Below are 56,823 nucleotides of genomic sequence, written 5' to 3' on the forward strand. Positions count from 1 at the left end.
TTTCTAAAAGCCCCTATCTCGGAAGAGGGAAAAGTAGGCAATAAGGTCACCATAGGAACACCTCAGGGCGGGTTATGTAGATATCGGCATAACCCGCCTTATGCCGAGCTAGTTGTTATGCCGAGTAAACTAAACAAAAACACGCATGTATCAACATTTTTCATCAATTTACTCCGCATAAAGTCCTCACTTAAATGAATTAAGGAATGACAATAAATCACGATCTTTTGTCCAGTCCTGAAACTGAGTTTCTTCCGCAATTTGGGGAGCAAGTTTATTTATTGCTTCATTTTTAAGACGGTTGTCAGCCCGGCTGTATATCATTGTTGTAGAAATATCTTCGTGACCAAGGAAATCTCTGATATAGACGATGTTGATTCCAGCAGCTAACATATGCATCGCCTTGCTGTGCCTAAATCCATGGGCATGAACCTTTTCAGGAAAGTTTGGCTCGTTCCGACGGATTTCGGAAACATACTTGCCTATGATATAGTTTACTCCATCACGAGATAACTTCTCATGCGTCCTACTCACGATCAATGGTTCATCATCCAGAGCAGAGTTACGCTGTCTGCGTATATACTCAGAGACCAGTTTGGCCGTTTTTTCTGATATAGCAACTGTGCGATACTTGTTTCCTTTTCCATGCAGTCTCACTGTTGGATTTGTTCCGGTGTAAACATCGCGTATTCTGATGTCACACAGTTCCTGCACCCGGCAGCCACTGTCATACAGCAAGGTCATCACTGTGCGATGACGAAGTCCTGTACTGGTGTTGATATCAGGTTTGTTAATAAGCTTTGCGGTTTGGTCGACACTCAAAAAAACGATCTCCCTCCCCGACGTTTTCTTTGATTTGATGTTATGCACCAGCTGTAAAGGAGCCATGTATTCGATATGCTGACAGCAAGCATATTCAGCGAATGTTTTGATTGCTGCAAGCCTCTGATTAGCTGTGGACACGCTTACACCACGCTTACGGAGCCATTCAAGGAATTCTATGATAAGTGCCTTATCAAATTGCTTCATCGTAAAATCTTTTAGCCGGATACCTTTCGTATCTGTAATGAAAACGACAAGCAGTTTTAAGGCATCTCGATAGCTCAGGATAGTATTTTTTGAATAATTCCTTTGCAGAGGCAGGTATTCCGTCAGGAATTCCGATACTGAACAGGCGAAATCAGTAGTACTCGTGCTCATTGAAAATTACCTCCCCTATAATGTCAGGAAAAGCCTTATCAAGACTCTCCCTAATTGAAGGAAATGCCGCTGCGGTAAGCTTGAGATAATACGCAGTTTCCTCGAATGTTTCATGTCCGAGCATGGTTCGCATGTAAGGGAGATAAACCATAAGGTCTTTTCCTTCTTCAATCCATTTGCGCAGAAGATTTACGCAATAAGTATGGCGAAAATCATGAACCCTTGGACCATGCCCGGTGTGTGGAATCCCCGCTTTATCAAGATATCTCCGGAAATTGTGATATACATTAAAAAGCTTCATTTCACATCCGGGACGGATCATAAAGAAGAACTCGTCTTCCGCAGATGTCTGATGTATCTGTTCTTTAAGATGGATGCACTTTGTTACCAAAATGGGATGGATTGGAACAAGCCGATCTTTATGGTTTTTACCTTGAATAACACGGATATATCCTTCGTCAAGGTTTATGTCCTTAAGCCTTGCAAGACGTAATTCCGACACGCGCATGCCGCTGGTATACAGAATTCTGAAAAACACCGGCATTACCAGTGCTCTGTAAGGACACTCCGATGGAATTGACCGACTGGTATCCACTGCGCGGAAAAATCGTCTGAGTTCATCATCCGTAAAGATATGCGCATCGTATTTGGATGGATGCCTTGTCAGCCCCTTTGGCGGAACATAAACGTGATAACCAAGGCTTTGTAAGTATTTGCAGAACACCCTAAAATTGCTGACCCTGCTGCAATGGTTGCCGTCGCTTTCATAGGAACGTTTCCTGCACCAAAGATTACATAGTTCCTTAGAGATCTGTTTATTGGAAAGACCGTTTTCGCAAAAGAACCTGTCAATTCTTCCAAAAGCTAAAGCATCAGCTTCGTACTTGAATCCTAACGCACGCTTTAAGGAGATCAGACTCATGAACTCATCCTGAAATACACTATTAAATTTAACCTCATGCATGGGCATCATCCTCTGGGGTAAGTACGCACTCTGCCAGCTTTTCAAGATCCGTCTTGAGATAAATCCCGGTAATATCTATGTCAGAATGACCAAGGATGGTAGTGATGACCGGAAGCGGAGTTCCCATGTCCAAAAGCATTGAGCCGGCGGAATGACGCAGCGAATGGAACCCGCTATGCCTGTTCTTATCCCTGCGGATGCCAGCCTTGTTCATATAGAACACAATACGCTGCTCCAGATGGTCATTGTCTGATATCGGATCAAACGGTGGCATGTGCTTCAGAAATACAACGTCAGACTCAAAATAGCGGGGACGTCCGTTTTTTATGTAATCTATGACAGCCCATCCAACAGCATCTGGCAGAGGCAAAGTCAGCGGCTTATGCGTCTTGTGCTGAACTAACGATAATTGTTTATTTTCCCAGTCGAAGTTCCCAAAGTTGAGATTTTTGATATCACCAACTCTGAGTCCGAGAACACAGGCAAGAAGTATCATTGCATAATCCCTCTTGCCAATCGGGCTGTTCCGGTCTATTGCATTGATCATCATTTTTAGGTCATTAGCAGACCATGCTGACGGTATTTTCGATTTTTTTGATATAGCCGGCATATGGATTTCTGTGGCGATATCAGCTGAGATATATCTGATTTCATACAAAAACCTAAGGAAATGGCGCAGACCACATATTTTCTGTTCCACGGTCTTAAAGCTGTATCCTGCAAGAGTCTTGATATATCCGTTACAATTTTCCAAACGGATATCGATGGCTGATTCGATGTTCTTCTGTGAAAGATAATCCATGAACTCCTGTGATATGCTCGTGTAGTGTTCAATGGTACTTTTTGACATCTCAGATTCTGAAAGTTCTTTAGTATACCTGCTATGTAAATCAGAAAAACACTCATTCAGTTTAATAGGGTTTTTGGCTGCATAGTATCTTCTGGTAATCACATGATGCAGTCGATAATCCTCAAGCATATGGACTACCCGCAACAGTTGAACCCGTTGCTGAGAAAGGGTTCCATCATTGTATTTCGTCTGGAAACCATATTTGTTTTCAAGAAATGCAAGACCGCGTTCCATATCAAACATGGAATCGCCGTATGTCTCAGTTAGGAAAGAATGGATTTTGCTCCATTCCCGTTCATAGAACCTGATCGTTATCAGGTTATAATTGTTGTCCGTTAGTAGTTTCCTTAATCCGCTGGTAATCTCTTCGAATGTCATATTGACCCCATTCCGGCTTGCTTATGACATGAGGATAGCAGAAAAATAAAGCAATTATCAGACTCGATGGATGGAGAAGTGCAACAATTTTGAAGGATGAAGACATTGCATTATGCTGAGTTATTTTGTCTTGAAGAGTTATCTACCAAACACCTGTCTCACATAACTCGACATAAAATTGTTCTCGGCATAAGGCGGGGTCATCAGTCCTGTGCTTGCCAACGTTCTCTTGAATGAGCTGGATCAGCTGCTGGATTCGAGAGGAATTAAATTTGTTCGCTATGCCGATGACATGGTAATCATGTGCGGAAGCCAAAAGGCAGCAGAGAGAATTCTTCAAAATGTAACGGAATTTATAGAGAAAAAGCTATTCTTGAAAGTTAATAAGGACAAAACCAAAATAGTCAGGGCCAGTGAGGAATCACAGTTCTTAGGTTTTGCTTTCACTCAGCGTGTGACCCAGAAACTAAAGGACGCCTATCCGGGTACACGTTACTTCCCAACGGTTCATAAGAAGAAGCGTGTGAAGTTTGCAAACTCCGTCAAAGAAATCCTCGATCGAAGGGCAAAAGGTGGTATAGCCACGGTCAAGCGTAAGCTGGAAATGAAGATACGCGGATGGAGTAATTATTTCTACGGGGCTGTTCCAGACTCGTGGATGAAAGAAACGGATGCGTGGATCAGAAGGCGTGTCAGACAACTTCTCTGGAAGCAGTGGAAGAAGCCGGGCAAAAGGCTTGAAGAGTTCAGGAAAAGGGCGAAGCGAGTTCCTTTAAAATCCGAATATGCGTATTCCTCTAACAGATACTGGACTATGTCCATGACTCCTGTAATTCACAGAATTCTTAGTAATAAGCGTCTGCTGAGTGAGGGATGGGCTACTTTGGAACAGTTTGCGCGGAAGGGCTGATATATTTACTTCTGCGTTTATCGTTTTGAACCGCCGAATGCGGATCCGCACGTTCGGTGGTGTGGGAGGGGTGAGTTAGGCTCCCCCTACCCGATTCCTTGACGCTGACTGCCTGCGGCGGTGGCGGCGGTGGCGGTAACCCCGCTCCTGATGATAACTGGAATGAAGCTACTGGTCAGATTGATAATATTCACGTATATGTTGATCCGGGCGAGCCTGCTCTTGGCTGTGAGGTTGATCCTCTAAACCTTATTGTAAAAGGTGATTATTATGATCAGCTTTTCGCATACAGCTGGTGGGATAAAGGGGAGGAGGAGCCTCAGCAGCTTCTTGGTGAATGGCCGGGAGCAGAAGCCCAATTACTTGATACCTGCCATACGGCAACAATTTATACAGTTCCTCTTCCTGAAGAGTATGATCCGGAAGGTTCTTACCAGGTTATTGTCAATAATGGTAATGGAACGCAGACTGGTAATGGTAATGTTTACAGCGAGAGCAAGCCTTGTCTTCTGATGACCAGCGAATCCGATGCCCATTTTGTGGCTGCCCGGGAATGTGGTGTTGCTGTGGAAGGAGAGGAGTTTAATGATAGCTCCTATATTTTCGATGCCCATAGCGATACCATCCTTCAGGATGGGGCTACCATTGAAATTAATCAGGTAGATGGAGATGCCGCTTCAGGTTCTGTAAATGTTTCTCTTCTGATGGCCGGGCCCGGTGTTACCGCTCAGACTCAGGGCAAATACTGGATTGGTGATGTTAATTTTGATGATGCCGCTGTTCAGGATAATGATGATTCCAGTGATCCTGAGGGTGGGGTGCCCTTTACCAACGGCGATATTATCACTCTCGGTAAGAATGTCAAAGTTGCTGAAGGCGAGAAGAAGAGCACCAAGCTCACAGTCAAGTACAACGATGCCATTTCCGTATATAATGTGGTTAAAACCTATACCAAAAAGGATGCTGCCTGCAGACTGGAAAAATCTGAAGAGACCCTTGGTGCTATCTACTCTTCAGACAAGACTGTGTTCCGCATCTGGTCTCCGGATTCCTCAAAGGTTTCTGTCAATGTAGACGGAACCGACTATGAAATGAAGCCGGCTAAGGTTAAATGCTATACTTCTGTTTACGAGGTTACGGTCGAAGGTGATCTCGACGGTAAGAAGTACCAGTTCTCTATTAATGGGAACCCGGTACGCGATCCCTATGGAAAGATGATCGCTTCAGACGGTATGGACAATACCGCCAATATTGTTATGGATATGTCCAAGACGGATCCTGAAGGCGGCTGGGTTACTGCTCCGGAACTGAAAAATCGGGTGGATTCCATTGTTTATGAGGTTCACGTTCGTGACTTTACCATCGATGAGACATCCAATGTTGATAAAAACAAGAGAGGACGTTACCTCGGAATGGTTCAGACCGGAACCACCTATAATGGCGTTACCACCGGTATTGATCACCTGAAGGAGCTGGGGATTACCCACGTTCAGCTGCAGCCGATTTTTGACTATGCTACCTGTTCCAACGTGGATTCTCAGGATTCCAGCTGCTACAACTGGGGGTATGATCCCTGGAATTACAATGTTCCCGAAACCCGTTATTCTTCTGCCTTTGGTACAGCTGACTACAACACAAAGATCAGCGAAGTGAAGACCATGATTAACGAATTCCATAAGAACGGCATTCGGGTGATCATGGACGTGGTTTACAATCATACCTATAACAATTCTGTTTTTGATAAGATTTCCGGCAAGTATTATCTCAAGACTGATGTTACCGGATGTGGCAATACCGTTAACGGTGATGAGAATATGGTGTGGACCATGATCCGTGACTCTATGGATTACTGGGTCTCTGAATATCATGTTGACGGCTTCAGACTTGACCTGGTGGGAGCCTTCTCGATTAAGGACTTTTCTGATTGGGGTGAGTACCTGAACAAGGCGCATCCGGATGCCAATCTGGTTATTTACGGTGAACCTTGGGCTGCTGATAGCGATGCCGCTGAAAGTCAGATCCAGAACCCTGTTCGTACTGGCAGAATTCGTATGCAGTCCGCTGATGCTCATGTGGGTGTCTTTAACAACAGAATCAGAAACTGTCTTAAGGGTTCCAGTGATGACGGTGATGCTCTTGGCTTTATCTTTGACAAGCTGAATGATGGCTGGGATGGTAACGGTACCGATGAAAACGACAAGGACCTCGATGGTAACAGAGAATGCGTTTTCATGGGTGTCACCGGAGGTGCCCGTCATAAGAACGCCAAGGGAACCGATATCTGGACTGCTCAGGGCTTTACTAATCCGGAGCAGGTGGTTTCCTACGTCACTGCTCATGATAATCTGGCTCTTCGCGACAAGATTGAGGCTGCCGGTGTAACCAACCTGGTGGAGAAGCTGGCGCTTCAGGGCTATGCCAATGCCATTATTGCCGTGAGTCAGGGTATTGCCTTTATTCATGGCGGCGAGGAATTCGGCCGTACCAAGGCTGCTGCCGGCAAGGATATTGCCAATACCTACAATACCACTACCGGAGCAAATGACTTCAAGTGGGATCTTAAAGCTGGAGACTGGAAGACTCTGAGTGCAGCCTATGCTGCCTATGTCAATATGAGAAAGGCGCACCCGGCATTCCATATGACTACCGCCGATGATATCCTTAACAACGTAACTCTTGATCCGGACAGTACCAACAGTGTGGTAATTGTTAATATCAATGGTGCTGCTGTAGGGGATTCCTGGAAGAAGATCAAGGTAGTTATGAACAGTACCAAGGAATCTGTACTGGTTAATGGTATTGATGATATGCAGAAGGTGGTAAGCGGAGCTGATGTTGATAACGGCAGAGTTGAACAGAGTCCGTATGCCCTGCCTCAGTCAGTATCCATCTGGGCAGAAGTTCCTTTGAGGTAAGATCTGGGAATCAGCACTGTTCTGTAAATCTTAGGCGCGGGGCAGTTTTGAACTGATTCTCTGTATTGAGAAAATGAAAAAGGCGGGATTATCTCCCGCCTTTCTGTTTTTGCCGTGCGTGAAAGATTGAAGCACTTTTGCGATTGCGAATTTTTTTCTCAGTTTAAAAAACAGTTCTTTCTAAAAGTTCTCTGAGAACCTTAAGAGCGGGATCCGCTTCGGAAAGATTCAGATATTCGTCAGGCTGATGTGCCATGTTAATGCTGCCTGGTCCCATAACCGCAGTCGTGGCAACCTTCTGAAAATAGGTGGCTTCGGTGGTGTAGTTTACAGCGATGGGGGGGGTGCCTGAAATCTCTGAAAGCAGTGTGCGTATCTTCTCGGAAATTTCCCCTCCAAAGGCTTCTGTTGGAGGGTAGGCATCCTCCAGGGATATTTTTCCCGGATATTCTGCCATTACTTCAGTGAGGGCCTCTTTTGAAAGTCTGCGGATGCAGTCGGCAGACACTCCGGGCATCAGTCTTGCTTCAAATATTAGCTCGGCGTGATCAGCGATTTTGTTAGGAGCATCGCCGCCTTTAATTTCACCGATATTCATGCTGGGGTAGGGTACTTCAAAGAGATTTTCCGAGTAGAGGGTTTTCAGACGTTCTTCAAGATCGTAAAGGGCGCTCATGCATTTATGGAGGATTCTAATAGCTGAAAGGCCTTTGTCCGGGTTTGAGGCATGACCACCGATCCCGGTACATTTTATCACCTGTACCAGTTGTCCCTTGTGCATAACCACCGGTACCATGGAAGTAGGTTCCCCAATGATGATGAGATCCGGCTTTTCAGGTGATTGCCGAAGAGTTTCTGTCATATGTATTGCTCCGTTCATGGTGGTTTCTTCGTCGCAGGTGGCCAGTACCCAGACAGGGTGACGAATATTTTTGAGATCCATGGAGTACAGTGTTTCGGCCACAAAAGCGAAGAATCCCTTCATATCAATAGTTCCCAGGCCGTATAGTCTGCCGTTTCGGACAGTAGTCAGAAAGGGAGAAGATGTCCACAGGCTGAGGTTGGCCGGGACAGTGTCGGTATGCCCGGAAAATGCCGTGCCGCCGCTGCCGGTTCCGAGTTTTGCAATAAGATTATACTTGTTGCGGGTTTCCGGAACGGGAATTTTATCAGTGGTGAATCCCAGCGGAGTAAGCCAGGATATTAGAAGGTCAATAACCTTTTCATTGGAAATATCTTCCTCTGGTTTTTCTGAACTGGAAGAATTGATGGCGATTAGTTCCCTGTAAAATTTTAAAAAGCGTTCTCTGTTCATGTCATAGCTTCTCTTTGAGGCAGATGTACTGCGGGTATTTCAGCATCAATTTTACGGCGGAAAGGGGATTTAGGACAAAAAATGAAGTTTGGTCTGACCTATTTAAGAATTTTTACATAATTATGCACTTTTGATGCATAATTATGTAAAATAGAGCCTTGTAAGCGGTAATTGCCGGAAGGACTTTTTTCAGTCAGCAGCTTAATTTGCTGTTTCTACGAACTGAGCCGGCTGATACTGTTTCTTCCCAGTTTTTTATTACAAGGCAGGATAGTTGGAATGCTTAATGTTGCAGTCATAGGCGCAAGCGGTTATGCCGGTGCCGATTTATCATTACTGGTGGCAAAACATCCGGAATTGAATCTGAACGGAGTTTATGTTTCGGAGAACAGTCAGGATGCCGGCAGAATTCTTTCAGATCTTTATCCCAGAATGCGCGGTTTTACCGACATAGAGCTTCAGCCGCTGAATGCTGAGAACCTTGCTATTCTGAAGAAGAATAACGATATTGTGTGTCTTGCTACTGCGCATATTGTCAGCATGCGTCTGGTTCCGGAGCTGGTGGATGCCGGACTGGCAGTTTTTGATCTTTCTGGAGCGTACAGGGTAAATGACGCGGCATTTTATCCCAAATATTATGGATTTGAACATGAGAATCTGAAATATCTGGAACAGGCAGTTTATGGTGAGGCTGAGTGGAATGCCGAAAAGATCAGAGGATCTAATCTTATTGCTGTTGCGGGCTGCTATCCGACTGCATCTCTGACAGCTTTGAAGCCTCTAATGGCTGCAGGGCTTATTAGGGAAGGAACGATGCCGATAATCAATGCGGTATCAGGAGTTACTGGTTCCGGGAGAAAGGCTGCTCTGGGAAACAGCTTCTGTGAGGTAAGTTTGAATGCCTACGGAGTCTTTGGGCACAGGCATCGTCCGGAAATCAGTCATCACCTGGGAACCAGAGTCCTGTTTCAGCCGCATCTGGGAAACTTCAAGAGGGGTATTCTGGCAACCATTTATGTGACTTTGAAGAATGGGGTTACCGATGAGATGATTTCGGAAGCATATCATTCAAAGTATGACAGTTCACGAATTGTCAGAATTGTCCCGAACTGGCCGGCTGTAAAGGATGTAGAAATGACTCCCTACTGCGATATACACTGGCAGCGCGAGGATGATACGCTGGTAGTTTGTTCTGCAATTGACAATCTGCAGAAGGGCGCAGCAGCACATACCATGCAGTGCATTAATATCCGTTTTGGCTTCGATGAAACCGTATCGCTGGTATAGGAGCAGTAAAGTGAATAATATTCTGATCATTAAACTGGGCGGAGCTCTGATTGAAAATGACCAAGCCCTGACTGCGCTTTACACCGGTATCAGTAATTATCTGGAAAAGAACCGGAGACCAATTGTTCTTGTTCATGGTGGCGGATGCCTGGTGGATGACCTGTTAAGTCGTTTGGGTCTTAAATCTGAAAAAAAGAATGGATTAAGAGTAACACCTTTTGACCAGATACCGTATATTACCGGAGCACTTGCCGGAACGGCAAATAAGATGATGCTGGCTAAGGCCAAACAGCTGGGGGTAAATGCCGTAGGACTCTGTCTTACCGACGGATCCATTACCAAAGTAACTCAGAAGGATCCTGAACTTGGAGCTGTAGGCAATGCCGATGTTGGGGATCCCGCACTTCTTGAGGTTCTGCTAGCAAACGGTTATCTTCCGGTACTCAGTTCCATTGGCATAACCGATGACGGTAAGCTCATGAACGTCAATGCGGATCAGGCTGCAGTGGCTCTGGCAATTGCCCTGAAGGCGGACTTGGCGCTTCTGTCTGATGTTGACGGCATTCTTGACAAGGAAGGACAGCTTATTCCTGAAATGACTTCGTCATATGCAGAGAAGCTGATTTCATCCGAGGTAATTACCGGGGGGATGACTGTTAAGGTTAAAGCGGCTCTGGATGCTGCCAGGATTCTTAACAAACCATTGAGTGTTGCCTCCTGGAAGTACCCGGAAAAAATTACTGCTCTGTTGAACGGGGAAGCCATAGGTACCAGAGTGTTGCCGGAATAATCATTAAACAGGTTGGTTGTACTATGAAACATTTTTTAACAGGATTTGACTGGTCTTCCGAGGATATGCTTAATCTTCTGTATCTGGCCAGAGATATGAAAAAGGATCCTGCAAAATATCGCAGCGATCTTTTGGGTAAAAGCATTGTAATTTTGTTTGAAAAGCCCTCTCTTCGTACCAGGACTACTTTCGACATTGCCATGAGCCGTCTCGGCGGACATGCACTTTACCTTGATCAGCAGAACGGTGCTATTGGTAAACGTGAAACCGTAAAGGATTATGCCAGAAACCTTTCTCGCTGGACGGACGGTATTGTGGCACGGGTTTTCCGGCATGATACCATTGAGGAGCTGGCCAGGTACGGAACTGTCCCTGTTGTTAACGCACTTTGCGATCTTTATCATCCTGGTCAGGCACTGGCAGATTTTCAGACAGTGAGAGAGCATTACGATGATCTTAGCAAAGTGAAGCTGGCATATTTCGGGGATGGGAATAATGTTACTAATTCTTTGCTTATTACTGGTGCCAAGCTTGGAGCTACAGTTACCGCGGTGTGTCCCAAAGGTTATGGTCCGGATGTTCAGATATATGAGAAGGCTCTGGAGATAGCTTCGAAAACGGGAGCGAAATTAACAGTGACGGATGATGTTGATGCCGTCAAGGGATACGATGTGGCCTATACAGATACCTGGGTATCTATGGGGGATGACACGCCCTTGGATGCGGTCAGGGCCCGTTATATGAAGTACCAGATTAATAGGGAGCTTCTGGACAGGACCGGAATATCGTGGGTTCTGCATTGCCAGCCGGCGCACCGTGAATATGAAATCACTTCCGAAATCATGGACGGACCGATGTCTCTCGTTTATGATCAGGCGGAGAACCGCATGCATGTGCATGCTGCCATTTTAAGCACATTGCTCAATCAAGTTAGGAGTTAATATTATGGCTATTAAGAAAGTAGTACTGGCATATTCCGGCGGTCTCGATACCTCCTCAATTGTGCCATGGCTGAAGGAAAACTATGACAACTGCGAGGTTGTCTGTTTTGTGGCAGATGTAGGGCAGGGAGCTGATGATCTTGAGGGTATAGAGCAGAAGGCTATTCAGTCAGGTGCCAGCAAATGCGTTATCAAGGATCTCAAGGAAGAGTTCGTTAAGAACTATGTTTATCCGACTATCAAGACTGGTGCCGTTTACGAGGGGGCCTATCTTCTGGGAACTTCAATTGCCAGACCGGTAATTGCCAAGGCTATGGTTGAATGCGCTCTGGAAGAAGGTGCTGATGCGGTTGCTCACGGATGTACCGGAAAAGGCAATGATCAGGTGCGTTTTGAGAGTGCTGTGGCGGCTCTGGCTCCGCAGCTTCAGGTTATTGCTCCCTGGAGAATATGGAAGATGCGTTCCCGTGAAGATCTTCTGAACTATCTTAGCGAGCGCAACATTCCCTGCAAGGCAACTCTTAAGAAGATTTACAGCCGTGATGCTAATGCCTGGCATATTTCCACTGAGGGTGGTGAGCTTGAGGATCCATGGAATAAGGCTACTGATGCTATTTGGACCTGGACTGTTAAGCCGGAAGATGCTCCTGATACTCCGGAAGAAGTTAGTGTTACCATAGAACATGGTGAAATTACTGGGGTAAACGGTCAGAAGCTTTCTGCATATAACTGCCTCAAGACTTTGAATGAAATTGCTGCCAAGCACGGTGTTGGACGTGTGGATATTGTCGAAAACAGACTGGTGGGAATGAAGTCCCGCGGCTGCTATGAAACTCCGGGCGGCACTGTGATGATGGCTGCTCTCAGAGCAATTGACGAACTGGTTCTTGATAAGACCGTACGTTCATTCCGTAACAAGATTGCCGAAGATTTTGCACAGCTTGTATATGACGGACGCTGGTTCACTCCGCTCTGCTCTGCCATCCTGGCCGCAGCCAACGATATTGAAAAGGATTGTACCGGTGAAGTTGTTCTGAAACTCTATAAGGGTTCGGTAACAGCCATTCAGAAGAAGTCCGTTCATAGCCTCTTCAATGTTGATTTTGCTACCTTCGGAGAGGATGAGGTTTACAACCAGGCAGACGCTGATGGCTTTATCCGTCTTTACTCTCTGCCGGCTCGCATCAGAGCCATCAATGCTAAAAACCAGAAGGCTGAATAAAAAGCCGGCGGTTTTTTGCTGATGGTGCTATGAACAGCGCATTTATTTATAATAGGCTCAGGATTTCCTGGGCTTATTTTTAATGGATGGAATCTGTCCGTTATCACATCCGGGGTATCAGTTCGTTCTGTTTTAGAGTGTTTATTATTAAGGAAATCTTATGGCATTATGGGGAGGCCGTTTTACCGAGGCGGCAGACGAAAGATTTAAAAGGTTTAATGATTCGCTGGTTTTTGATTACCGGCTGGCGATTCAGGATATTGAAGGCTCTATGGGATGGGCCAGGGCCATTAATAGTGTTGGGATTATTAACGCAGAAGAGCTCGAAAAACTGGAAAATGCTCTGCAGGAACTTCTTGATGAGGTTCATCAGGATCCGGAAAAGATTGCTCATGCAGGATTGGAAGACATTCATTCTTATGTGGAGAGCCGTCTCATAGAAAAAGTCGGTGATCTGGGTAAAAAACTGCACACCGGGAGAAGCCGGAATGACCAGGTGGCTTTGGATATAAAGATGTGGTGTCGCGATCAGAGCAAGGTGCTTTTGAAATCCATTACTGAGCTCGAAAAAGTACTGACAGCCACTGCAAAAGAACACTATGATACTGTAATGCCGGGTTATACGCATCTTCAGAGAGCACAGCCAATAACATTCGGGCATTGGGCAATGGCATATTGTGAAATGTTTGACAGAGACTATCATCGGCTTGTTAATGCGGTTTCTCTGATGGACGCGTGTCCGTTAGGTTCTGCCGCACTTGCCGGGACAGCCTACCCCGTGGATCGTGATAAGCTAGCCAGAGATTTGGGTTTTTCCAGAGCCACCAGAAACAGTCTTGATTCTGTGTCGGATCGGGATCATATTGTAGAAATTATGAACTGTGCTTCCATATCGATGATTCACCTTTCAAGGATGGCTGAGGATCTCATAATTTATAACAGCGGTGAATCTGCATTTGTAGAATTGTCAGATAAAGTTACTTCCGGTTCCTCGCTGATGCCGCAGAAGAAAAATCCCGATGCCCTGGAGCTTATTAGAGGAAAAACTGGAAGGGTTTTTGGTGATCAAATGGGGATGATGACCACCCTTAAGGCTCTCCCGCTGGCCTACGACAAGGATATGCAGGAAGATAAGGAAGGACTTTTTGACGCCATGGATACCTGGCATGACTGTCTTGAGATGGCGGCCCTGGTATTTGAGGGGATGAAAGTCAGAAAGGATCGTACCATGCAGGCTGCCAAGGGTGGGTATTCCAATGCCACAGAGCTTGCCGATTATCTTGTTGGGAAGGGGATTCCGTTTAGAGAGGCTCATGGAATTGTTGGAAAAGCTGTGGTTTATGCAATATCACAGGATAAGCCTCTTGAGGAACTCACTGTTGCAGAATTTCATAAATTCAGCGATGTGATTTCAGATGATGTGTATCCACTCCTTCAGATTGAATCGATACTGAGCAAGCGGTCGGCACGTGGGGGGGTTAACCTTTCTCGGATCAGCGAGGCAGTTTCGCTGATGGAAAAAGAGCTGGAAACCAGGGAAGTCTGATTTTTGTAATATCACTAATAATGAAGAGGCAGTTTTCGGACTGCCTTTTTGTTTAGAGGGATTAATTGTGTCAGAATCACATGGTTGAAGAGATGCTATAGAGAATGAAACCAAAATTGAAAAAATGTGGTGAAAATAGTAAGTTTTGAAAAATGAGATTTAGATTAAATTTTTCTTGCATATTTACTGACAATCAGTATAATTCACTGAGCTCGTCTCATAGACAGCCCTGAAGCTCCTTCGCAAAGCATGGCGGCTTCTTGTAGTGCTGCACAGAATGCTGTGCATTACAGCCCCGAGATATTTGGGGATAATAGTTGGATTTATCTCCCCTTGTGGTAAGAGACAAGGTGGCGGATATTTCTTTTTTGTTCTTTTTAATTTGGAGCTCTGAAATAATGCAGAACCAAAGAATCCGTATCCGTTTGAAGGCTTTCGATCATCGTCTGATCGATAAGTCAACTATGGAAATTGTTGAAACTGCAAAGCGTACCGGCGCACAGGTTCGTGGACCTATCCCGCTTCCTACTCGTAAGGAACGTTTTACCGTGCTGATTTCTCCGCACGTTAATAAAGATGCGCGTGATCAGTACGAGATTCGCACCCACAAGCGTCTTGTGGATATCGTTGAACACACAGACAAGACCGTAGATGCTCTCATGCGTCTTGACCTTCCTTCTGGTGTTGATGTTCAGATTAGCTTGGGTTAATGAGGTAGAAGATAATGTCAATTGGCGTAATTGGTCGCAAGCTGGGTATGACCCGCATCTTTACTCAAGATGGCAAGTCAATCCCTGTGACTGTTATTGAAGTTGAACCAAATCGCGTAACTCAGGTTAAGTCTGTAGAGACTGATGGTTACACCGCAATCCAGGTTACCACCGGTTCCAAGAAGGCTAGCCGTGTAAGCAAGCCGGAAGCTGGCGTGTTCAAGAAGGCTAATGTAGAGGCTGGTCGTGGTCTCTGGGAATTCCGTCTTGCAGCTGAAGATCTGGCTAACTATGCTGTTGGTTCAGAAGTTAAGGTAGATTTGTTTGCCGAAGGTCAGAAGGTCGATGTTACCGGAACCTCCAAAGGTAAGGGTACCGCTGGTACTGTTAAGCGTTGGAACTTCCGTACTCAGGACTGGACTCACGGTAACTCCCGTTCTCACCGTGTCCCTGGTTCTATTGGTCAGAATCAGACTCCGGGACATGTGTTCAAGGGTAAAAAGATGGTTGGCCATCTTGGTAACGTGAGAGTTACTGTTCAGGGGTTGAACGTAGTTCGTGTTGATGCTGCCCGCAATGTGCTCCTGATTAAGGGTGCTGTCCCGGGTGCGATTAACGGCGACGTTATTGTAAAGCCTAGTGTTAAGGCGTAAGCGAGGGAGAAATCATGGAATTACAGATGTTAGGCGCAGGCCCGCTTCAGGTTTCTGATACAACCTTCGGCCGTGACTACAACGAAGCCCTTGTTCATCAGGTTGTAGTTGCTTATATGAGCGCTGCTCGTCAGGGAAGCAAGAAACAGAAGACCCGTTCAGAGGTTTCCGGCGGCGGTAAGAAGCCTTTCCGTCAGAAGGGAACTGGCCGTGCCCGTGCAGGTTCGATCCGTTCTCCGCTTTGGCGTGGCGGTGCTACCACTTTTGCAGCTCGTCCTCAGGACTGGACTCAGAAGGTTAACCGTAAGATGTATCGCGTTGCCATTAAGAGCATTCTGTCCGAGCTGGTTCGTCAGAATCGTTTTGTTGTTGTTGACAGTTTTACCGTTGACGAAATCAAGACCAAAAAGCTTGAGCAGAAGCTCAATGAAATGCAGCTTAAGGACGTTCTGATTGTAACTGATGAATATCAGGAAAATCTTGTTCTTTCCGCACGCAACCTTTACAAGGTTGATGTATGTGAAGTCAACGGCAGCGGATTCAATCCTGTAAGCCTTATTGCTCACGATAAAGTGCTGATAACTTCATCAGCTGTTAAAAAGATTGAGGAGTTGTTAGGATGAGTGCAGTTATGAATAAAACTCGTCTTTTCAGCATTATCAAGGGATCTCTTATTTCTGAGAAAACTACTAAGGTTAATGCATTTAACACTTATACTTTTTCAGTTCTCCCTAATGCTAATAAGATTGAAATCAAACAGGCAGTTGAAGAGATTTTCAAGGTCAAGGTAAAGAGTGTTTGTACTCTGAATGTTCAGGGCAAGAAAAAGGCTACTGGCAGACACATTGGCCGCAGACAGGACTGGAAAAAGGCGTATGTTACTCTTATGCCTGGTCAGTCTCTCGACTCCACTAACTTACAGGGTGAATAGGAGTAGATTATGGCAATTGTAAATTGCAAACCGACTTCTGCAGGACGTCGTCATGTAGTTAAGATCGTAACCCCGGGTCTTTACAAGGGTGCTCCTTTTGCAGGACTTGTGGAGGAAAAGCGCAAGACCGGCGGTCGTAATAACACTGGCCGTATTACTACCCGTCATATCGGCGGCGGACACAAGCAGCGTTACCGTATCATTGATTTCAAGCGTATCAAGGATGATATGGCTGCCAAGGTAGAGCGTATTGAGTACGATCCGAACCGTAGCGCCAATATTGCTCTTATCTGCTATGCCGATGGCGTTCGTAGCTATATTCTTGCTCCTAAGGGGCTGGCTGTGGGCGATAAGGTTATGTCCGGAGCTCATGCTGAAATCAAGGTAGGAAACACCCTTCCTCTGCGCAATATCCCGCTGGGTACCAATGTTCATGCTGTTGAGCTTGTTCCTGGAAAGGGCGCTCAGTTTGCCCGTTCTGCTGGTGCGTTCTGCCAGATCTTGGCCCGCGATGGTCAGTACGTAACTATCCGTATGCGTTCCGGTGAAATGCGTCGCGTTCTTGCAGATGGCAGAGCTACTATTGGCGAAGTTGGCAACAGCGAGCATATGCTTCGTTCTCTTGGTAAGGCAGGTGCAAAGCGCTGGCTTGGTATTCGTCCTACCGTAAGAGGTATGTCAATGAACCCGATTGATCACCCGCATGGCGGTGGTGAAGGCCGTAACAAGGGTATTCAGCCAAGATCTCCTTGGGGTACTCTGTGCAAGGGTTATAAGACTCGTAAGAACAAGCGTACTGATAAGTACATTGTTCATCGTCGTGATAAGTAATTTTATTAAGAGGTATTACCATGCCACGTTCGCTCAAGAAAGGTCCTTATGTTGACCAATCCTTGCTGCAGAAGGTAGAGAAAGCGGTGGAAAGCGGAGACAAGAAGCCTATCAAGACCTGGTCCCGTCGCTCAATGATCGTTCCTACTATGATCGGTTTGACCATCGCTGTCCATAATGGTCGTCAGCACGTACCTGTATATGTAACTGACGAAATGGTTGGTCACAAGCTGGGCGAGTTCGCTCCTACCCGTACTTTCCGCGGCCACACTGCTGATAAGGCTGCTAAATAAGGATTTGTAATGGAAGCTAAAGCAATTCACCGTTATGCCCGCTCTTCAGCTCAGAAGACTCGTCTTGTGGCTGATCAGGTTCGCGGTTTGCCTGTTGGACAGGCCGTTAACATTCTGCAGTTTAGCCCTCGCAAGGCCGCTGCAATTGTTTTGAAAGTAGTAAAGTCAGCTGTTGCCAACGCTACTAATAATCTTAGCGCTGATGCTGATGATCTGTTTGTTTCTCAGATTATGGTTGATGAAGGTCCTTCTCTCAAGCGTATGAGCCCCAGAGCCAAGGGTCGTGGAGATCGCATTACCAAGCGTACTTCCCACATCACCGTAGTGGTTTCAGACCATCGATAGGAGTGCACTATGGGTCAAAAAGTTAATCCGAACGGCATCCGCCTGGGAATTACCAAGCAGTTTAATTCTGTATGGTATGCAAATACAGCAGACTATGCTGACAATCTTAAGTGCGATTACCAAGTTCGCGAGTTCATCAAAAAGGAACTTAAAGACGCTTCGGTATCCAAAGTAGTTATTGATCGTCCTGCTAAGTCTATTCGTGTAACAGTCTTCACCTCTCGTCCTAGTGTTGTATACGGCGTAAAGGGTGCTGGCATTGAGAAACTCAGCAATGGCATTTCCAAGATCGCCAATGTCAAGAGTGCTCAGATTGTTGTTCAGGAAGTGCGCAAGCCAGAGCTCGATGCTCAGCTGGTGGCAGCCAGTATTGCTGAACAGCTTGAACATCGTGTTATGTTCCGTCGTGCTATGAAGAAGGCAATTCAGAATGCCACCAAGGCTGGCGCTCTCGGTGTGAAAATCGAAGCTTCAGGCCGTCTTGGCGGAGCAGAAATTGCACGTTCTGAATGGCTGCGCGAGGGTCGGGTTCCTCTGCATACTCTGCGTGCTGATATTGACTACGCAGTTGCCGAGGCCAAGACTACTTACGGTATTATCGGTGTTAAGGTATGGATTTTCAAAGGCGAAGTTCTCGGTGAGCTTCCTCTTGAGAATGAAGCTGACAATCAGCAGAATACCAAGGCTCCTAAGAAGAACAATCATCGTGGCAATAAAGCTCCTGCTCGTGATGTTGCCAAAGCTGATAAGTAAGGAGATCTATAATGTTACAACCAAAGCGTACTAAGTATCGTAAGACGCAGAAGGGTCGTAATCGCGGTCTAGCTTATGCAGGTGGCGATGTTAGTTTCGGCCAGTTCGGTCTTAAAGCTGTAACCCGTGGTCAGATTAATGCTCGTGAAATTGAAGCTGCTCGTCGTGCTTTCACACGTGCCATTAATCGTGAAGGTCAGGTCTACATTCGCGTGTTCCCTGACAAGCCGATTACCCAGAAAGCACTCGGTGTTCGTATGGGTAAGGGTAAGGGCACTGTTGAATACTGGGTTTGCCCTGTTCAGCCCGGAAAGGTTCTCTTCGAGCTTGGTGGCGTATCTGAGGAAAAGGCTCGCAGAGCTTTCACTCTTGCTGCTGCCAAACTCTCAGTTCAGACCACTTTCGTAGTTAAGGCGGTATTATAATGTTAGCCAGTGAACTTAAAAACAAGAGTGCTGAAGAACTGAAGAAGCAGCTCTCCGAACTTTTAGAACAGCAGTTTAAGCTTAAGTATCAACTTAGGGCTGGTACTATCAAGGATGTTTCTCTTCTTAAGAAGAATCGTCATGATATTGCCCGTGTTAAGCAGATTTTAGCAGCTCAGGCTGCCAAGGTAGGTAAGTAATGGCAGATTCAGCACGTACTCTGCAGGGTGTTGTGGTTAGCGACAAGATGCAGAAGGCAATTGTCGTTGCAGTAGAGCGCAAGGTAAAGCATCCGCTTCTCGGTAAGATTATCAAGCGCACTACCAAGTTCCATGTACAGGATGTTAACAACACTGCCAAAGAAGGTGATATCGTTGAAATCAAGGAAACTCGTCCTGTTTCGAAGACTATTGCCTGGACTTTGGTTCGTGTAGTTAAGGCAGATTAATCTTTTTTAGAAGATTGTTAAGACAATAGGGAGGGTAACCTCCCTTTTTTATTTTTCAAAAAAACGTGTTTAATGATAAAAAAATGATGATTTTTATCACAATGTTGTGTTATGATTCAGCACCTTTTGTTTATACGCAAAAGGCTGATCGTTTTTTTTAGTTATAACGGAGCATTATCATGATCCAGATGCAGAGTACGCTAGATGTCGCCGATAATTCTGGCGCACGTAGTGTAATGTGTATTAAGGTTCTTGGTGGTTCACATCGTCGTTATGCCAGTGTTGGTGACGTCATCAAGGTTTCCGTAAAGGAAGCAATTCCCCGCGGAAAGGTTAAGAAGGGTGATGTAGTTAACGCCGTTGTAGTACGCACTAAGAAGGGCGTTCGTCGTCCGGATGGTTCTGTCATTCGTTTCGACAGCAATGCAGCTGTACTCCTTAACGGTTCCTATGAGCCTATCGGTACTCGTATTTTTGGACCTGTCACTCGTGAACTTCGTACCGAACGTTTCATGAAGATAGTTTCCTTAGCACCTGAAGTACTTTAAGGAGTTGAAACAATGTCAGCTAAAATTCGCAAGAATGACGAAGTTATTGTTATCGCTGGAAAGGATAAGTCTAAGACCGGTAAGGTTAAGGCTGTTCTTACTAAGGAACATAAGGTTATCGTCGAAGGCATTAATATGGTTAAGAAACATCAGAAGCCCAGACCTCAGTTTGGAATTCCTGGTGGCATTCTCGAAAAGGAAGCTCCTATCGATGTTTCGAACGTTGCGATTCTGAATCCTTCCACCAAGAAGGCAGATCGTGTTGGTTTCAGATTTGAAGACGGAAAGAAAGTACGTTTCTTCAAGTCTAATAATGAACTTGTTAAATAATCGGAGTTTACAATGGCGAAACTGCATGATGTTTACAGACAAGAAGTAATCAAGAAGCTTTCTGATAAGTTTGGTTACAAGACTGTCATGCAAGTCCCTAGAATTGAGAAGATTACCCTCAATATGGGCGTTGGTGAAGCTGTAGATGACAAGAAGGTTCTTGAGAACGCAGTCAAGGACATGACTGCTATTTCCGGTCAGAAGCCTTTAATCACCAAGGTTCGTAAGTCAGTTGCGGGCTTTAAGATTCGTGAGGGCTATCCTATCGGCTGTAAGGTTACCTTACGCGGTGAACGGATGTGGGAATTCCTTGAGCGTCTTATTTCAATTGCTATGCCTCGTATTCGCGACTTCCGCGGTGTGAGCAGCGAATCATTTGATGGTCGCGGCAATTATTCTATGGGCGTTCGGGAGCAGATCATTTTCCCCGAAATTGATTTCGATAAGGTTGATACAGTTCGTGGTCTCGATGTAACAATTACCACTACTGCCAAGACCGATGACGAAGCACGCGAGCTTCTCGCTGCCTTCAATTTCCCGTTCCGTAAGTAAGGGTGCAGAATTATGGCAAAAACTTCTATGAAGAATCGCGAGGCAAAACGCGAACTTCTCGTAAATAAGTATTATGAAAAGCGTCAGAAGCTTAAGGCTATTGTATCTGATGTTAACTCTTCTGATGAAGAACGCTGGGCTGCTATAGCTGCGTTGCAGGCGTTGCCGCGTGATTCGAGTCCGGTTCGTCAGCGCAATCGTTGCTGTATCACAGGTCGTCCTCATGGGTTCCTCCGTAAATTTGGCATGTGCCGTAATATGGTTCGCGAACATATGATGAAGGGCGAAATTCCGGGTCTTAAGAAGGCCAGCTGGTAATTCAGGGAGATTAACTTATGAGTATGCAAGATCCTATTGCGGATTTACTGACTCGCATTCGTAACGGCCAGGCTGCTGGCAAGGTTACTGTTTCAGTTCCATCTTCCAAGATGAAGCTGGCTATTGCCAACCTCCTCAAGGAAGAAGGCTACATTTCAGATGTTAAGGTAACTGGTGACGTTATCAAGACTCTTGAGATCGATCTTAAGTATTACAACGGCAAGCCTGTTGTAGAGCTGATCCAGAGAGTTTCCCGTCCTGGTCTCCGTATCTACAAGTCCTGTCAGAATCTTCCGAAGATTCAGAACGGTCTTGGCATCGCTGTTATTTCTACTTCTAAGGGCCTGATGACCGATCGTGCTGCACGCAAGAACGGTGTAGGCGGTGAAGTCGTTTGCTACGTAGCTTAAGGAGTAAATAATGTCAAGAATCGCAAAAGCTCCTGTAGTTATTCCTGCAGGTGTTGAAGTAAAGCTTGAAGGCCAGGTTCTGACTGTTAAGGGAAAGAACAGTACTCTTTCTCTGAACGTCAATCCAGCTGTTAAGGTTACTTTTGAAGATAATGAACTTAAGTTTGCTCCTGTTGATGAGTCTAAGAACGCAAATGCTCAGTCTGGAACTGCACGTGCTTTGGCTCATAACATGGTTGTCGGTGTAAGCCAGGGGTATGTAGTTAAGCTCATACTCAAGGGAGTGGGCTATCGTGCTCAGGCCAAGGGCAATATCGTAACTCTTAATTTAGGTTATTCAAATCCTGTTGATTACACTGTGCCTGAAGGAATTAAGGTTGAGACACCTTCTCAGACTGAAATTAATATCAGCGGCGCCGATCGTAATCTGGTTGGGCAGGTTGCTTCTGAAATTCGTGCTGTTAGAGCTCCTGAGCCTTATAAGGGCAAGGGTGTTCGCTATGCAGACGAAATTGTTCATATCAAAGAAGCTAAGAAGAAGTAGGAATACGCAATGAATAAAAAAGTATCTCGTCTTCGTCGTGCCACCAAGGCACGTGCCAAGATGCATGAATTGGGTGCTACCCGCTTAGTTGTTTTTCGTACTCCGCGTCATATTTACGCTCAGGTAATTAACGACGAAGGTAATGTCCTTGCAAGTGCTTCTACTCTTGAGAAGTCTCTTGCTAGTCAGGTTAAGTATACCGGTAATAAGGAAGCTGCTGCTCTCATTGGAAAAACCATTGCTGAGCGTGCAGTTGCCAAGGAAATTACCAGCGTATCTTTTGATCGTTCCGGTTTCCAGTATCATGGTCGTGTTGAGGCTCTTGCTCAGGCTGCCCGTGAAGCTGGTCTTAAGTTCTAAGGTGGTTGAGAATGGCTAAAAATGAAAACCAGGCTAACAACGACATGCAGGAAAAGCTGGTTGCTGTAAATCGTGTAGCTAAAGTTGTAAAGGGCGGTCGTATTTTCTCTTTCACCGCTTTGACTGTTGTTGGTGATGGCAAGGGCAAGGTTGGTTACGGTTACGGTAAGGCCAGTGAAGTACCTGCTGCTATTGCCAAAGCAATGGATCAGGCTCGTCGCGATGCGAATTCTCGTGGCCGTATTGAGCTCAATGATGGAACTCTTTATCATGATGTTAAGGGGTCTCATGCCGGCTCTACCGTATTTATGAAGCCTGCTTCAGAAGGTACCGGTATTATTGCCGGCGGTGCAATGCGTGCCGTTCTGGAAGTTGCCGGTGTTCGTAACGTGCTCGCAAAGGCCTATGGTTCTACTAACCAGGGCAATGTTGTTCGTGCCACTATCCGTGCTCTTTCTTCTGTAAGATCTCCTGATGAGGTTGCTGCAAAGCGTGGTCTTACTGTTGAGCAGATTCTTGGAGTATAACCATGGCTGACAAAACTCTTAAAGTTACTCAGATCCGCAGTTCTATTGGCAGAAAGCCTAAGCATCTGGCGGTTCTGAAGACTCTTGGCTTGCGTCATATCCGTCATACTGTTGAAGTACCTGATACTCCGGTTATCCGCGGTATGCTTAATAAGGTTTATTACCTGATCAAGGTGGAGGAATAAATGCGTCTTAATGATCTTTCTCCAGCTGCCGGTTCTAAGAAGAAGGCAGTGCGTGTAGGTCGTGGTATTGGTTCTGGCATAGGCAAAACCTGCGGTCGCGGAATTAAAGGTGCTGGTGCTCGTAAGAGTGGCGGTACCCGTCCGGGATTTGAAGGCGGCCAGATGCCGATCAAGATTCGTCTTCCTAAGTTTGGTTTCTTCTCCCGTATTGCTGCAGTTACTACTGAAGTTCCTCTTAATGAGCTCAGCAAGATTGAGGGTGATGTAGTTGATATGCTCACTCTTAAGCAGGCTAACATCATTAGCGGTAAGTTTGAAAACGCGAAGATTATCCTTTCCAAGGAGCCTAAGATTAATCGTGCTTTCACCGTTAAGGGAATTCGTGTAACCAAGGGTGCTAAGGCTGCCATTGAAGCAGCTGGTGGCAAGGTTGAAGAATAAGGGTTAATCAATGGTAGCAAGACCGGGCCAGACAGGTAAAACCAGCAATGAATTAGTGAGTCGCCTATTGTTTGTTTTTATAGGACTTGTTATATTCCGTCTGGGTTCCTTTGTACCTGTTCCTGGAATTAATACAGATGTCCTTGAAAAGATGTTTTCCGAGCAGAGCGGTAACGTTCTCGGAATGTTTAACATGTTTTCAGGCGGTGCTCTGTCTCGTGCCTCCATTTTAGCCCTTGGTATAATGCCGTATATTTCATCCGCTATTATCATTCAGCTAATGGCTGTTATTAATCCGACATTGGCTGAATTGAAAAAAGAGGGTGAGTCCGGCAGACGTACTTTAACCAAATATACTCGCTGGGGAACTCTGTTTCTTGGTCTGCTTCAGTCTGTAGGCATTGCCTACGGCTTGCCGAACATGATTCCGGGACTTGTTGACGAGGTAAATATGGGGTGGCAATTCATGGTAGTTGCCACAGTAAGCCTAACAGCTGGGACCATGTTTTTGATGTGGCTCGGAGAGCAGATTACTGAGAGAGGTGTCGGAAACGGCATTTCCCTTCTCATTTTTGCCGGTATTGTTGCGGGTCTCCCTCATGCATTGGCAGCAACTTTTGAGCAGGTTCGCCAGGAGGAATTGTCTATAATCGGCATCCTTATAATTGCACTGGTTGTTGTTTCTGTTACATACTTTGTAGTGTTTGTTGAGCGTGGTCAGCGCCGCATTCCTATAAATTATGCAAAGCGTCAGAACGGTAATCGTTTTTATAATCCACCTTCAACCCATTTGCCGTTAAAGCTGAATATGTCCGGTGTTATACCGGCGATTTTCGCTTCCAGTATAATTCTCTTTCCAGGAACTATTGTTGCCTGGCTTGGGAATGGTCAGGGGCCTGTTGCGAATTTCCTTCAGGAAGTATCAATGCTGTTGCAGCCTGGTCAGCCTTTGTATGAAATTCTTTATGCTGTGGCAATTGTGTTTTTCTGCTTTTTCTATACGGCGATGGTCTTTAATCCTCGTGAGATCGCAGATAATCTAAAGAAGAGTGGTGCGTTTATCTCCGGTATTCGTCCTGGTGAGCAGACAGCCAAGCACATTGATAAGGTAATGACCAGATTGACATTAGCTGGATCTGTATACATGGTTTTTGTGTGCCTTGTTCCACAGTTGTTAATGACCTGGTTCAATGTTCAGTTCTATTTTGGCGGAACTTCGTTGCTGATTATCGTTGTGGTTATAATGGATTTTATTGCTCAGCTTCAAAGCCATATGGCTACTTATCAGTACGGGGATGCTTTGAAGAAGGCAAATTTGATAAATTTTGGTCGATAGACCTTCTTTGGACAAAGGAGTCTCATCATGAAAGTTGGTGCTTCAGTAAAAAAATTCTGTCGTCATTGCAAGATTGTACGTCGTGGCGGTGTTGTTCACGTAATTTGTACTAATCCCAAGCACAAACAGCGTCAGGGTTAATTTTTAATTTCTGTCACATTTTTGTTGCAATTCGACTGCAAGGTGTGTATATTATGCTCCTTGCAGTTTTTTTATGTGCACTAGTGATCCTCGTGTATCCTGACGGGCTTTACGAGGATTGTTTTTTTAACTTGATTTTAGGAGTTTATAGTGGCCCGTATAGCTGGTATTAATCTTCCTGATGACAAGCATGCAGTTATTGCACTGCAGTCTATTTATGGCGTTGGTCCTACTACCGCCAAGAAAATCCTTGCAGATGCAGGTGTTAATCAGGATGCTAAGTTTAAAGACCTGGAAGAATCTGTCCTTGACAAGATTCGTGAGCAGGTTTCTCATTACACTGTTGAAGGTGACCTCCGCCGTGAGGTTTCCATGAACATCAAGCGCCTTATCGATCTTGGCTGCTATCGTGGTATTCGTCATCGTCGTGGTCTTCCGGTTCGCGGTCAGCGTACTAAGACTAACGCCCGCACCCGTAAGGGCCCGCGCAAGGCTATTAAGAAGTAAGCGAGGATATTGATAATGGCAAATAATGAACAGACCCGTCGTCGTTCTAAGAAGCAGGTAGCTGATGGCATTGCTCACATCCATGCTTCTTTTAACAACACTATCGTTACCATCTCTGATCGCCAGGGTAATGCTTTGTCCTGGGCTACTTCAGGTGGTTCTGGTTTCCGTGGTTCCCGTAAGTCTACTCCTTATGCCGCTCAGGTTGCTGCTGAACGTGCCGGTGAGGCTGCCAAGGAATTTGGTGTAAGAAATCTTGAGGTTCTTGTTAAAGGCCCCGGCCCTGGTCGTGAATCTACTATTCGCGCTCTTAACGCTATTGGTTTCAAGATTACCAACATTACTGATGTTACTCCAATTCCCCACAATGGCTGCCGTCCCCCCAAGAAGCGTCGTGTATAGTTTAACTGGTATTTTGGAGATAGATTAAATGGCTAGATATATTGGACCGTCTTTAAAGCTTAGCCGCCGTGAAGGTTGCGATCTGTTTTTAAAGTCCGGTGTTAACACTTACGAAAAGAAGTGCAAAAAGGCTGAGAAGCTTCCTGGCGTTCATGGCGCTGAAAAGCCTCGTGCTTCCGAATATGGTACTCAGCTTCGTGAAAAGCAGAAGGTACGTCGTCTGTATGGTGTTCTGGAGCGTCAGTTCCGTAATTACTATCGGAAGGCCAGCCAGATGAAGGGCAATACTGGCGAGAACCTCCTTCAGCTCCTTGAGTCCAGACTTGACAATGTTGTTTATCGTATGGGATTTGGTTCTACTCGTGCCGAAGCTCGTCAGCTTGTCAGCCACAAGGCTATTCAGATTACCCTCAAGGGATCTGATGTTGCAAGAACAGTTAACATACCTTCTTTCCAGGTTCCGGAAGGAGCTACAGTTTCTGTCCGTGAGAAGGCTAAGAACCAGGATCGCATTATTACCGCTCTTGATCTTGCCAGCAAGAGGGAAAAGCCTGAGTGGATTGACGTTGATGTAGAAAAGAAGTCAGGCGTGTTTACTCACAAGCCTGAGCGTTCTTCTCTGCCTTCTGACATTAAAGAACAGCTCATCGTCGAACTCTACTCCAAGTAATTTGGTCTCGCAAAGAGGATATAATTTTGGGTTCTGTAACAGATTTTTTAAAACCGAGAAAGGTTGGGATTACACCAGTACGTTCAAATCGCTCTCATGTTTCTCTAGAACCATTGGAGCGCGGTTTTGGCAATACTCTTGGACAGGCTCTTCGTCGTGTCCTTCTGATGTCCCTTCCTGGTTGTGCCATCACTCAGGTGAAAATCGAAGGTGTTGAGCATGAATATAGTATTAAGAGCGATATTCAGGAAGAGATTTTGGAGGTTCTTCTTAATCTTAAAGGTGTTGCTGTAAATATTACGGATGAAGCCAAGGATGATGTTGTTGTATCACTGGTAAAGTCCGGTACAGGACCTGTTTATGCAAGTGACATAAAGCTTTCGGATGATGTTCAGGTATATAATCCTGATCATGTGATCTGCCATCTTAATTCTTCAAAGTCCTCTATTGAGATGACTCTGAGAATTCAGAGAGGTGCCGGTTATGTTCCAGCAAATTCGCCTAAGCGTCAGGCTGAGGCCCGTGAAGCAGGAACCATCCTCCTAGATGCTTCTTACACTCCCATTAGGTATTTTTCTTACGAAGTGCAGTCAGCTCGTCTCGAACAGAGAACTGATCTTGATGGCCTTGAGATTGAAGTTGAAACCAATGGTGTCATTGATCCTGAAGAAGCTATCCGGGAAGGCGCACTGTTACTTCGTGAACAGCTATCTTCCTTTGTAGATTTAGATGCCGTTAAGGTAAGTGCTCCCGTTGAACAAACACAGGCTCCTGTTCTGGATCCTGCTCTTCTTAGATCTGTTGATGATCTTGAGCTTACTGTTCGCTCGGCCAACTGCCTTAAAGCGGAATCCATTCACTTAATTGGTGATTTGGTTCAGTGTACTGAGGTAGAACTTCTAAAGGCTAAGAACTTAGGTCGTAAGTCTCTTAATGAGATTAAAGACGTTCTTGCGCAAAGAGGTTTGTCTCTTGGTATGCGTATTGAGAACTGGGATGCAGCTTCTCAGCAGGCCAAATCATAAAACTTTTTTAGAAGGAAAAGTGTCATGCGTCATCGTATGAGCGGCCGCCAGTTGAGCCGCAACACCAGTGCAAGAGCCGCATTGCTCCGTTCGCTTACTGTAGCTCTTTTCAGAAGAGAAACCATTAGAACTACTCTTCCGAAGGCTAAGGAGCTTCGTCGCTTTGCTGAGCCTCTTATTACTAAAGCAAAGGTTGATTCAGTTGCCAACCGTCGTCATGTTTTTGCAGTTTTGCGTGATCGTGATATTGTAACTAAGCTTTTTAATGACATTGCCAAGCGTGTTCTTGCCCGTGAAGCTGATGAGTCAAAAGGCAAGGGTGGTTATACCCGTGTTCTGAAGTGCGGTCTTCGTCCTGGAGATCAGGCTCAGATGGCTTTCATCTCACTTGTTGATGTTAAAGCTGAAGAACCTGCTGCCGAGGCAACCTCTGCTGAATAAGCATATCTAGATATGAGCCCCGTTTTTCTCGGGGCTTTTTTGCTTATATTTATTAAGCTTTCTTTTTGATGTAAAATTAGTGACTGATGAATTTTAGATAATTCGTCAGTTTTGTCCTGTATCGGTTATTATCCGGTAAGAAATAATTGAGGTATCTGCCTTGGACTTCGTAAAAGATTTTTTTAAGCCTCAGGAAGCAAGGATTGAAAGTATTTCTGATACTCAGTCAAAAATTGTTCTTGAGCCTTTTGAACCTAATTTCGGTCTTACTCTTGGTAATGCTCTTAGGCGTATCCTTCTTTCCTCCATGCCAGGATCCGCCATATATTCCTGTGAAATTAATGATGTAAATCATGAATATACTACTAAAGAGGGATTGCAGGAAGATATTCTCATTCTCCTTCTGAACCTTAAAAAGATCGCCGTATCTATTGACAATCTCACCAGAGATGATGCTCTTCTTCAACTGAGGGTTAATGATCCAACGGCCCAGGACGATGGTATTACTAACGCAAAAACTGATTACGTGGGTCCGATTACCGCAGGCGATATTTATTGTCCCGCCGGAGTTACTATTCATAATCCGGAGCTGGTTATCTGTCATATCACTAGCAGAACTGTTCCGTTCAAAATGAAGCTTCATGTAAATCGTGGCCGCGGTTTTCTTCGTGGTGATCTTCGGGCACATCCTGAGGGTGACGAAAGATTTGTTGGACGTTTGATGGTTGATGCCGCATACAGCCCCGTTGTTAATGTAGCTTATACTGTTAGTAAGTACAACGATCCCGATGGACGCGATGATCTGGAATCTCTTACCATTAATTTGACCACTGACGGAACTATTTCTCCTCAGATGGCTCTTCGCAGAGCTTCCACAATTTTTTATGAGCAGCTGAATACCTTTATTGATATTCATTCTGAATCTGAAACCACTGCCAAGGTTGTTGAAGAACCTAAGATTGATCCCAAGCTCCTTAAAACTGTTGAGGATCTTGAGCTTACTGTTCGTTCTGCAAATTGTCTTAAGGCTGAAGGAATTCATTATATTGGTGATCTTGTTCAGAAAACCGAAGTTGAACTTCTCAAGACTCCGAATCTTGGTAAGAAATCTCTTACCGAAATTAAGGATGTCCTTGCAAAAGAAGGCCTCTCTCTTGGTATGCGTCTGGATAATTGGCCTCCTCAGGATGATGAAGATCCAAAGGAATAATTTTTTTTGATCTTCTTTCCCGGTTAGTTTCTTCGTTATGACCTGTGCTAACTTTTAAGCGCAGGTTGTTTATTTTGAAATGAAACTATTTCAGTTTTCGAATTTTGTTTAAATTCTCTTACCTGCTCTTAATTCCTCCTTTTTTTCTTTTTGTTTGTTTCACATTTTTGCTACTGTATTCTCTCTTCTATTCGTTATTGCCTCTGCTTTTATTTATAATTTTCTCTTAAACCCTATACTGTTTATGACCCTTCTTTGATGTCATATCATTGCGCCGATGTTTTTGTTTTCGAGGTCGATTTTAACTATGAATAAATTTTGTATTACTGCCATGGCGGCAGCCATGATTCTAGCTGTAGCCGGATGTAGCAGCGATTCAGCTTCTTCAGCCCCTGTTTCCAAAGCGGTTACCGGTAAGCTGTCTACTCCGGTTTTTGTTAAGGTTGACGGTAAATCGCACGGGGCTGACAGTGAATTCAAACTGGGAAAAACCAGCAATATCTATCATGCCACTGCTTTTATGGATAAAGGTCAGCATAAGATCCTTCTTGCTGATGCCAAGGATACCTGTGGTACGAAATTCGGTCCTGCAGCAGCAGGCAACCTCACATTTGGTACTTTGGCACAGTTAGATAAATGTGCAAAGAATGAATTTACAATCAATGTTGTTCTTAAGGGTAACTATGATTTTACCCTTGACTACACTAAGGATGTTCCTTCTGTAAAGGTACTGAGAAGCACCAAGAAGGTGGAGGTAAAGAGACAGCCTCCCCAGATTGCATGTGATAAATGGGATGGCGGTCCAGTTACTGCTAATGTCGGGAAGGCTTTCCCTAACGGAACGACAGTTCGCGATGCCTATTCTGGTGCTACAGCGGTTGTGAAGGGCGGAAAGGTTACCATGACACCCGCTCCAGAAAGCGAAGGTATTCTTCTTCTTGAAGAGGCGAAGTCGTATTCTCAGGCTCCTTTTTCCTGGGATAATGCCAATGTCTACTTTATGCTACCGGATCGTTTCTATAACGGTAACAAGTCCAATGACAACTCCTACGGCAGAAAGAAGGATGGCAAAAATGAAATTGGCACCTGGCATGGTGGTGATTTCGCGGGTATTACTCAAAAGCTTGATTATCTCCGTGATTTGGGAGTTAATGCCATTTGGGTAACTCCAATAGTTGAACAGGTTCATGGCTTTGTCAGCGGTGGTGCGGAAGGGTCTTTCCCCTTCTATGGATACCATGGCTATTGGGCTTTGGATTTTACTAATATTGACAAGAATCTCGGAACAGAAGAAGAGTTCCAAAAGTTTGTTGATGAGGCACATAAGCGTGGTATCCGCATTCTTGTGGATGTTGTAATGAACCATGCAGGTTACGCCACCCTTAAGGATCTTCAGGACATCGGACTTAAAGAACTCGTAAACGATCCTGATTCCCTGCCTGCAGACTGGTCTGAGTATAAGCCTAAGGGACTTTATGCCACCTGGGGAAGTATAAACGGTGTAATAAATTATAAAACCAAGGCATGGAAGAAATGGTGGGGGCCAGATTGGGTGCGTGCCGGACTTCCCGGTTATGACGAGCCTGGCGTTGATGATCAGAATATGGCAGTTGGCGGACTCCCGGATTTCAAGACTGAAAAGAGAACTCCGGTGAAGCTTCCGGAATTCTTTAAGAATAAGAAGGACACCAAGGCCGTTGATCTACCTAATGCCTCGATTGTTGATTACCTCGTTAGCTGGCATACCTACTATGTCAGAAAATTCGGTGTTGACGGGTTTCGCTGTGATACCGTGAAGCATGTTGATCCGTATGCCTGGAAGCAGCTTAAGCAAAGTGCTACAAAGGCACTTAAAGAATGGAAGGCTGAAAATCCTGCAAAGAAGATTGATGACACTCCGTTCTTTATGGTGGGCGAGGTGTTTGACCACGGTGTTTCCAGAGATCTCTGGTATGACAACGGTTTTGACAGTCTCCTTAATTTTGATTATCAGAAAGAATCAATGACTGCTGCTCAGTGCATGAAGGAGGCAGATGGCATATATGCCAAGTACTCCAAGTCAGTGCAGCAGAAAGGCTTTAACATTCTTTCTTACATATCGTCACATGATACCAAGCTGTTTTTTGCCGACTATCAGGATTTTGATTTGCAGAAACGAACAGCTAATTCTTTCCTGATGCTGCCGGGACAGGTTCAGATATACTATGGTGATGAATCAGGTCGTCCTTTGATGAAGGATGACGGAGTTGTAGATCAGTCACTCCGTTCAGATATGAACTGGGCTGATCTTGATAAGCCGGAGTATAGGGATTTGATTACTCATTGGGGTAAACTCAATAAGTTCCGCCTGAATCATCCTGCGGTTGCCGAGGGAACCCATACCAAACTTTCCGCCAGCCCTTATGCTTTTATGAGAAAGAAAGGCAATGATAAGGTAGTGATTGTTTCTGCCGGTCGGAAGTGATTCCTGATGCTTTTATAGCTGAAAGCTGATATTATCTGAGCCTGATCGTTGTGGTCAGGCTTTTTTATGGTTTTTTTATGAACGATATTGATAATCAGGCTGCTGCTGTTAGCGGCGAAGAATCTTTTTCTGAATCGGAAATCAATGAAATTTTAAATGCCGCATATGAAATTTTGCAGGAGGTTATTCCGACATGTGTTGATAATAATGAGCTTTCTCTGGACGATCTGGAATATTACAATGACCGGGTTCAGAGTGATGCGGTTTATAACTCTCTGGTTTATCCTGCCCGTTCAATATGGTCGCAGCGTTACCCCTCTGATGGGTATGATTTTTTGGATGATCCTGAGCTTTCAGAAAAATACATAGAAGTCATGTTTTATTTTTCAGAAGGGGCTTTGGAACCGGAAGAATGTGCTGGAGATGTAGACTTCGACGAAAATAAGTGCTTTGCTGTGGTTCTGATGCCGCTTCCGTGGATTCATGATGAATCTCTGACTAGTACAGCTGTGGACTTTTATCCTGAGGATGAATTTCTTAACGCCGGAATGAATAACGATGATGAATACGGCGTAGAGACACAGGATCAGTCAGATTAAGATGAGATATCCTTTTTTCTCTGTATTTTTATATTGCCGGTCTGGCATTCAACGTTCCCTTTGCCCGTAGCTGTCATCCCCCCCGAAAGTTACTGTTTCTTTCGGGGCTATGGTAGTATTTCAATCATTGTTCCCGGATCCACCAAATCTAGAAATTCATCCATATCGCTGTTTATAAGTGCAATGCATCCGTTGGTCCAGTTTGAAGGCATGAGGCCGTCTACCCGATCTTCAATTTTTCCCCGGTAGGGTGGTTCTCCGTGGATCATTATCATCCCTCCGGGGCGGCGCCCGGCTTTTCTAGCTCTGTCGATATCCTCCGGATTGGGGTAGGAGATATGAAACGCCTTGTAAAAGCTGGAATTAAGCTTTACATAATCTAAAATGTACTTTCCTTCCGGGGTCTTTTTGTCTCCCTCAAACATTTTGGGGCCGTGGGGATTTTTCCCGAGAGAGATGTTGAAGCTTTTGATGAGATTTTCCCCCTTGTATAGAAAAATCTTATAGCTTGATTTTCGTACCACCACCCGGTCCACCAGATTTTTTCTGCTGGTAGCAATACTTCCGGCCGTAATTTTGGTAACGATGGTTTCAAGTTTTGTGTAATCTGTATCAGGATCGTATTCTGGATATTCGTTTAGAGCTTCCAGATATACACTGTACGGCAGCATGGTGCCAGCTGTAGCCCGGAGGTCATCGTCATTTGCCTCTGAACTTCCGGAAACGGCTATGGACAGTATCAGTGCCAGAGAAGGAATCAGTAATGAGGGAAAGTGAGAAATCAGAAAAAAGCGGGACATAAATTTACTCTCTTTTGTTTCCTGCCATTGTAGGGATTTTTATAAAAAAATAAAGATTCCATGCCGGAAAATTGCAATATGACAGCCGGCAAATTCTCAGTAATGCAGGGGGTTTGGGCTATAATATCCCTGATAAAAATGGGAACAGTATGAACGATAAAAAACAAATGAGCCTGGAAGGCGTTGAGATAATGCCTCTGGAAACCTTTACCGAGGCTGCCTATCTGAATTATTCCATGGCTGTAATCCGGGATCGGGCCATTCCTCATGTTGCAGACGGATTGAAACCGGTGCAGCGCCGCATTATCTATGACATGCACGAGCTGGGGTTGCTGCCTTCTGCCAAATACAAGAAATCTGCCAGAACAGTGGGCGACGTGCTGGGTAAGTATCATCCGCATGGAGATGCGTCCTGCTATGAAGCTATGGTGTTAATGGCTCAAAGATTTACTTACAGGTATCCTTTGGTGGATGGTCAGGGCAACTGGGGACATCCTGATGATCCTAAATCCTACGCTGCCATGCGTTATACCGAATCTCGGCTGACAATGTTTTCGGAAGTGCTTCTGTCTGAGCTTGATGACGGTGGCACGACTTTTATTCCCAATTTTGATGGAACCCTGCAGGAACCAGAATTGCTGCCAGCCAGGCTTCCTCATATTCTCCTGAACGGAACTTCGGGTGTGGCTGTTGGTATCAAAACTGATATTCCGCCTCATAATGCCAGGGAAGTTGCGGATGCTGCCATTTACCTTCTTGACAATCCTGATGCTTCAGTTTCGGACCTTATGAATATTGTTAAGGGGCCCGATTATCCTACTGGTGCTGAAATTATAACTCCCCCCTCCGAACTCCTGAAAATCTATGAAACCGGAAACGGCAGCATCAGAATGCGTTCTGTCTATCACGTTGAGAAAGGCAGTATTGTTATTACCGCACTCCCCTACAAGGTCTCGGGTGCCGATATAGAGACCAGAATTGCGGCTCTGATGAATCAGAAAAAGCTGCCGCTGATTTCAAATATCAGAAATGAAACCAGCAAGGAATGTCGGATTGTTCTGGAGCTCAGATCCTGCAGAGTAGATCCTGATGCGGTTATGTCCCACCTTTTTGCGCTGAAGAATCTTGATTTGGAATGCTCGTATCAGGTCAATATGAACATGCTGGGTATGAACGGCAATCCGGCGGTTAAATCGCTGACAGCGATTCTTACAGAGTGGCTCTCCTTCAGAAGGGATACCGTAGTTCGTGAGTTTGAGTTTCGTCTGGACAGGATTAATAAAAGACTTCATCTCCTGGAAGGACTTTTTATTGTTTTCCTCAATATTGATGAGGTAATCCGTATTATCAGAGAAGAGGATAATCCCAAGGAAGTTCTCATGAGCAGGTTCGGACTCACAGAGCCCCAGGTTGAGTATATCCTTGAGACCAGACTGAGACAGCTGGCCCGGATTTCAGAGATAAAACTCGGAGAGGAAAAAGCTACATTGGAAAAGGAGGCCGGTAACATCAGGGGAATCCTTAATTCTCCGGTCAGACTAAAGAATTTCCTTAAAAAAAGCATTAAAGAGGCCGCTGACAGGTACGGTGATGACCGGATTAGCCCCATTGTTATGAGAGCACCTGCCAAGGCTATTCTGGAAAGTGAAATGATTCCGGCGGAGCCGATGACGGTAGTACTTTCTAAAATGGGCTGGGTGCGTGCAGCCAAGGGGCATGTGGAGGATATTTCCTCGTTTTCCTATAAACAGGGGGACGGCTTTCTGATGAAGACCTTTGCAAAAAGCAATCAGAATGTGGTATTCCTCTCAAATTCCGGACAGGCCTATTCTTTGCAGGTGAATACCCTTCCTTCGGCCAGAAGTCAGGGAGAGCCTCTTACTAGTCGTTTTTCCATTACACAAGGGGATAGCATAGTTGCTGTACTCTCGGGACTTGATGATGACTACTACGTTGTCGGTACTGATGCCGGATACGGTTTTGTATGCCAGTATCAGGATCTGATAGGACGTACTACTAATGGAAAGTCGATTATTTCGGTTTCAGAAGGTGCCAATCTTCTTACACCAATGCCGGTGAAGGATGTGGACAAGTCTCTTTGCCTTATGATATCAAATCAGGGGAGGATGCTGATGTTTCTGGTTACAGAGCTTCCGATACTCAGCAAGGGCAAGGGGAGTCGTATGATAAACATTTCTCAGAGCAAGCTGAAAGCCCGAGAGGAATATGTAATTGCTGCCTGTGTGCTCGAGCCAGATGATTCTGTGGAAATACATGCCGGAAAGCGTAAGCTGACGGTGAAACCGGCAGATCTTGATAATTACAAAGGTGAAAGAGGGCGTCGCGGCATTAAACTGCCTCGAGGACTTCAGAAGGTTACAGAAGTGGTGGTAATCTCCGGGAAGCGGGAAACGGTTCCTGAGACCGTACTTCCCGATGACGCTAGGATTCAGGATTAATGTTTAAGCCCGGAAGACCATGAAAGTAGGAAATTCGCCATGTTATTGATAATTCGTATGCTGATCCTCGGGATCATGGGGATTTTGTGGCTGATAGTAGGATGTGCGGTCTGTCTGTGCCGTCCCGGCCATCCTTCCAATCTTTATGTCCTGACGCAAATGCTGCGGCTGGTGCAAAAGGTGGTGGGAGTTAAGGTGACCTACCGTTTTGATGTTAAGGAACTCAGAAGTAGGATGCCTGCTATCTTTGTTGGTAATCACCAGACCAACTGGGATATTGTAACTGTAGCCGATGTTCCTCAGCCGGGGCTGGTTTGCATCGGTAAAAAAAGTCTCATCTGGGTACCAGTATTCGGGATTTTGTTTTATCTTTCGGGAAATATTCTCATAGACCGTACTAACCGTTCCCGTAACGGCGAGGAATTTCTGTCCTTGGTCAGAAGGGTTCGCAAAAAGAATCTTTCGCTTTGGATTTTTCCGGAAGGACACAGATCCAAGGGGGCCGGGATGTTGCCATTTAAGACCGGAGCTGTACACACCGCGAAGCTTGCCGGTGTGCCGATAATTCCGTTTGTCACTTCGTCATATTACGGTCAGATCAAGCTTAACCGCTGGGATAATGGCGAAATCATTGTCGAGATGCTGCCTCCCAGAGATGTTTCAGGTCTGGAAAAATCTGAAATCAGATCATTTACAAAGCAGTTGCGTCAGGACATGATTGTCAAAATTATGGAACTCGATAAAGAAGTTCGGCGCCCAGAAGGCTTTGTGCTTCCTGATTACAAAGGCGAGAGCAATGGAGACGGAGAGTCAAGCCCGGATGAGGTGTGATCGTATGCTGATCGTGTAAAAGTCTGGGCGACTCAGTTTTGCAGTAATGGCGACAGGGAATCGGGGATTTTGGAGAAGTCCCGGATTTCGATAACTTTGTGATGATTGCATTCGCCCCTGATTATCTGTACCTTTCCCTTCGAGGTTCCGAAAGCTTTTGAGAGATATTTCTGGAGGTACTGATTTGCCTTGCCGTCTACAGGAGGTGCAGTCACTGTTATTTTGATTTCCTCTTCTGTAAACGGGATTATGGAATCACGGGAGGCTTTTGGGGTAATCACTGCTTTCAGGGTGACTACAGGCCCTTTAATTTCAACGGCATTCATAGCTTAAAAATTAGTTGCATGGCATAGCTTGTTATCTTTGGCATTACGGTGAACACCACAAAACTCATGAGGAGAAATGCCACAATAAATGCTATTGAAAAGAATCCTATCGGCGGGATAAAGCGTTCAAATGGTTCGGTAATAGGAGAAGTCAGCTTATTAAATAGATATTTCCACGGAGTCAGTGCCGGGACAGGAAACCAGCTCATAATGGCCCCGATTATCATGATGTAGAGCATGTACTGGAGTCCTGCCCAGATTAGCAGTACTGGGACAAGCAACATAAGTCGCCAGATTAGGTCAAAGGATATAACTCTGAAACCAGTCATGGACCAGTATACAAAGCCTCCTCCGAATATTTCTGCCATGACGAGCATCAGGATCAGGGCCGAAATATTAAGGTTCATGATTTTTTTTACGGGAATAATTCTGACCAGAGGATTCGTAATCCTTACTATCCAGCGGCATGCAGGATGGTAGTAGTCGCAGCTGGTGTACTCCATAAGAAACCTTGTGAAAAACACTAGAGCCGGAATAAAGGACAGTATGAACGAATAACTCATTTTATCGGATGCCTGTAATTAATATCTGAAATGTAATTTTAGAGAGCGGGATGGTTTTCGTAAAGCATCAAAAACGGAGTCTGAATGATTTTCAGACTCTGCAATAATCCCGGTCAGGGAGTTAAGCCCCTTCGGGCTACTCTATCATAATTCAAAAATACGGGGCGCGGAATCAGAACTGTTTTCCCATTTCCTCAGCCCGGTATTTGCAGGCATCAAGGGCGTCGCTGACAATGGCCTTAAGCTCTTTTTCCTGCATTACCCGAATAGCCTCATAGGTAGTACCGCCCTTGGAGGTTACTGCTGCTCTGAGTTCAGCCAGAGTCTTGTCCTGATTTTTAATGACCATCTCGGCAGAACCCCGAGCTACTTGCTCCAGAATTACCCGGGAATCTTCTGCGGAGAAGCCATAGGCTTTGGCTTTTTCGGCCATGCATTCCATGAAGTAGAAGAAATATGCTGGAGCGCTGCCTGAAAGTGCAGTGATATCGTCAATACCGGTTTCTGATTTAACGAAAACAGCCTTGCCGACCGATTCCAGCACCTCTCTGGCATATTCTCTGTCTTCGGGAAGCGCTCCTTCAGAAGCATAAAGACCTGCCATCCCCATGCCGATAAGAGCAGGAGTGTTCGGCATTACCCTAACGATTCTGGAGGCATCATGCAGGAGAGAACTAATGCGGGAGATGGTAACTCCTGCCATGATTGAAATAATGAGCCGATCCTGGAAGTCTGAAATATCCTGGGCAATTCCAGTAAGAACCTCCGCCATCATCTGAGGCTTTACGGCAAAAAGAATCACGTCGGCATTATTCACAGCCTCCGAATTATCGGCGGTACCGTTAATTCCGAATTTTTCTCTGAGTGCGGCAACTTTATCGGAAACCGGATCGGAAACCGTGATGTTCTTGGCGGGATAGCCGCTGTTGCAGAGTCCCTGAATAAGACTTCCCGCCATGTTCCCTCCGCCGATAAAGGCGATTTTTTTATCAGTGTGCATTTTAAATACCTCGAATTTAACTGTTTATCCCGGAACAGTTCCGGGAGATTTGTAATTTCGGCTCAGACATGATACTGTCTGGCTCCGAATATTGCAGTTCCGATGCGAACCTCGGTACTGCCGCAGGCAATGGCTTCGGCCATGTCATTGGTCATTCCCATGGAAAGCACTGTGAGCTCTCTGTATTGTCTGGATATCCGGTCAAAGGTATCTTTAAGAGCCTGAAACTGCGGTATAACCTCGCTTTTGTCGCTGACGTTTTCAGCTATTCCCATAAGTCCGGCAATTTTCAGTCGTGGACACATTTCGCCAATATATGCAAGAAGTTCCGGGAGCTCTTCAAAGGAGACGCCTGATTTTTGGGGTTCCCTGCTGATGTTTATCTGAATGAAAACCCTGAGATCCGGCATCAGTGGCGGTCTCTGATCATTAAGCCTTTTTGCGATTCTGGCCCGATCCAAGCTTTCGACCACGTCGAAGTGTTCGGCAATAATCCGGGTTTTGTTAGCCTGTACCGGTCCGATGAAATGCCACTCGATATCGGTGATTCCCCGTGAGCGGATTTCTGTGATTTTTTCGGCTGCTTCCTGAGCGTATGATTCCCCGAAAAACCGCTGTCCGGCATGATAAGCCTCGAGAATGTCACTTACTGGTTTGGTTTTGCTTACCGCCAAAAGCGATATTTCGTTCGGCTCTCTTTTAGCGGATATGGCTAGATTCTGAATTTGTTCTTTTATGTTTAAAAGATTATTTTGAATTGTCATCATGGGTAACAGTACCATTTTTGAGGTGCTATATCCTGTTTGGACAGTAGCGAATTGATCATGGATATTCTAGATTTACTGTCTTGCGGTGTAAAGAAGAACGCATTGCAGATACCCTTCAGACAGAAGGATACCTTGCGAGAATAGCTTAGTGAGTGAATGATGATTACCGGCATTATGAGGATGGTATTCAACAAAGCTGCCGGAGGTTTTGGCACTGATCACCTCCATATGGAGATATTTCTTTTGAGGCGGGTTTAACGGATGTAGCAAAATTAAGAATTTGTTCTTTTACGTTTGAAAGATTTTCTTGTATCTTTAGCGGAGGCAACGGTACCGTTTTCTGGGTACTACCTTTTTTGGACGATAGAGAATTAACCATGGATATTCTAGATTTACTACTTTATGGTGTAAAGTACAACGCGTCGGACTTACACCTTTCGGCAGGTGTGCCGCCAATGATCCGCGTTGATGGTGATATGCGCAAGCTTAAGACAACCGACAAGCTGACCATGGAAGTCAGGGATATGGAGCCTTTGGACAAAACCACGGTTCATAACCTTGTTTATGACATTATGAATGACCACCAGAGAAAAGAATTCGAAGAAACTCTGGAATGCGACTTCTCCTTTGAAGTACCGAATCTGGCGCGTTTCCGTGTTAATGTATTTAATCAGGATCGCGGCATGGCAGTGGTATTTCGTACCATTCCCTCCAAGGTTATTACTCTGGAACAGCTGAACTGTCCGAAGGTTTTTGAAAAGATTGCCTCTGCTCCCCGCGGATTGGTGCTGGTTACCGGACCTACCGGTTCAGGAAAATCCACCACTTTGGCAGCAATGGTGGATTATGTTAATTCCACCCGCCATGATCACATTATTACTATTGAAGATCCTATTGAGTTTGTGCATCACAATAAGCTCTGTATGGTAAATCAGCGTGAAGTACACCGCGATACCATGTCCTTTTCTAATGCACTGCGTTCTGCTCTCCGTGAAGACCCGGACATCATTCTGGTAGGCGAGCTTCGAGACCTGGAGACTGTGCGTCTTGCTCTTACAGCTGCGGAAACCGGCCACTTGGTGTTTGGCACTCTGCATACAAGTTCTGCAGCCAAGACAATCGACCGTATTATTGACGTGTTCCCGGGAGCTGAAAAGGGGATGGTACGTTCCATGCTTTCAGAATCCCTGAATGCGGTAATTTCCCAGACTCTGCTTAAGAAAAATGGCGGCGGCCGGGTGGCAGCGCACGAAATCATGATCGGCATACCGGCTATCAGAAACCTCATTCGTGAAGACAAAGTTGCTCAGATGTATTCCATCATTCAGACTGGAGCAAGCCACGGAATGAGTACTCTCGACAGTGCTCTTAGCAAGCTGGTGGCCCGTGGTGTCATTAGTATTGCCGAAGCTCGTAGCAAGGCACACGACCCTAACGCTATTGTTGCCAGTTCCATGGGCGGTTTTTAAGGGAGTCTCAGGATGTATCAGGAACCGTTGAAGATTGATCGCTATCTTCGTTTTATGAATGACAATCACGCTTCAGACCTTTTTCTCACTGTGGGCCTTGAGGCTGCTGTAAAACTGGACGGACATCTGACACCTATTGAGCAGGGCAAGCTGACTCAGGATCAGGTAGAGGACTTTGTCAGGGAAACCATGGTTGATCGTCCGGATCTTCTTAAGGAGTTCAATGATCAGCGCGAGGCTAACTTTGCTATTCAGCGTCCGGATTTGGGGCGTTACCGTGTGAGCTGTTTCTGGCAGCTTTCTAGCCCGGGAGTGGTATTCCGCCGCATTGTGGATAAGATTCCCACTACTGAGGAACTGCACCTTCCCCCCACATTCACCAAGTGGGTTATGGAAGACCGCGGTCTTCTGCTGTTCGTAGGTGCTACCGGTGCCGGTAAGTCCACAACGCAGGCAGCAATGATCGGTTATCGCAACATGAATTCCGATGGTCATATTCTCACTATTGAAGACCCTATCGAATACGTGCATCACCACAAGAGGTCATTGATTACTCAGCGAGAGGTAGGTACGGACACAGTCAGCTTTGATGCAGCTTTGAAGTCTGCGTTGCGTCAGGCTCCGGATGTAATTCTTATCGGCGAAATACGTTCTCGTGAAACCATGGAGTTCGCACTGTCGTTTGCAGAAACCGGCCACTTGGTACTGGCAACCCTTCATGCCAACAATGCAAACCAGGCTATTGACCGTATTCTTCACCTGGTGCCGGAAAGTGCTCAGAGACAGATGCTGTTCGATCTCTCAGTAAACATGAGGGCCATTATTGCGCAGCAGCTAATCGAAACCACCACCGGCGGACGTCGGGCGGCCTTTGATATTCTGGTGAATACTCCTACTGTGGCCGACTGTCTCCAAAAGAACGAGCTCTTCAAGCTGAAGGAAATTATGCAGAAATCTCCGGAAGCAGGCATGATTACTTTCGATCAGAGTCTGTACAATCTTTATCAGCAGGGTATTATCAGCTACAGCGATGCTCTCCATTATGCCGACTCCGAGAATGAGGTACGTCTCATGATCAAGCTGGCTGGAGGTGTTAAAGAATCTGATGTTATGTCTAATGTGGTGTTCGAATAGCAGGTGTTGGGAAATACGTTCTGAAGAGTGTATTCTGTATTAGTATGCTCTGACGCTGCAGGAGAAATCAGGGAAAGGGGAGGATTACGGTCTTTCCCCTTTTTTTGTTTTGGAAGGAGAGGGGGTATTTATGGAACACCGGTTATTTCGGGGGGACGCCGGTAATTTTTCCGGGGCGGTATATTTGTTCGCTATTATTGCCGGACTTGCCGGACTGTTTTTTCTTTCCTTAGTGCTGGGGGCCTCGGGTTTTTTGCTGCCGTGGGATCTATCTGCAACGCAAAAGACGCTTTTCTGGGAGATTAGACTGCCCCGAACCCTGGCGGCATTACTCGCCGGGGGTATTTTAGCGGTTTCAGGAGCCTCGTATCAGGGAGTGTTTCAGAATCCTTTGGTATCTCCGGATCTTCTGGGCGCTTCGGCCGGTTCGGTTATTGGTATTATGCTGGGACTCATATGCGGAGCTGGATTCTGGTTGATTCCTCTGATCTCTTTCAGTGCCGGAATGTTGGCTATGCTGCTGGTAATTTCGCTGGCGTTTCTGATAACCAGAAGCGGTGGGTTTTCGGCAGTGCTTTTGATTCTGGTAGGGGTGGTGCTTTCTGCGCTGTTCTCGGCGGTGCTTAATTTCTTAAGATACTTCCTTCCTGACGAGAGTTCGATGTTTGGAGCTTCCTACTATATGATGGGAGCTCTTAATGGGGTTAGTATGCAGGATATGCTGATTCTTACGGTGTTCGGCCTTGTTCCGGTGCTGGGGTTGTGCGTCCTTTCACGTTCTCTGGATGTGCTGACTCTTCCTCATGAGGTTCTCGAGACACAGGGGGTGCGGGTAAAAGCTCTTATTTTTATAATTCTTTTTCTGGCTACCATGGCCTCGTCTGCTACCGTTGCTGTAGGTGGCATTATTGCTTGGGTATCTCTTATTGTTCCAGGCATTTTGCGTTTTTCCTTTGGAAGAAACCACGTTTTTCTTTTGCCATGTGCGTTTTTTACTGGTGCAGCTTTTCTGCTACTATGCGATCTTCTGTCCCGGACTCTTATTTCCCACGAAATTCCTATTGGAATTATGACCAGCATTGTTGGAGTGCCATTTTTTCTGGGGCTTCTCTATCTCACTAGGAGGAAGTATGTCCAGACTGGAGTTTAGCGATCTTGAGCTTGCTAACGGAGCAAAAGTAGATGGCAGTGTTTCCTCGGGAGAATTTCTGGTTATTCTGGGACGGAACGGCACCGGAAAATCACTGCTTCTGAAAACGATAATGGGGCTTATTCCCCGAAAATCCGGAACGATTCTTCTTGATGGTGTACCGGTTATTGAAGCTACTGCCGCAAGAAGGAGGTTCGGAAAGGGCGGTGTGTTTGCCTATGTTCCCCAGCGTTTTAACGCTGGTTTTCCGCTTACAGTGCGTGAAACAGTGGCTTTAGGGCGGGCTCGGGGGATGTTCGGATTTCCGGGAACAGGTACCGGGGATTCCGGGGGAAGAAACAGTATCAGTAAAGACGTCGAGGCTATTCTTCAGAAACTGGGGATTCTGCATCTTAGAAACTCTTACACTGATAAAATATCAGGTGGGGAATTAGCTCTGGTGTCTTTGGCCAGAGCTCTTATGCAGGATGGCGTTTTTTTGGTTCTTGATGAGCCAGAGGCTAATCTGGATGTTAGTAAAAAGGCCGAGTTTTATCAGCTTATCCGGGGAATACTCAAATGCCATGAGTTTTTTATAGCGGAGAGAAGTTCTCAGAAACAGAGAAAACATAGCTGCGAGCAAGTTAATAACAATCGTGAACAGCTTGTGGATATTTTTGAAAAAACTGTTAATAAATCTATTGATAATTCTGTTGATAATAATTCCAGGAAATCTGTAGAACGGTTTGTAGACAGCGAGGCCGGCGTTTCTCCGGGGATCCTGTTTGTAACTCATGATCCGCTGTTTGCTCTTAATCTTAAAGGATGTTCCGGGCATATCGGAGCATTTTTAAGGAACGGAGAATTCCGGGAGTTTTCGGCTGAGGAACTTACTTCCAGGGTTCTGGAGGATATTTATGCTACCCCGGCGGAGATCAGAGAAAGTCTTTCCGGTATACGATACCCTGTTTTCAGCGATCTGTTAGGAAGTTTTTCGTGAGTTTTCATGCAGTTCTTAAGTTTGTTTTATGTCATAATAACGAATTGTTCTGAACACTGGAAATTCTGAATTATTTAAATTATTATCAAATGCGAATATAAAAATATTCGAATGTGCTCAATATTTATTTTTAAGTCAGAATTTTAGTCAGAAGCCGCAAAATATGACTTCGTTCCGGATGAACTCAATTGTGACAAGAAGCATCCAGAGTATTTCATCTAGAGAATATGCGATTGTGAACAATACAGACGTGAAGCCTGTTTAAAATCATGTTTAAATGGTATTTTTTGATACCGGCGGAATTATTTTTTAAAGACTGCATTAATCTATCCCTTTGTGAAACGATTACCATTATTGCATCGTGGCAGTAAGTTAAAATGAAAGTACTTTCATGTGTTTTGAGCAGGTCGTAGACAGGGAGGATTGTTGTGTTTGGGCTCAGATCTTTGAAATTCAAAATATTCATAGGGGTTGTAGTCCCGTTTATACTGCTTCTGGTCACTATATGTATCTACTTAAATATCAAGGATCGCAAAGTTAACGAACAAAACTTCGAAATTGGTTCTGCCATGTTTGCCTCTCTGGTTAATGACAGTGTCAATATCATTGACTCCTGGCTTCACGATCGTATGAGAGTAGTGGATACCCTGGCTCAGGAAAAGTTGGAATTTCTTAAAAACAGGGACAATCTGATAATGATTGGCACAGCGCTTAACTTCGGTGGTGTTTATTATGGTACCGAGGCTGAGGGCGATATGTATTCCACCAAGAAAACTCTGGAGCAGTACCGCAAATCAAATTATGATCCCCGGAAGAGGCCCTGGTATCAGCTAGGATACAAAAAGAGCACCGTTAATATCAGTCAGCCCTACAAGGACTTTACTTTTAACGAAAATGTAATCGGCATGGCCCGAATGGCAGAGGGCGGCGTGGTAGCTGCTGATGTGAAAATATCCGAGCTCAGGGAATCTCTTTCCAAAATTTCCATTCCTAGGGACGGCTTTACCATACTTTATACAGACAATCACAAGGTGATCATTTCCGACAAAAGCGAAGTATTTATGGAGGATGTCAGTAAATACAATGCGGTATTCACTGATGAAACACTGAAGGCCAGTGAGAACACTGGCGGAAATCTGGCCAGCCTTACTATCGACGGCGTCCCCTATTTTATGATGGTTCGTAAGATTAACAATGCACCTTGGTATTTTTGCTTTGTTGTTCCGGCAAGTCAGGTTGCTGTAAACTCCTCAAATTACCAGATAATTCTTATTATTTCCCTGATAGTTCTTGCGATTTCGGCTTTAGTGCTCCACAAGTATCTTTCTGTGCAGGTAATCCAGCCCATAAACTTCATTTCCGGATTTCTGGCCCGGATGGCTGACGGCTCCGGAGATCTGTCCCGCCGTATAGGGGTGCGTACCCGCGATGAGATCGGAAACCTGGAACAGGGCTTTAACACTTTCCTGGACGCGCAGTCCTCACTTATTGATACCTTCAAGAATTCAGCTGCTACCCTCACTGACGTATCGAAGGACGTATTCAATCAAAGTATAGATCTTAAGGAAAAATCCCGTAGCCAGATGGATCTCCTCCAGCACGGTAACGGGCTTATCGCCAGAGTTATGGAGCAGACAACCAGTGTGGCGTCAGAAATGGTAGATACTTCCGAGAAGATCAGCCACACTACGGATAGCTGCGCTGATCTTCAGGGGTTGATTCAGGATGTGGCAGACTCCATTAATGACCTTAACGCCGAACTTGAAAACACAAAGGAGGCACTTAATAATCTGCAGGAAAATACTGAAGCTATTGTCAGCCTCAACAACAGCATTAGCGAAATTTCCAGCAACACGAATCTCCTGGCTCTCAATGCAGCCATTGAAGCGGCCCGAGCCGGGGAACACGGCCGCGGCTTTGCCGTGGTGGCAGATGAAGTACGCAACCTGTCCGGTAGCACTCAGAAGGCTACGGTGGATATCAAGAACACTATCGACAAGCTGCTTCTGGCCAACAATAATGCCATTAACCTCATGGAGGATAGCATCAACACCTGTCTTACAGCGGTAAACAAGACCCATAAGGCTTCCGAACACTTCACTCTCATTAATTCATCCTTCAAGGAAATCAATGATCTTACCCAGAAGATTGTACGGATATCCGAAAATCAGAACCGCATCATCAGTGAGGTTTCCAGCAATATCTGCGATGCCGGAACATCTGCCGAGGCCATTCTGGATGATGCCAATCAGTATGCAGAAACTGCCAATAATCTGCAATTGCAGTTTGATGAGCTAAACAGTACTCTGGAAGGATATACCACGAAATCCCCCAATAACAGATTCTAGTCCGGCTTCCGGTTTATGATGAAACGGGGTTTGAGCCCCGTTTTTTATTGAGCCTCTGTATCTTCCCTTTATATCCCCTTTATATCCCGTTGTCCGCAGAGGAATTTACATGTTATTCATAGGATGTTCACAGCTTGTAAGCAATTTGTACCCAAACTTATACACAGTGCATTTAGATTTCCCAGTTTTGGAGAGATGTATTCAGGAGTTTTCGGCAATCGCTTGAGAACGTAGAGGATTTGCGGGAGAAATGAATAAGGTTATATTCCTTGGTGCCGCAATTGAAAAACAGTTTTGTTAATATTGCATTTACAGAATTCATAGCTGATTTTTCTGCGGAACAAAAAACGATGTTTCCAGAATCTGGAGAACATCGTTTGAATGCAACATTACCGTTTTATGGCGGCTGGTTTACATATTCTCAAAAGGATTTAGAATCGTGGGCCTGCTGTCCTTTGGAGGCTCCGGGTGATCAACATTGTAGTGCAGTCCCACGGAGTTTTTGCGCTTCATGGACGAACGGACGATGAGATCTGCAACCTGAAGCAGGTTTCTAAGCTCCAGAAGATTGCTGGTTACCCTGAAGTTTGAATAGAATTCATGAACCTCGCTTTGGAGAAGCTTTATTCTGTGGAGAGCTCTTTCCAGTCTCTTGTCGGTGCGAACAATGCCTACGTAGTCCCACATCATAAGCCGGAGTTCGTGCCAGTTGTGCTGGATTACCACTTCTTCGTCGGCATCAGTGACCTGGCTGTCGTCCCAGTCCGGAACCTCCGGAGGCTCAATAGCGATGGGAAGTCGGGCTAGAATGTCCTCTGCAGCAGCTCTACCGTAGACCACGCATTCCAGAAGAGAATTGGATGCCAGCCGGTTGGCTCCGTGAAGTCCGGTGTACGAAACTTCTCCTACAGCATAGAGACATTCGATATCGGTTCGGCCGCGTCGGTCAACCATGACACCTCCGCATGTGAAGTGTGCGGCAGGCACAATAGGAATTGGCTCCTTTGTCATGTCGATTCCGGCCTTGAGACAACGTTCGTAAATGGTGGGGAAATGTTTGGTGATGAATTCGGCAGGTTTGTGGCTGATGTCCAGAAACATGCAGTCCGCGCCCAGTTTCTTCATTTCGTGATCGATAGCTCTGGCTACGATATCACGAGGAGCCAGCTCGCCTCTTTCATCATAATCTGGCATGAAGCGTGTGCCGTCAGGTCTTTTTAACAAGGCGCCTTCGCCCCTGAGAGCCTCGGTCAAAAGGAAATTCCGGTCATTGGGATTGTAGAGAGTGGTAGGATGGAACTGGTTGAATTCCATATTGGCTACACGGCAGCCGGCACGCCACGCAATGGCTATACCATCTCCTGATGATACTTCGGGGTTGCAGGTGTACTGGTAAACTTTGGAAGCACCACCGGTGCAGAGTGCTACGAATTTGGCCAGAATTGTTTCCACCTGGTTGGTCTTGATGTTAAAAACATAGGCTCCCAGCACCCGGTTTCCGGCAAGTCCCAGCTTTTTGGTGGTAATGAGATCAATGGCGTTGTAGTGATCCAGCAGAACGATATTAGGATCCTGAGCAGCCTGATTGATCAGCGTGTCCTGAATGGTATGTCCGGTATGATCCTGGGCATGAAAAATCCGGCGATGGGAGTGTCCTCCTTCACGATGCAGGTGATAGGGGGACTGTTCGTCGGTTTTGGGTTCCTCTTTTTCATCAAATGGAACCCCTTCCTTGATGAGCCATTCAATACTGTCATGAGCGTTTTTGAGGGTGAATTCCACAGCACTGCGATCGCAGATTCCGCCGCCGGCGATCATGGTATCCTCAATATGCTCTTCCACCGAATCATGATCATCGCAGGTGTTGTACACTCCTGCTATACCACCCTGGGCGTAGTTTGTAGAACCGGCACTAGTACCGGATTTTGAGAGAACTGTAACGTTTGACCTTTTGGCAAGACACAATGCCAGGGAAAGACCGGCTGCTCCGCTGCCGATAATCAGAACGTCAGTGTGGTGAACCACATGTCTGTTTGCAGAATTTTCATCCATGATAAATAGTCCCGGTTGTTATGATGGTGATATTTTACAACGCTGAAATGCAGTTTGCGTGACTTTTGCCACCGGATGGAGGGATTTCATAGAACAAGCACCGGAGTAAAAAAGAAGAAAGGGGAGACGAATTTTGAGAACCAGAATTGTAAAGTACTGCTGACAACAAACTTCCCCGGATCTTCCGGGGCTGTTGTTAGTCCGGCTGGTGGCCTAAAAGGTGTCCCATGCGGATTTCCTTGGTGTTGAGGTAATCGTTGTTATATTTGTTTCTGCCCACTTCAAGAGGTACTCTTTCCACCACATTGATGTGGTATTTCTGCATTTCCTCAACCTTTGTGGGATTGTTGGTCAGGAGCTTCACTTCCTTTACTCCTAATCTCTCAAACATGTCGGCGCAGATTTCATAGCGTCTTGCATCCGGCGGGAATCCCAGTCTGACGTTGGCATCCACGGTATCAAGCCCTTTGTCCTCTAGGTGGTAGGCCCGGATTTTGTTGAACAGTCCGATGCCGCGGCCTTCTTGTCTAACATAGAGAATGACGCCTCTTTTTTCAGCTGCGATTTTCTGCATAGCAGCCTTAAGCTGAAAGCCGCAGTCGCATTTGAGACTGAATAGTGTATCCCCTGTGAGGCATTCCGAGTGTATTCTGGCCAGCACGGGTTCAGATGAGGCGAGATCTCCCATGAAGATAGCGGCATGCTCTTTAAGCTGAGAATCCCGGAAGGCTTTGATGGTGAAAATGCCGTAGGGGGTGGGAAGCTGTGCAGCTTCGGTTTCTTCGATGATGACGGTATTATCGGTGTTCAAGCCGGACATTGTCTGTAATTCTGAATCCATTTCTGACTGTTCTCCCTGAGGGGATGATTATGCACCATTGGAGCATTTTTTACAAATACGGAGCAGATAATTTTTTCCTGACGCCGGGAATTGCCGTCCCGGTGATAAGGAGTATGTACCACTTTCCGGTTTTAAGAGGCCCGTCGAAGATCCGCTTGCCGGTCGAGCTGGAACGTCATACTCCGGAAAAATCCTTATTTATCTTTTTCTGCATAAAATTCAAATGTTTTGAACATGATGTAGGGTACTGTACTGGTAATCAGGGGAGAGACGCCCTCTATATGATGTTCCTTTTCAGAATTCATAAGACGGGTTCTGTAACGGAAATACATTGCCCGAAATTTTTGATCCGGATGAAGATATATGTCGGAATCGCCGCAGATATAGGTCACGAAGGCTTTTGTACGTTCTTGTTCGGGAATATTGAAGCCCGGAGCTCCTTTGGAAAGAAGTTCTTTTTCTTTAGCAAGGAATACATCGGCCTCCTGTGCTACTTTTAGTGTACTGCAATTAACGGTGTAGGGCAGAGAATTGTTCAGATTCATCCTCGCTTCCAGTATCAGTCCGGGGATTCCGGTGTTCAGCGCATTTGCCAGAGCTTCAGTATCACGGCCTCTGGTGAATTCTCCCATTCTGGGAAGAGGATTTATTATTCTGTTTTTTTCACTGAGATGAAACGTTTCCGAGGAGATCATTCTGTTCATAGGCGGGAGACTGATCATTCCGGTTATGACAAAAGCTAGGACAAGTACCGGAATTAGTGCACCGATTCCGGTCATAGCTTCTACGCTTCTGAATTTATAAATAATTCCGGAATTGACAGAATCTGCAATTACGGCAAAGATGGCCAGACAGAGGGGCAGAATATAGGCGGCCTCCAGAGAGGAGTTTATTACGCACGAAATGATGATCGGTAGGAACAGTATGGTGATTCCCAGACTGTCATAAAGTCTTCTGTCCTCGCCGAGAATTGTACGCACTATGGCGTAAAGGAACGTGATGATTCCGACAAGAGCAGGGAAGCCCCCCTCGATGGCGAGGTAACGCAAAAGATTGCCTTCGCTTTTCGGAGTGTATCCGAGGTCTGGAAGATGGTTGAACAGCCATTCGGCACGAATTCTGGAAAAAGTTCCGAAGCCATGTCCAGAAACGGGAGCAGATTCCATAATCAGGAGAGCTTCATCTGTATGGACTGCCGTTCCGGAACTTTCGAACCTTGAAAGAAAGATGGCAGCTATTATTCCGATAAACGACAGAGCAATAGTGCCGTATATCAGAGCTCTGTCCTTTGATGACAGCTTGTTTCCGGTTTTTGAAAATGAGAATAGTGCTATCATGAAAACGGCAATCGCAATGTTGAAAAGCGTCATATCACTGATGTACATCAGTGCTGCAAGAACAGTAACTATTGTTGCGATGGTGGTAAGCAGTCTTAGCATATTCAGCTTTTTTGAGGTAATCAGGAGCCAGAGAGATGCTGCCACAGCGGTGTCAAGAAATATCCCCAGTATCCATGGAGACGTAAAGCTGCCGGAAACCTCCTGATCATGCCTTCCCTGAGAGATCCCGGTTGCTGCCTCGATGATTCCTGATATGGCGATCATACTCAGTACGTCGCGAATAGCCTCCCATGAAAGTCTAAGCTGTCCCATGGCGAATACCAGCAGGGTTGTCAAAGCTCCCCAGATGGCCGGTTCGAAATTCACGAGGCCCTTTTGCCAGAGGTGGATAAGTGAGGCGATAAGAAAGGCCAGTGTCCCCAGTGCAAGAGGAAGAAGAAGCTTTGAGAAATACACCTCTTTGGTATGTCTGGCAAAAGGACAAATCATTCCGCATCCGATGATCAGGGAACCCAGTGCCAAAGTCAGCAGATTCGCAGGGTTTCCCAAGCCAATAGCTTCCGCCGGAAATTTGATATGCATAGCGAAAAAGAAGTAGATGCAAAGAATGAGTCCCAATACCGCCTTGACTGTTTGTACCATTTTTTCCTCCTGAATTTCAGAACATATTCTACTTTAATTATTGGCATTGCACACGTGGATGACGACGGAGCTTCTGGTGTTACTGCAATTGGAAGGAGGAGATGACATTATTGTGTTAGAATATGACGGATCTCCGGTTTTTGCAGCCGAGGCGGAAGTTCGGAATCTTGGATATTAACTTTTTATTTTTACCTGGTATTGAACTTTTCAGGGATACACACGTCTAACTGTGTGTAGCTGAGTTCCAGACAGTTATGGGAACCTTATTTCATGAGCGAGCAGGATGCTGATTTACAGTTGGTAAGACTGGTGCAGCGCGGGAACAGGCAGGCTTTTAATTTTCTTGTGAAAAAGTATCAGTACAAGGTTGCCGGAATTGCTCAGAGATTTGCGTCTAATCCTGCCGATGTGCAGGATATAGCGCAGGAAAGCTTTATTAAAGCCTATAAGGCAATGGAAAGCTTCCGTGGGGAGAGTGCATTTTACACTTGGCTTTACCGTATAACTGTCAATACAGCAAAGAATTTCGTTGTAAAGAATGCCGGCAGGGGAATATCCGTTGATGTGGATACTCCTGACATCGAGGCTTACGACGGTTCGGAAAGGTTGCATCAGAGAGACAATCCAGAAAATATTCTGGAAAGTACTGATGTTAAGCGCGTAATTAAGGAGGCTCTTCAGGCTCTTCCGGATGATCTCAGGCAGGCGATAACTCTCAGAGAGATTGATGATATGTCATATGATGAGATTGCTGATGTGATGGGATGTCCTGTGGGTACGGTAAAATCCCGTATTTCCAGGGCTCGCGAAATCATTAACAGAAAGCTTACTGACGCCGGAGAAAGACTTAAGGGCAATGCTTAAGGGTGTGTTTATGACTAAAGAACAGCAAGAACTTCTTTCGGCTTATTTTGATGGGGTGGCAGTCGATGATATGACTCTGGAATGTCTCCTGAGTGACGAGGAGGTTATGAAGGAGTTTGCAGCCATGTCAAAAATCCGTGCCGGTATCAGAAATGAAATACCGGAAGGAGTTGATTTTGAGGCGCTGTCCGAGACTGTGGCTCTTGAAGTTTCCCGTGAACCGGCGTTGCAGCAGAGGGCTGCTAATGATGCGGATGCAGTACCGCATGATTTGGCAGAGAAGGCTGCCCGGAAGCGCTTTAGCAGGATGTGGCATGATCTGGGACAAATTGCAGTAGCCGCCGGGGTGGCATGTCTCTGTGTATTCGGAGTGCAGTTTTGGAACGGCGGGGAAAACGCCTCTGGAAAGTTTGCTGAACAGAGTTATTTGGGCAGACATCAGGGGGTAACAGCAGCTCCTGTTACGAATACCAGTGTGAGTCCGGTGGTAACGGCCATTCCTGACGGTTCCGGAAATCTGACAGGCGTATATAATGCTAAATCCCAGCATTACCGTGAAGCCAGCGAGATGGAAAAACTCAAGGAAAAGAAGAGCCGGGAGCTGAATACTCTGGATGCGATCCTTAACGATCACGAGAGGGTGTTAAGAACTGTCGGTATGTAGAATGACAGGATACAGTCTTTGATGCGGACTTTTTTAAAGTGTTTGGTTGTTCCTCTGCTGGCCGGGATAACAATACTGGCTCAGGCGGAGGATTTTGATTTATCTGCCGACAGTACTGGTGGCAAGGTGCTTTTTGCGAACATGCAGAAAGCCTCGGTTTCTAAAAATTATGAACTCCTGTTTACCAGGGTCAGTGCCGGACAGATAGAGCCAGTATCTTTTTCCCATGGCATTACGCCTGCTGGCAGTATTTCCCACTGGCTGTTTCTTGATGGAGAGCCCTCGGGGTATTTCACCAAGGGAGATCTCATTGTTTACTTTGCATATGGTACGGAGCCTTTTGCTGTCAAGAATGCGCTCCTGCCTTCTGTTTTTGTCAGGCTGATGCAGGTTTCGGCCGATAAGATACTGAAGTCCTATACTCCGTACATTACCGGGGAAAAGCGTGTGGCCGGTAGGTTGTCCCGAGAGATTCGTCTTTCAGCCGTGGATAATTCCCGGTACAGCTATATTCTGCATATTGATTCCAAGACGAATATTCTTCTTGGTGCTGAAGTGGTGTCTCACAACAATAATCTGGTGGAAAGCTTCAATGCCGTGAATTTGGCGGTAATGGATACTCCAAATGCCAAAGTGCAGAATGTGGAGAATGCCAGTGAGTCATTTCCGGTTCCTGTGGAAAACGGCGGGAGTCCAGAACGGTTTTCCTGGACTCTTCAGGACATTCCCTCCGGTTTCGAACCGGTGTTTTCCCAGCGCTATGCTCTGGGGGATGGACTGGATATGGTGGAGCATGTGGTCTATTCTGACGGTATTGCGGATTTTTCTGTTTACCGGATTCCCCTGATAGGAAACATGGATTTTCCAGTGGTGAGACAGGGCAGAACAAATCTGTATCGTCATCAGGTTCCGCCTTATGAAATAATAGCGGTGGGAGATCTTCCCTTGGAGGCCGAAAAGATGATTGCCGAATCTTATCGGGGAGAATAGTTTGTCAAAGAAGCATATGACTGAGACACTGGCTGTGGTTACGAGTGTTGCTGCGGACGGGACTGCAATTTGCACGCAGGGACTTAACGGGATTTGCGGGGCATGTACTGACAGGAATTCTTCGTGTCCCGAAGACAATAGTTCCCCTCCTAAACAGCCGGTGGTTTTCAGTGTTCCGAATTCTCTAAATGCCAGGGTCAATGATGTTGTTCGCATTGGGATTCCTGACAGTTCAATCATGATAAGCGTTCTTATTGCCTATGTGGTTCCCCTGCTCGGTCTTATTTCCGGTGCTGCGTTGTTTGAGCAGATGTTCAAAAATGATTTTGCCGGAATAGGAGGGGCTTTCCTCGGTCTTACGTTTGGTTTTTGCCTGGCAGTGTTTCTTTCTAGGGTGTTCGTTAAAACTATTTGGGCTCCTAGGATGGTTGGTGTTTTGCCGACCGTTCCGGGATGTGGCACTGAACGAAAGTCATAAGATCATCAAAAGATCCGGCGTTTAATCTGTTATAATCCTCACCTGTCTTAGCTAAAAAGTATTTTGTGTCTGAATTCTGTTCCTGAAAACATATGAAAAATATTAGAAACTTTTCAATTATCGCCCATATCGATCATGGTAAATCAACCCTTTCCGACCGTCTGATTCAAATGTGTGGCGGGCTTACGGTCAGAGAAATGCAGGAACAGGTTCTTGACTCTATGGACATTGAAAGAGAAAGGGGCATAACCATCAAGGCTCAGGCCGTGACGCTGAACTATAAGGCCCAGGACGGTCAGGAATATGAGCTCAACTTTATTGATACTCCAGGGCATGTGGATTTTTCCTACGAGGTGTCACGTTCTCTGGCTGCCTGTGAGGGAGCCCTTCTGGTGGTTGATGCTACTCAGGGGGTAGAGGCGCAGACGCTGGCCAATTGCTATCAGGCAGTGGATCTCAGTCTTGAAGTTCTGCCGGTACTTAACAAAATTGATCTGCCCACCGCAGAACCCGAACGAGTTTGCGATGAAATTGAGGATATTGTGGGTATAGACGCGGTTGAGGCGGTGAGATGTTCTGCCAAGACAGGTGTCGGAGTTGACCAGGTCCTAGAGGAGATTGTTTCAAAAATTCCTGCTCCCCGGGGCAATCCGGAGGGCCCTCTCAAGGCTCTGATTATAGATTCCTACTTTGATGATTATATGGGTGTGGTTTCTCTGGTCAGAGTGGTGGATGGGAGCATAAAGGTTGGGGACAAGATAAAGATTATGACCACCGGAGTGTCCTGGAGTGTGGATCGGGTAGGTATTTACACTCCAAAGAGAGTGGATCGCAAGGAACTTACTTCCGGTGAAGTAGGATGGGTGGTTTGCGGTATAAAGACTATTCACGGAGCTCCGGTTGGAGACACTATAACTAATGCCAAGGACGGGGCTTCTGAACCTCTCCCCGGTTTTAAGAAGGTGAAGCCTCAAGTTTATGCGGGACTGTTTCCGGTAGCAACAGATGATTATGAAAATTTTCGTGATGCCCTTGACAAGCTGTCGTTGAACGATGCCTCGTTGTTTTTTGAACCTGAGAAGTCAAAGGCTTTGGGTTTCGGTTTTAGGTGTGGCTTTCTTGGAATGCTTCATATGGAAATCATTCAGGAACGTCTTGAGAGAGAATACAATTTGGATCTTATAACCACAGCTCCTACCGTGGTATATGAGGTGGCTATGACTGACGGTTCCGTCCAGATGGTGGATTCTCCTGCCAATCTTCCCGCGGTTAATTCTATTTCGGAGATTCGTGAGCCCATTGCGGAATGCCGGATGCTGATGCCGCAACAGTGTTTGGGGGATGTCATGCAGCTCTGTCAGGAAAAGAGAGGCATCCAGACAGGTCTTGTTTATCATGGAGCCCAGGTGGCACTAACCTATGAGATTCCCATGGGGGAGGTGGTGCTGGATTTCTTTGACAGAATGAAATCCGTGTCCCGGGGCTATGCTTCCCTGGATTACGGATTTAAAAGATTTCAGGTTGCCGATATGGTGCGTATGGATATTCTCATTGCCGGAGACAGAGTTGATGCTTTGGCGGTGATTACCCATAAGTCCAATGCCATGAATCGTGGCAAGTTGCTGGTAGACAAGATGAAGGAACTTATTCCCAGACAGATGTTTGATATTGCCATTCAGGCAGCTATTGGAAATCAGATTATTGCCAGAAGCACGGTGAAAGCTCTTAGAAAGGATGTGCTAGCAAAATGCTACGGTGGAGATATTACCAGAAAGAGAAAGCTTTTGGAAAAGCAGAAAGAGGGTAAAAAGCGTATGAAGGCTATAGGCCGTGTTCAGGTGCCGCAGTCTGCTTTTTTGGCGATACTGCAGGTGGGTAGCGATTAAGCGCGACTGAGAGGAGATTCCAATGAATACGATTACCCTGGTTCTGGTTGGAGCCACGGCGCTTACAGGTATAATGTGGCTGTTTGACGTATTCTGCTTCCGAAAGCAGAGGAAGGAGGAGCTTAAAAAGGCTGAAGCTGAAGCCAGGGTTCCTCTGACGCGCCGGGAAAAGAATGAAATACTGGAGTCTGGTGGAATCTGGGGTAATCTGGTTAGTTGCTTTCCGGTGCTCCTGGCAGTGCTTCTGGTAAGATCGTTTCTCTACGAGCCGTTTCGCATTCCCTCTGCCTCCATGATGCCGACTTTGGTGCGTGGTGATTTTATTCTTATTGAAAAGTTTCGTTACGGTTTTCGGAATCCGTTTACCAATAAAGTTTTTTACGCCACCGGCACTCCGGCCAGAGGTGACGTTGTGGTGTTTAAATTTCCGGAGGATCCTTCCATAGACTACATAAAGAGGATTGTTGGTCTTCCAGGGGATCGTATTCTGGTTAGCAAAGGGCAACTGTATATCCAGGAAAAG

General features: G+C 45.7%; 64 protein-coding genes (1 of these 64 cut by a window edge). 52 read left to right on the forward strand and 12 right to left on the reverse strand.

Annotated features, from left to right (window positions below; all coding sequences use genetic code 11):
- A partial coding sequence (locus F557_RS22900; RefSeq protein WP_211209510.1) for a hypothetical protein occupies window positions 1–198 on the forward strand: 198 nt, incomplete at its 5' end.
- Here F557_RS22900 and F557_RS0102770 read toward each other — a convergent pair.
- From F557_RS0102770 to F557_RS0102780, 3 genes are read right to left on the reverse strand one after another with little or no spacing between them, the layout of a single operon-like run.
- A complete protein-coding gene (locus tag F557_RS0102770) occupies window positions 187–1,200 on the reverse strand; it encodes a tyrosine-type recombinase/integrase (RefSeq protein ID WP_019000731.1) in 1,014 nt (337 codons plus the stop codon). The genes F557_RS22900 and F557_RS0102770 overlap by 12 nt on opposite strands.
- Window positions 1,181–2,164: a tyrosine-type recombinase/integrase gene (locus F557_RS0102775; RefSeq protein ID WP_019000732.1), complete on the reverse strand. Its 984-nt coding sequence runs from the start codon at window positions 2,162–2,164 to the stop codon at window positions 1,181–1,183. The genes F557_RS0102770 and F557_RS0102775 overlap by 20 nt, the downstream gene beginning before the upstream one ends.
- A complete protein-coding gene (locus F557_RS0102780; protein WP_019000733.1) occupies window positions 2,157–3,392 on the reverse strand; it encodes a site-specific integrase in 1,236 nt (411 codons plus the stop codon). Before F557_RS0102780 ends, F557_RS0102775 begins: the two co-directional genes overlap by 8 nt.
- Window positions 3,393–3,594: 202 nt before the next feature.
- On the opposite strand from F557_RS0102780, the gene F557_RS18575 reads away from it, so the two are divergent.
- Both F557_RS18575 and F557_RS20925 read left to right on the forward strand, forming a co-directional pair.
- Window positions 3,595–4,302 (forward strand): reverse transcriptase domain-containing protein, encoded by a 708-nt coding sequence (locus F557_RS18575; protein ID WP_157617733.1) that lies wholly within the window; start codon window positions 3,595–3,597, stop codon window positions 4,300–4,302.
- Between the two features lie 98 nt (window positions 4,303–4,400).
- Window positions 4,401–7,217: an alpha-amylase family glycosyl hydrolase gene (locus tag F557_RS20925; protein ID WP_019000735.1), complete on the forward strand. Its 2,817-nt coding sequence runs from the start codon at window positions 4,401–4,403 to the stop codon at window positions 7,215–7,217.
- Window positions 7,218–7,380: 163 nt separating this feature from the next.
- On the opposite strand, the gene argE is transcribed toward F557_RS20925, so the two are convergent.
- Entirely contained in the window at window positions 7,381–8,532 is a 1,152-nt protein-coding gene (argE, locus tag F557_RS0102795) for an acetylornithine deacetylase (RefSeq protein WP_019000736.1), read from the reverse strand.
- 279 nt (window positions 8,533–8,811) lie between these two features.
- Between argE and argC the strand changes: the two genes are divergently transcribed.
- The 36 genes from argC to F557_RS0102970 all read left to right on the forward strand — a co-directional run bounded on the left by argC (window position 8,812) and on the right by F557_RS0102970 (window position 32,717).
- Window positions 8,812–9,819, forward strand: coding sequence for an N-acetyl-gamma-glutamyl-phosphate reductase (gene argC / locus F557_RS0102800; RefSeq protein WP_019000737.1), 1,008 nt, complete (start codon window positions 8,812–8,814; stop codon window positions 9,817–9,819).
- Window positions 9,797–10,609, forward strand: a complete 813-nt coding sequence (argB, locus tag F557_RS0102805) for an acetylglutamate kinase (RefSeq protein ID WP_084761400.1) — start codon at window positions 9,797–9,799, stop codon at window positions 10,607–10,609. Before argC ends, argB begins: the two co-directional genes overlap by 23 nt.
- Before the next feature lie 23 nt (window positions 10,610–10,632).
- Window positions 10,633–11,550: an ornithine carbamoyltransferase gene (locus F557_RS0102810; protein ID WP_019000739.1), complete on the forward strand. Its 918-nt coding sequence runs from the start codon at window positions 10,633–10,635 to the stop codon at window positions 11,548–11,550.
- Window positions 11,551–11,554: 4 nt separating this feature from the next.
- Entirely contained in the window at window positions 11,555–12,772 is a 1,218-nt protein-coding gene (locus F557_RS0102815; RefSeq protein ID WP_019000740.1) for an argininosuccinate synthase, read from the forward strand.
- A gap of 160 nt (window positions 12,773–12,932) precedes the next feature.
- Entirely contained in the window at window positions 12,933–14,318 is a 1,386-nt protein-coding gene (gene argH / locus F557_RS0102820; protein ID WP_019000741.1) for an argininosuccinate lyase, read from the forward strand.
- A gap of 398 nt (window positions 14,319–14,716) precedes the next feature.
- On the forward strand, window positions 14,717–15,028 hold the full coding sequence (rpsJ, locus tag F557_RS0102825) for a 30S ribosomal protein S10 (RefSeq protein ID WP_026297715.1): 312 nt from the start codon (window positions 14,717–14,719) through the stop codon (window positions 15,026–15,028).
- A gap of 14 nt (window positions 15,029–15,042) precedes the next feature.
- A complete protein-coding gene (gene rplC, locus F557_RS0102830) occupies window positions 15,043–15,681 on the forward strand; it encodes a 50S ribosomal protein L3 (RefSeq protein WP_019000743.1) in 639 nt (212 codons plus the stop codon).
- A gap of 14 nt (window positions 15,682–15,695) precedes the next feature.
- Window positions 15,696–16,304, forward strand: coding sequence for a 50S ribosomal protein L4 (rplD, locus tag F557_RS0102835; RefSeq protein WP_019000744.1), 609 nt, complete (start codon window positions 15,696–15,698; stop codon window positions 16,302–16,304).
- Window positions 16,301–16,612 (forward strand): 50S ribosomal protein L23, encoded by a 312-nt coding sequence (gene rplW, locus F557_RS0102840; protein ID WP_019000745.1) that lies wholly within the window; start codon window positions 16,301–16,303, stop codon window positions 16,610–16,612. The genes rplD and rplW overlap by 4 nt, the downstream gene beginning before the upstream one ends.
- Window positions 16,613–16,621: 9 nt before the next feature.
- Window positions 16,622–17,443 (forward strand): 50S ribosomal protein L2, encoded by an 822-nt coding sequence (gene rplB, locus F557_RS0102845; RefSeq protein ID WP_019000746.1) that lies wholly within the window; start codon window positions 16,622–16,624, stop codon window positions 17,441–17,443.
- Window positions 17,444–17,463: 20 nt separating this feature from the next.
- Complete coding sequence (gene rpsS, locus F557_RS0102850) at window positions 17,464–17,736, forward strand: 30S ribosomal protein S19 (RefSeq protein WP_019000747.1); 273 nt, start codon at window positions 17,464–17,466, stop codon at window positions 17,734–17,736.
- Between the two features lie 9 nt (window positions 17,737–17,745).
- A complete protein-coding gene (gene rplV, locus F557_RS0102855; RefSeq protein WP_019000748.1) occupies window positions 17,746–18,081 on the forward strand; it encodes a 50S ribosomal protein L22 in 336 nt (111 codons plus the stop codon).
- A 9-nt stretch (window positions 18,082–18,090) separates the two neighbouring features.
- The gene (rpsC, locus tag F557_RS0102860; protein ID WP_019000749.1) at window positions 18,091–18,834 is read left to right on the forward strand and encodes a 30S ribosomal protein S3; all 744 of its coding nucleotides are present in this window, start codon (window positions 18,091–18,093) and stop codon (window positions 18,832–18,834) included.
- A gap of 11 nt (window positions 18,835–18,845) precedes the next feature.
- Window positions 18,846–19,259 carry a 50S ribosomal protein L16 gene (gene rplP / locus F557_RS0102865; protein WP_019000750.1) on the forward strand — a complete coding sequence of 138 codons (414 nt, stop codon included), beginning with the start codon at window positions 18,846–18,848 and terminating at the stop codon, window positions 19,257–19,259.
- Window positions 19,259–19,459: a 50S ribosomal protein L29 gene (rpmC, locus tag F557_RS0102870; RefSeq protein WP_019000751.1), complete on the forward strand. Its 201-nt coding sequence runs from the start codon at window positions 19,259–19,261 to the stop codon at window positions 19,457–19,459. Before rplP ends, rpmC begins: the two co-directional genes overlap by 1 nt.
- Window positions 19,459–19,707 (forward strand): 30S ribosomal protein S17, encoded by a 249-nt coding sequence (rpsQ, locus tag F557_RS0102875; RefSeq protein WP_019000752.1) that lies wholly within the window; start codon window positions 19,459–19,461, stop codon window positions 19,705–19,707. The genes rpmC and rpsQ overlap by 1 nt, the downstream gene beginning before the upstream one ends.
- 179 nt (window positions 19,708–19,886) lie before the next feature.
- Window positions 19,887–20,255, forward strand: a complete 369-nt coding sequence (rplN, locus tag F557_RS0102880) for a 50S ribosomal protein L14 (RefSeq protein ID WP_019000753.1) — start codon at window positions 19,887–19,889, stop codon at window positions 20,253–20,255.
- Between the two features lie 12 nt (window positions 20,256–20,267).
- Complete coding sequence (gene rplX, locus F557_RS0102885; RefSeq protein WP_019000754.1) at window positions 20,268–20,585, forward strand: 50S ribosomal protein L24; 318 nt, start codon at window positions 20,268–20,270, stop codon at window positions 20,583–20,585.
- 12 nt (window positions 20,586–20,597) lie between these two features.
- Window positions 20,598–21,137 carry a 50S ribosomal protein L5 gene (gene rplE, locus F557_RS0102890; RefSeq protein ID WP_019000755.1) on the forward strand — a complete coding sequence of 180 codons (540 nt, stop codon included), beginning with the start codon at window positions 20,598–20,600 and terminating at the stop codon, window positions 21,135–21,137.
- A gap of 12 nt (window positions 21,138–21,149) precedes the next feature.
- Entirely contained in the window at window positions 21,150–21,455 is a 306-nt protein-coding gene (gene rpsN, locus F557_RS0102895; protein WP_019000756.1) for a 30S ribosomal protein S14, read from the forward strand.
- 17 nt (window positions 21,456–21,472) lie between these two features.
- On the forward strand, window positions 21,473–21,865 hold the full coding sequence (gene rpsH / locus F557_RS0102900) for a 30S ribosomal protein S8 (protein WP_019000757.1): 393 nt from the start codon (window positions 21,473–21,475) through the stop codon (window positions 21,863–21,865).
- 10 nt (window positions 21,866–21,875) lie between these two features.
- Window positions 21,876–22,409 carry a 50S ribosomal protein L6 gene (gene rplF, locus F557_RS0102905; RefSeq protein ID WP_019000758.1) on the forward strand — a complete coding sequence of 178 codons (534 nt, stop codon included), beginning with the start codon at window positions 21,876–21,878 and terminating at the stop codon, window positions 22,407–22,409.
- A 9-nt stretch (window positions 22,410–22,418) separates the two neighbouring features.
- Entirely contained in the window at window positions 22,419–22,769 is a 351-nt protein-coding gene (gene rplR, locus F557_RS0102910) for a 50S ribosomal protein L18 (RefSeq protein WP_019000759.1), read from the forward strand.
- Window positions 22,770–22,780: 11 nt separating this feature from the next.
- Complete coding sequence (gene rpsE / locus F557_RS0102915; RefSeq protein ID WP_019000760.1) at window positions 22,781–23,296, forward strand: 30S ribosomal protein S5; 516 nt, start codon at window positions 22,781–22,783, stop codon at window positions 23,294–23,296.
- Between the two features lie 2 nt (window positions 23,297–23,298).
- Entirely contained in the window at window positions 23,299–23,481 is a 183-nt protein-coding gene (gene rpmD / locus F557_RS0102920) for a 50S ribosomal protein L30 (protein WP_019000761.1), read from the forward strand.
- Entirely contained in the window at window positions 23,482–23,922 is a 441-nt protein-coding gene (rplO, locus tag F557_RS0102925) for a 50S ribosomal protein L15 (RefSeq protein WP_019000762.1), read from the forward strand.
- 10 nt (window positions 23,923–23,932) lie between these two features.
- A complete protein-coding gene (gene secY / locus F557_RS0102930) occupies window positions 23,933–25,258 on the forward strand; it encodes a preprotein translocase subunit SecY (RefSeq protein WP_019000763.1) in 1,326 nt (441 codons plus the stop codon).
- 27 nt (window positions 25,259–25,285) lie between these two features.
- Window positions 25,286–25,399 (forward strand): 50S ribosomal protein L36, encoded by a 114-nt coding sequence (gene rpmJ / locus F557_RS21675; RefSeq protein WP_084761404.1) that lies wholly within the window; start codon window positions 25,286–25,288, stop codon window positions 25,397–25,399.
- A gap of 150 nt (window positions 25,400–25,549) precedes the next feature.
- Window positions 25,550–25,906, forward strand: a complete 357-nt coding sequence (gene rpsM / locus F557_RS0102935; protein WP_019000764.1) for a 30S ribosomal protein S13 — start codon at window positions 25,550–25,552, stop codon at window positions 25,904–25,906.
- 15 nt (window positions 25,907–25,921) lie between these two features.
- Window positions 25,922–26,308 carry a 30S ribosomal protein S11 gene (gene rpsK, locus F557_RS0102940; RefSeq protein ID WP_019000765.1) on the forward strand — a complete coding sequence of 129 codons (387 nt, stop codon included), beginning with the start codon at window positions 25,922–25,924 and terminating at the stop codon, window positions 26,306–26,308.
- Between the two features lie 28 nt (window positions 26,309–26,336).
- On the forward strand, window positions 26,337–26,978 hold the full coding sequence (gene rpsD / locus F557_RS0102945) for a 30S ribosomal protein S4 (protein ID WP_019000766.1): 642 nt from the start codon (window positions 26,337–26,339) through the stop codon (window positions 26,976–26,978).
- A gap of 23 nt (window positions 26,979–27,001) precedes the next feature.
- Entirely contained in the window at window positions 27,002–28,003 is a 1,002-nt protein-coding gene (locus tag F557_RS0102950) for a DNA-directed RNA polymerase subunit alpha (RefSeq protein WP_026297717.1), read from the forward strand.
- A gap of 24 nt (window positions 28,004–28,027) precedes the next feature.
- Complete coding sequence (gene rplQ / locus F557_RS0102955) at window positions 28,028–28,444, forward strand: 50S ribosomal protein L17 (RefSeq protein WP_026297718.1); 417 nt, start codon at window positions 28,028–28,030, stop codon at window positions 28,442–28,444.
- Window positions 28,445–28,604: 160 nt separating this feature from the next.
- On the forward strand, window positions 28,605–29,654 hold the full coding sequence (locus tag F557_RS0102960; RefSeq protein ID WP_019000769.1) for a DNA-directed RNA polymerase subunit alpha: 1,050 nt from the start codon (window positions 28,605–28,607) through the stop codon (window positions 29,652–29,654).
- Between the two features lie 307 nt (window positions 29,655–29,961).
- Window positions 29,962–32,118 (forward strand): alpha-amylase, encoded by a 2,157-nt coding sequence (locus F557_RS0102965; RefSeq protein ID WP_019000770.1) that lies wholly within the window; start codon window positions 29,962–29,964, stop codon window positions 32,116–32,118.
- Between the two features lie 77 nt (window positions 32,119–32,195).
- Window positions 32,196–32,717 carry a hypothetical protein gene (locus F557_RS0102970; RefSeq protein ID WP_019000771.1) on the forward strand — a complete coding sequence of 174 codons (522 nt, stop codon included), beginning with the start codon at window positions 32,196–32,198 and terminating at the stop codon, window positions 32,715–32,717.
- Window positions 32,718–32,824: 107 nt separating this feature from the next.
- On the opposite strand, the gene F557_RS0102975 is transcribed toward F557_RS0102970, so the two are convergent.
- Window positions 32,825–33,517: a L,D-transpeptidase family protein gene (locus tag F557_RS0102975; protein ID WP_019000772.1), complete on the reverse strand. Its 693-nt coding sequence runs from the start codon at window positions 33,515–33,517 to the stop codon at window positions 32,825–32,827.
- 149 nt (window positions 33,518–33,666) lie between these two features.
- Here F557_RS0102975 and parC point away from each other — a divergent pair, with 149 nt between their 5' ends.
- Together parC and F557_RS18590 are read left to right on the forward strand one after the other, a co-directional pair.
- Window positions 33,667–35,976, forward strand: a complete 2,310-nt coding sequence (parC, locus tag F557_RS18585; RefSeq protein ID WP_044142873.1) for a DNA topoisomerase IV subunit A — start codon at window positions 33,667–33,669, stop codon at window positions 35,974–35,976.
- A 39-nt stretch (window positions 35,977–36,015) separates the two neighbouring features.
- On the forward strand, window positions 36,016–36,807 hold the full coding sequence (locus F557_RS18590; RefSeq protein WP_044142581.1) for a 1-acylglycerol-3-phosphate O-acyltransferase: 792 nt from the start codon (window positions 36,016–36,018) through the stop codon (window positions 36,805–36,807).
- A gap of 32 nt (window positions 36,808–36,839) precedes the next feature.
- Here the strand turns inward: F557_RS18590 and F557_RS0102990 are convergent, their stop codons facing one another.
- The 4 genes from F557_RS0102990 to F557_RS0103005 all read right to left on the reverse strand — a co-directional run bounded on the left by F557_RS0102990 (window position 36,840) and on the right by F557_RS0103005 (window position 39,463).
- Window positions 36,840–37,133 carry a DUF167 family protein gene (locus F557_RS0102990; protein WP_019000775.1) on the reverse strand — a complete coding sequence of 98 codons (294 nt, stop codon included), beginning with the start codon at window positions 37,131–37,133 and terminating at the stop codon, window positions 36,840–36,842.
- Entirely contained in the window at window positions 37,130–37,696 is a 567-nt protein-coding gene (locus F557_RS0102995) for a YggT family protein (RefSeq protein WP_019000776.1), read from the reverse strand. Before F557_RS0102995 ends, F557_RS0102990 begins: the two co-directional genes overlap by 4 nt.
- Before the next feature lie 172 nt (window positions 37,697–37,868).
- Window positions 37,869–38,696, reverse strand: a complete 828-nt coding sequence (gene proC / locus F557_RS0103000; protein WP_019000777.1) for a pyrroline-5-carboxylate reductase — start codon at window positions 38,694–38,696, stop codon at window positions 37,869–37,871.
- Window positions 38,697–38,758: 62 nt separating this feature from the next.
- Window positions 38,759–39,463, reverse strand: a complete 705-nt coding sequence (locus F557_RS0103005) for a YggS family pyridoxal phosphate-dependent enzyme (RefSeq protein ID WP_019000778.1) — start codon at window positions 39,461–39,463, stop codon at window positions 38,759–38,761.
- A gap of 377 nt (window positions 39,464–39,840) precedes the next feature.
- Here F557_RS0103005 and F557_RS0103015 point away from each other — a divergent pair, with 377 nt between their 5' ends.
- From F557_RS0103015 to F557_RS0103035, 5 genes are all read left to right on the forward strand, one after another.
- Complete coding sequence (locus F557_RS0103015; protein ID WP_026297720.1) at window positions 39,841–40,932, forward strand: type IV pilus twitching motility protein PilT; 1,092 nt, start codon at window positions 39,841–39,843, stop codon at window positions 40,930–40,932.
- Window positions 40,933–40,959: 27 nt separating this feature from the next.
- On the forward strand, window positions 40,960–42,066 hold the full coding sequence (locus F557_RS0103020; protein ID WP_026297721.1) for a PilT/PilU family type 4a pilus ATPase: 1,107 nt from the start codon (window positions 40,960–40,962) through the stop codon (window positions 42,064–42,066).
- A 130-nt stretch (window positions 42,067–42,196) separates the two neighbouring features.
- Window positions 42,197–43,216 (forward strand): FecCD family ABC transporter permease, encoded by a 1,020-nt coding sequence (locus tag F557_RS0103025; protein WP_019000782.1) that lies wholly within the window; start codon window positions 42,197–42,199, stop codon window positions 43,214–43,216.
- Window positions 43,197–44,195: an ABC transporter ATP-binding protein gene (locus F557_RS20930; protein ID WP_019000783.1), complete on the forward strand. Its 999-nt coding sequence runs from the start codon at window positions 43,197–43,199 to the stop codon at window positions 44,193–44,195. Before F557_RS0103025 ends, F557_RS20930 begins: the two co-directional genes overlap by 20 nt.
- A gap of 428 nt (window positions 44,196–44,623) precedes the next feature.
- Window positions 44,624–46,543: a methyl-accepting chemotaxis protein gene (locus F557_RS0103035; RefSeq protein WP_019000784.1), complete on the forward strand. Its 1,920-nt coding sequence runs from the start codon at window positions 44,624–44,626 to the stop codon at window positions 46,541–46,543.
- Between the two features lie 411 nt (window positions 46,544–46,954).
- On the opposite strand, the gene nadB is transcribed toward F557_RS0103035, so the two are convergent.
- The 3 genes from nadB to F557_RS0103055 form a co-directional block, all read right to left on the reverse strand.
- A complete protein-coding gene (nadB, locus tag F557_RS0103040) occupies window positions 46,955–48,595 on the reverse strand; it encodes an L-aspartate oxidase (protein WP_019000785.1) in 1,641 nt (546 codons plus the stop codon).
- 196 nt (window positions 48,596–48,791) lie between these two features.
- Window positions 48,792–49,415, reverse strand: coding sequence for a GTP cyclohydrolase II (gene ribA / locus F557_RS0103045; protein WP_019000786.1), 624 nt, complete (start codon window positions 49,413–49,415; stop codon window positions 48,792–48,794).
- Between the two features lie 215 nt (window positions 49,416–49,630).
- The gene (locus F557_RS0103055) at window positions 49,631–51,418 is read right to left on the reverse strand and encodes an O-antigen ligase family protein (RefSeq protein ID WP_019000788.1); all 1,788 of its coding nucleotides are present in this window, start codon (window positions 51,416–51,418) and stop codon (window positions 49,631–49,633) included.
- A 270-nt stretch (window positions 51,419–51,688) separates the two neighbouring features.
- Between F557_RS0103055 and rpoE the strand changes: the two genes are divergently transcribed.
- The 6 genes from rpoE to lepB form a co-directional block, all read left to right on the forward strand.
- Complete coding sequence (gene rpoE, locus F557_RS0103065; RefSeq protein WP_019000790.1) at window positions 51,689–52,282, forward strand: RNA polymerase sigma factor RpoE; 594 nt, start codon at window positions 51,689–51,691, stop codon at window positions 52,280–52,282.
- Between the two features lie 10 nt (window positions 52,283–52,292).
- A complete protein-coding gene (locus F557_RS0103070; protein WP_169335153.1) occupies window positions 52,293–52,946 on the forward strand; it encodes a sigma-E factor negative regulatory protein in 654 nt (217 codons plus the stop codon).
- Window positions 52,947–52,967: 21 nt separating this feature from the next.
- The gene (locus tag F557_RS0103075) at window positions 52,968–53,936 is read left to right on the forward strand and encodes a MucB/RseB C-terminal domain-containing protein (RefSeq protein ID WP_019000792.1); all 969 of its coding nucleotides are present in this window, start codon (window positions 52,968–52,970) and stop codon (window positions 53,934–53,936) included.
- Window positions 53,937–53,952: 16 nt separating this feature from the next.
- Complete coding sequence (locus F557_RS20935; protein WP_019000793.1) at window positions 53,953–54,414, forward strand: SoxR reducing system RseC family protein; 462 nt, start codon at window positions 53,953–53,955, stop codon at window positions 54,412–54,414.
- 92 nt (window positions 54,415–54,506) lie between these two features.
- The gene (gene lepA / locus F557_RS0103085) at window positions 54,507–56,300 is read left to right on the forward strand and encodes a translation elongation factor 4 (protein ID WP_019000794.1); all 1,794 of its coding nucleotides are present in this window, start codon (window positions 54,507–54,509) and stop codon (window positions 56,298–56,300) included.
- Between the two features lie 22 nt (window positions 56,301–56,322).
- Window positions 56,323–56,823, forward strand: partial view of a signal peptidase I gene (gene lepB / locus F557_RS0103090; RefSeq protein WP_019000795.1) — the 5' portion only. 396 nt of this gene lie beyond the right edge of the window; 501 of the gene's 897 nt are visible here — the first part of the coding sequence; its start codon is at window positions 56,323–56,325; its stop codon lies off the right edge, out of view.

The sequence above is a fragment of the Succinimonas amylolytica DSM 2873 genome, assembly GCF_000378405.1.
Classification (GTDB): Bacteria; Pseudomonadota; Gammaproteobacteria; order Enterobacterales; family Succinivibrionaceae; genus Succinimonas; species Succinimonas amylolytica.

Coding starts and splice junctions, on each gene's coding strand:
- F557_RS0102770 (WP_019000731.1), bottom strand. CDS start 1,200: ATGAGCACGAGTACTACTGATTTCGCCTGTTCAGTATCGGAATTCCTG.
- F557_RS0102775 (WP_019000732.1), bottom strand. CDS start 2,164: ATGCATGAGGTTAAATTTAATAGTGTATTTCAGGATGAGTTCATGAGT.
- F557_RS0102780 (WP_019000733.1), bottom strand. CDS start 3,392: ATGACATTCGAAGAGATTACCAGCGGATTAAGGAAACTACTAACGGAC.
- argE (WP_019000736.1), bottom strand. CDS start 8,532: ATGAACAGAGAACGCTTTTTAAAATTTTACAGGGAACTAATCGCCATC.
- argC (WP_019000737.1), top strand. CDS start 8,812: ATGCTTAATGTTGCAGTCATAGGCGCAAGCGGTTATGCCGGTGCCGAT.
- argB (WP_084761400.1), top strand. CDS start 9,797: ATGAAACCGTATCGCTGGTATAGGAGCAGTAAAGTGAATAATATTCTG.
- F557_RS0102810 (WP_019000739.1), top strand. CDS start 10,633: ATGAAACATTTTTTAACAGGATTTGACTGGTCTTCCGAGGATATGCTT.
- F557_RS0102815 (WP_019000740.1), top strand. CDS start 11,555: ATGGCTATTAAGAAAGTAGTACTGGCATATTCCGGCGGTCTCGATACC.
- argH (WP_019000741.1), top strand. CDS start 12,933: ATGGCATTATGGGGAGGCCGTTTTACCGAGGCGGCAGACGAAAGATTT.
- rpsJ (WP_026297715.1), top strand. CDS start 14,717: ATGCAGAACCAAAGAATCCGTATCCGTTTGAAGGCTTTCGATCATCGT.
- rplC (WP_019000743.1), top strand. CDS start 15,043: ATGTCAATTGGCGTAATTGGTCGCAAGCTGGGTATGACCCGCATCTTT.
- rplD (WP_019000744.1), top strand. CDS start 15,696: ATGGAATTACAGATGTTAGGCGCAGGCCCGCTTCAGGTTTCTGATACA.
- rplW (WP_019000745.1), top strand. CDS start 16,301: ATGAGTGCAGTTATGAATAAAACTCGTCTTTTCAGCATTATCAAGGGA.
- rplB (WP_019000746.1), top strand. CDS start 16,622: ATGGCAATTGTAAATTGCAAACCGACTTCTGCAGGACGTCGTCATGTA.
- rpsS (WP_019000747.1), top strand. CDS start 17,464: ATGCCACGTTCGCTCAAGAAAGGTCCTTATGTTGACCAATCCTTGCTG.
- rplV (WP_019000748.1), top strand. CDS start 17,746: ATGGAAGCTAAAGCAATTCACCGTTATGCCCGCTCTTCAGCTCAGAAG.
- rpsC (WP_019000749.1), top strand. CDS start 18,091: ATGGGTCAAAAAGTTAATCCGAACGGCATCCGCCTGGGAATTACCAAG.
- rplP (WP_019000750.1), top strand. CDS start 18,846: ATGTTACAACCAAAGCGTACTAAGTATCGTAAGACGCAGAAGGGTCGT.
- rpmC (WP_019000751.1), top strand. CDS start 19,259: ATGTTAGCCAGTGAACTTAAAAACAAGAGTGCTGAAGAACTGAAGAAG.
- rpsQ (WP_019000752.1), top strand. CDS start 19,459: ATGGCAGATTCAGCACGTACTCTGCAGGGTGTTGTGGTTAGCGACAAG.
- rplN (WP_019000753.1), top strand. CDS start 19,887: ATGATCCAGATGCAGAGTACGCTAGATGTCGCCGATAATTCTGGCGCA.
- rplX (WP_019000754.1), top strand. CDS start 20,268: ATGTCAGCTAAAATTCGCAAGAATGACGAAGTTATTGTTATCGCTGGA.
- rplE (WP_019000755.1), top strand. CDS start 20,598: ATGGCGAAACTGCATGATGTTTACAGACAAGAAGTAATCAAGAAGCTT.
- rpsN (WP_019000756.1), top strand. CDS start 21,150: ATGGCAAAAACTTCTATGAAGAATCGCGAGGCAAAACGCGAACTTCTC.
- rpsH (WP_019000757.1), top strand. CDS start 21,473: ATGAGTATGCAAGATCCTATTGCGGATTTACTGACTCGCATTCGTAAC.
- rplF (WP_019000758.1), top strand. CDS start 21,876: ATGTCAAGAATCGCAAAAGCTCCTGTAGTTATTCCTGCAGGTGTTGAA.
- rplR (WP_019000759.1), top strand. CDS start 22,419: ATGAATAAAAAAGTATCTCGTCTTCGTCGTGCCACCAAGGCACGTGCC.
- rpsE (WP_019000760.1), top strand. CDS start 22,781: ATGGCTAAAAATGAAAACCAGGCTAACAACGACATGCAGGAAAAGCTG.
- rpmD (WP_019000761.1), top strand. CDS start 23,299: ATGGCTGACAAAACTCTTAAAGTTACTCAGATCCGCAGTTCTATTGGC.
- rplO (WP_019000762.1), top strand. CDS start 23,482: ATGCGTCTTAATGATCTTTCTCCAGCTGCCGGTTCTAAGAAGAAGGCA.
- secY (WP_019000763.1), top strand. CDS start 23,933: ATGGTAGCAAGACCGGGCCAGACAGGTAAAACCAGCAATGAATTAGTG.
- rpmJ (WP_084761404.1), top strand. CDS start 25,286: ATGAAAGTTGGTGCTTCAGTAAAAAAATTCTGTCGTCATTGCAAGATT.
- rpsK (WP_019000765.1), top strand. CDS start 25,922: ATGGCAAATAATGAACAGACCCGTCGTCGTTCTAAGAAGCAGGTAGCT.
- rpsD (WP_019000766.1), top strand. CDS start 26,337: ATGGCTAGATATATTGGACCGTCTTTAAAGCTTAGCCGCCGTGAAGGT.
- rplQ (WP_026297718.1), top strand. CDS start 28,028: ATGCGTCATCGTATGAGCGGCCGCCAGTTGAGCCGCAACACCAGTGCA.
- F557_RS0102965 (WP_019000770.1), top strand. CDS start 29,962: ATGAATAAATTTTGTATTACTGCCATGGCGGCAGCCATGATTCTAGCT.
- F557_RS0102970 (WP_019000771.1), top strand. CDS start 32,196: ATGAACGATATTGATAATCAGGCTGCTGCTGTTAGCGGCGAAGAATCT.
- F557_RS0102975 (WP_019000772.1), bottom strand. CDS start 33,517: ATGTCCCGCTTTTTTCTGATTTCTCACTTTCCCTCATTACTGATTCCT.
- parC (WP_044142873.1), top strand. CDS start 33,667: ATGAACGATAAAAAACAAATGAGCCTGGAAGGCGTTGAGATAATGCCT.
- F557_RS18590 (WP_044142581.1), top strand. CDS start 36,016: ATGTTATTGATAATTCGTATGCTGATCCTCGGGATCATGGGGATTTTG.
- F557_RS0102990 (WP_019000775.1), bottom strand. CDS start 37,133: ATGAATGCCGTTGAAATTAAAGGGCCTGTAGTCACCCTGAAAGCAGTG.
- F557_RS0102995 (WP_019000776.1), bottom strand. CDS start 37,696: ATGAGTTATTCGTTCATACTGTCCTTTATTCCGGCTCTAGTGTTTTTC.
- proC (WP_019000777.1), bottom strand. CDS start 38,696: ATGCACACTGATAAAAAAATCGCCTTTATCGGCGGAGGGAACATGGCG.
- F557_RS0103005 (WP_019000778.1), bottom strand. CDS start 39,463: ATGATGACAATTCAAAATAATCTTTTAAACATAAAAGAACAAATTCAG.
- F557_RS0103015 (WP_026297720.1), top strand. CDS start 39,841: ATGGATATTCTAGATTTACTACTTTATGGTGTAAAGTACAACGCGTCG.
- F557_RS0103025 (WP_019000782.1), top strand. CDS start 42,197: ATGGAACACCGGTTATTTCGGGGGGACGCCGGTAATTTTTCCGGGGCG.
- F557_RS20930 (WP_019000783.1), top strand. CDS start 43,197: ATGTCCAGACTGGAGTTTAGCGATCTTGAGCTTGCTAACGGAGCAAAA.
- nadB (WP_019000785.1), bottom strand. CDS start 48,595: ATGGATGAAAATTCTGCAAACAGACATGTGGTTCACCACACTGACGTT.
- ribA (WP_019000786.1), bottom strand. CDS start 49,415: ATGTCCGGCTTGAACACCGATAATACCGTCATCATCGAAGAAACCGAA.
- F557_RS0103055 (WP_019000788.1), bottom strand. CDS start 51,418: ATGGTACAAACAGTCAAGGCGGTATTGGGACTCATTCTTTGCATCTAC.
- rpoE (WP_019000790.1), top strand. CDS start 51,689: ATGAGCGAGCAGGATGCTGATTTACAGTTGGTAAGACTGGTGCAGCGC.
- F557_RS0103070 (WP_169335153.1), top strand. CDS start 52,293: ATGACTAAAGAACAGCAAGAACTTCTTTCGGCTTATTTTGATGGGGTG.
- F557_RS0103075 (WP_019000792.1), top strand. CDS start 52,968: ATGCGGACTTTTTTAAAGTGTTTGGTTGTTCCTCTGCTGGCCGGGATA.
- F557_RS20935 (WP_019000793.1), top strand. CDS start 53,953: ATGACTGAGACACTGGCTGTGGTTACGAGTGTTGCTGCGGACGGGACT.
- lepA (WP_019000794.1), top strand. CDS start 54,507: ATGAAAAATATTAGAAACTTTTCAATTATCGCCCATATCGATCATGGT.